Origin of the sequence: Paenarthrobacter sp. NPDC089714, from assembly GCF_044748905.1 — a bacterium.
In the GTDB taxonomy this organism is placed as follows: Bacteria; Actinomycetota; Actinomycetes; order Actinomycetales; family Micrococcaceae; genus Arthrobacter.
Window position 1 is genome coordinate 57672 of the sequence record NZ_JBIVGX010000013.1, and the last position, 51489, is coordinate 109160.

A 51489-nucleotide genomic window follows, 5' to 3' on the forward strand; every position below is an offset into this window, starting at 1 on the left:
TCCACTGGTCCAGCAGGTCCTTGTGGGGCGTGATGAAGTGCTCCTCCGTGTACTTCGCCTGCTTGACCGCCAGCTGACTGCGCTCGACGCGGTCGTAGGCGATCTGCGTCCGCGAGTAGTCCTGCTCTCCCAGGCTGGGCTGATAGACGACGGCGGCGGCGGAGTTCGCGTTGTAAACCTCCGGGCGGTAGATCTTCTGGAATGTCTCCATGGTGCTGATCGTGCCGATCAGTTGCAGGTTGGAGTAGTCATTGAGCAGGTCGCCGCGGAAATAGAAGGCGAGGGGAGCCACGCTGCCGCGTGGCATAAAGTAGCGCACCTGCAGTCCCATTTTTGCGAAGTACGCGTCCGTGAGTGAGAACTCGTCCTGCTGGTACTCGACGCCCAGGACCGGGTGACGGTTCTCCGTTCGACGGTACGTCTTGCTCGTTGAGACGCTGATGCACACCACCGGGGGCTGCGGGAAGCGTTCCTGGCAGGCCGGGGAATCGAGGAATTGCTGGAACAGTTTGCCGTGAAGATCGCCGAAGTTCCCGGGAACGGTGGGCTTGCCCGCTTCTGCTGTTGCCGCCGGCAGTACCACGCTGAAGTCGAAGTCGCGGACGTAGGAGGAGAAGTTGTTCCCGACAATCCCTTGGTGACGGACACCGTTCAGCTGGTCGACGATCTGGATGTCGAGAACCTCGAACAGGGGGAACTGCTGATCCGTACCTTCCGCCGTGAACTGTATCTGCACGGAAACGATCTCAAGCTCGAGCGTGTAGCGGTCCCGGTCCGGGTTGTCCCAGTCTGCGAGATCGTTGAAGCGGCGGCGGATCATGGTCAAGGCGTTGCGGAGGTTCTCCTGGCGGTGCTCGCCCCGTGCGAGGTTGGCGAAGTTCGTCGTGATCCGGGAGCCTTCCGACGGGGTGTAGTCCTCGTCGAACCGGGTCGTGGTGATATTGAAGCTGAAATCGTCTGCCATTTGCTGCCAATCCGTTGATGATGGGCCGGAGACGGCCTTTCAGAAGGGGACGTATCCATGGTGCAGCCTTTCGAGGGGTATCAGGTAACTCGTGGTTGCTATGCATTCATATAGAATTTGCCTATGGCCCAGATTTCGAGCGGATTGACCCTGCAGCAACTCCGCTACTTCATAGAGGTTGCAGCGGAGGGGTCGATCTCTGCGGCTGCCGATCTGCTCTACGTAGCGCAGCCGACAATGTCCGCAGCGATGAAGGACCTCGAGACCCGGGTAGGCCGTGCTCTCCTTGTTCGTTCCGCCCGCGGGGTCACCCTCACCGAGGACGGGGCAGAGTTCCTCGGCTATGCAAGGCAGGTGGTCGAGCAGTTCGCCCTCCTCGAGCAGCGCTACCTCGGCAGGCCACCGACGCGACGTCTGCTCGGGGTGTCAACGCAGCACTACTCGTTCGCGGTGGACGCGTTCGTCCGGATGGTCAAGGCCTCTGAGGTGGCCGAATACGAGTTCTCGCTCCGTGAGTCCCGCACCTGGGACATCATCGAGGATGTCCGTACGCTCCGCAGCGAGGTAGGCATCCTCTACCGGAACGATTTCAACCGGAAGGTCATCGACAAGCTGCTCCGGGAATCCGGGCTCGCGTTCACACCGCTTTTCCTCGCAGATCCACACATTTTCATTTCACGGAAGAACCCGCTCGCCGCAAAAGAGCGAGCGACACTCGACGATCTCGCCGGCTTGCCGCGGCTGACCTTCGACCAAGGTGCGAACAACTCTTTTTATTTCGCCGAGGAGATTCTCTCCACCCTGTCCAGTAAACAGGAGATCCGGGTCTCTGACCGTGCCACGATCTTCAACCTCATGATCGGGCTGCACGGCTATACGATCTCGACGGGCATCATCAGCGGGCAGCTGGACCCGGAGATCGTCGCCATCCCGCTCGACGTTGACGAACGCATCGAGATCGGCTGGATCGGTCACGCCGCGATTCCGCTGACCGACCAAGCGCAGCGCTACCTTGGGGAATTGCGGGCCGTCGTAGCTGAGTTTGGCGTAGCGCTACTCGACTGACTGAAATCTCAGCGGACGGTGTCAGTTTGGCCGCCACCTGCGGAGGCCGCTGAGCAGTTGACCGAGGTTTCAGCCTGCCCCTCCGGGACCTGCCCATGAGCCGAAATCACCGTGGATCCCTTTGCCGCGTTCGTCGTCGTCCTTGCCGCATCGACGGCACCGCCGGTACACCGTTCCATCGTCGGCGTGTTCGACGTGCCATTCGTGCCGGATGTTCAGTTTGCAGAGCAAAGCCTGGATCATGGCCGCCTCCGGTTCACAGCATGGACTCCGTACATCCCATGATGGCCTCCCTGAAGATTCATGGAAAGTGATTGCTACTGTTCCGAAGCGCACGCGCGATCCGTGTTTAGGGGACCCGTGTCTGGAACCATCATCTGGCCGGTTTGGCTGCCGGGCAGGGACGATCGCGGTAGGGGGCGTGGCGTGGCAGACGGGGTGGAGTTACCCCGCCTTGCCAGGGCCGTCTACGACCACAGGTCCACGGTTTCACCGGATGAGGATCAGCGCAGCGTAGCGGCGATCCGACCGTCGACCAGGACTGCCGCTACTTCCGTCAGGTCAGGCGTCTCCGAGGCGGGGACGCCGACCGCGACGGTCCTGTAAGCAACAGCCGCCGAAGCAGCAGGAGCTGCGTCATCCACCGAGGACAACGACTCCAGGGTCACTACACCCACAACTTCGCGCGGGTGGACGGTTCCAAAGCTATCGCCACGGTCCAGCACCAGGAACGCCGGCTCGCTTGGCCCCAGCGACCGGGTGTGAAGTTCGACGGCGGCCTCCGCCGCTGTCAGGCCGTTCGCCAGGAGATGAACTCCGGCAGGCGCACCGGTGAGGAGCGAGCGGATGGTTCCGTCCGGCGTCGTCGGTTCCAGGAAGCCGAGCGAGGTGAGCCACGCGTCGTCGAAATAGGTGGAGAGGTAGTTCCTGCCCGAGTCGGGGATGACCGCAACGATGGTGTGGCTTTCATCCAAGGTGGCTGCAAGTTCCAGAGCCGCCGCCAAGGCTGTGCCTCCCGTGGCGCCAATGAGCAGCCCTTCCTCGAGTGCTGCACGGCGGGCGGTGAAGATGGCGTCGCGATCGCTGATGCTGAAGTACTTGTCCACCAAGGTGGTGTCGAACGCTTCAGGCCAGATGTCCTCCGCGGAGGCCGGGTGAAGGGGGTGACCGGCACCTTCGGTGTATTTGAGTGAGCCGTTGCCGCCACCGTAGCGGGAGTGCTCAGGGTCTGCCGCAATGACCTGGACCAGGCCGTCGCTGGCTTCCTTCAAGTAGCGGCCGGTGCCGCTGATGGTCCCTCCGGTTCCGACGCTCGCAACGAAATGCGTCACCGCACCCTCAGTGTCTTTCCATATTTCAGGTCCTGTGCCGGCAAAGTGCGCGTCGGGGTTGGCCGGGTTGTCGTACTGGAGTGCCAGCCAGGCACCCGGGGTTGAGGCTGCAAAGGCCGCCGCTCGGTTCGCCAGATGGTCCGGGTGTGAGCGCGGCACGAAGTCGGCCACCAGGTGCACTTCTGCCCCGAAAGCCCGGAGCAGCCGGACCTTTTCCGCTGCAGTGGCAGCGGGAGCGAAGATCACCGAACGGTAGCCCAGTTGTGCCGCCACCAGGCTCAGCCCGATCCCGGTATTACCGCTGGTTCCTTCAACCACCGTCCCGCCAGCCTTTAAGAGTCCGGCCTGTTCAGCTGCGCGGATCATGGACAGTGCAGCGCGGTCCTTGACGCTGCCACCAATGTTCTGGAACTCCAGCTTCGCGTAAATGCGTGGCCGGACGCCCGCGCCGAGCTTCTTCAAACGGAGCAGGGGAGTGCCACCGATGGCATCGAGGACTGATTCGTAGACGGTCATGCCGCCCACGCTAGGAGGCAGGAAAACCGCGCGCCAAAAAGCGTTGAGCAACACGTCAGGCGTCGCTACATGCGGCTCAACGCGACGCAACGCATCGTCACGCGGGGTACAGGCCGGAGTGGAAAATGACGAATTTGGCAGTCCGTTGACGCGGTGTTTCCCGCGTTGACGCCCCGCGTCAGGGCGTTTGTACATTCCTTGGAGGTGCTCCTAGATTCAGTTCCAGGTCAAGAGTCAGCGCGCCAAGGACCGGCTCGCGCTGCGGCAACCCTCAGGCATTAGGTGGCGGGGTGCTCCGGAAACAGACCTGGCCGCGTTTGCGGCAAGTGAATGTCGACCGGCCGCGCGGCGGCCTCTGAAAAGAGAGAACATGCCTACAAATTCTGTACCCGAATTCCGTTCACGCGTTGTTGGGCTGGAGCTCGACGGCGATGGAGCCCACCCGGCTGCGTGGCGAAAGGCGCTCCACGATCCGCAGGCGCTGTTGGGGGGCTTACGGATCCGTGAGACTGTCCAGGCCGCCGATATCGCGGGATTTCACCTTGCCACGTTCAAGGACACCCGGGCCGTGGATGCCGGCAGCACAGGAATCCCAACGCGTATCGACGCCATTCAGCGCGCCGCGTTCGCAGCGCCCCTCACGGGCTCCCTGGGCCTGGTTCCGGAAGCAGGAACGCTCTTCACTGAGCCATTCCACGTCGCAACCCAGCTCGCCAGCCTGGACTACTCCTCCCAGGGCAGGGCCGGTTGGTTGGTGAACGCCGCGAACCTGCTGGAGGAAGCCCGCTCCGTGGGCCGCACGCCGCTGGCAGAGAACGAGGTCGCGGCCGAGGCAGCCGATGTGGTCCAAGCCAGCCGCAGGCTCTGGGATTCCTGGGAAGATGACGCCGTGCTCCGGGACGTGTCCACGGGCCGCTACCTCGACCGGGACAAGATCCACTACGCCGACTTCGAAGGAGCGCGTTTCTCCGTGAAGGGACCGTCCATCATCCCCCGCCCCTTGCAGGGACAGTTGGTGGTATTTGCCCCCGCAGGTCTCATTCCGGCCGTCGAGGCAGACGTTGCCTTGGTATCCGCAGCGTCCGTTGAGGCCCTTCCGACGGCGGCCCACGCGGCAGCGGCGGCTGGTGCCCAGCGGACGCTCGTGGAGTTGGACGTCATCCTGGATGCCCGTGGACAGACGGCCGCCGAGCGCCTGGCCGAATTGGACTCCCACGAGGAATGGCAGGGCGGAGCCCGCTACGCCGGAAGCGCCGAAGGCCTGGTGGAAGTGCTCACCACACTGTTCGCAGCGGCAGACGGCGTTCGCCTCAAGCCTGCTGTCCTGGACATCGATCTTCCCGAACTGGCCTACAAGGTGCTCCCCGCGCTGCACAAGACCGGGTTGGTGACGCCACCCAAACCGGGCGCGACGCTGCGGGAAACGTTCCATCTTCCCCGCCCGGCCAACCGCTACGCCGCGGCCTGACCGACGCCCACGCATCACAGAAACCACAAGAGAGCTCACCCATGACCAAGCACCACCGCATCGCAGGCAACGGGCAGATCCAGTTCGGCGTCTTCTTCCAGGGCGTCAACCACACCACGGTCTGGAAGGACGCAGCCAGCGGCTCGCAGACCGATTTCGAATCCTTCCGCCGCGTGGCCCAGACCGCTGAACGCGGCCTGTTCACCGCGTTCTTCCTGGGCGAGGGCCTCCGCCTCCGCGAGCACCTCGGCAAGATCCACGACCTTGACGTCGCAGGGCGCCCGGACGCCCAGACCGCCCTCGCTGCCCTGGCAGCTGTCACCACCAACATCGGCCTGGTGGCTACCCAGAACACCACCTACAACGATCCCGCGGACCTCGCCCACCGGCTGGCCAGCCTGGACCTCCTGTCCGACGGCCGCGCCGCGTGGAACATCGTCACCACGGACAACGCATGGACCGGCGCCAACTTCCGGCGCGGCGGGTTCCTCAAGCACGAGGACCGCTATAACCGGGCCGAAGAGTTCGTCCAGACGGCCAAAGCGATCTGGGATTCCTGGGCCGACGGCGCAATCGCCGGGTCCCGGAACGACGCCCGCTGGCTCCGCGAAGGCAGCATCACTCCCGTGCACCGCAAGGATGCAAGCTTCGACGTCGAGATCACCGGCCGCCTCCCGCGCTCCACCCAGCACCACCCGGTGCTGTTCCAGGCCGGCGACTCACCCGATGGCCGGGACTTCGCCGTGCGGAACGCCGACGTGATCTTCTCGGCGCACCCCGAACTGGAGGACGCGAAGAAATTCCGCGAAGACATCGTCGCCCGTACCCTCAAAGCAGGCCGCCCGGCCGATGACGTGAAGATCTTCCCCGGACAGGAATTCATCCTCGGAGCCACGTCCGCCGAGGCGGAAGAGAAGCACCAATGGGTCCGCTCCCAACAGGTGGGTCCGGAAACGGCCATCGCCTACCTGGAACAGTTCTGGGGCCGCACCCTGGCCGGGTACGACCCCGACGGGCCCCTCCCGGACATCGACCCGGTGGTTGACGTCACCAACCCCACCCGCGGCAACGCCTTCCACGGCAAGAGCGCCAAGGAGCTCGCTGCCCAGTGGCGTGAGGAAGCCAAGGACAAGGGCTTGTCCATCCGGCAGTTCGTCGCCGCCAGGTCCCGCCTCAATGGCCGTGGCCTGGTGGGATCCTACGACGACGTCGCGGACAAGCTTGCCGAATACGCCCACACCGGGGCGGTGGACGGCTTCAACATCACCCCGTGGATCGTTCCGTCCGGTCTGGACGAGATCGTCAATGAACTTGTTCCCAGGCTGCAGGACCGCGGCGTGTACCGCACCGAATACGAAGGCAGCACCCTCCGCGAAAACCTCGGCCTCCGTGCGCCGCTCACCCAGCGCAGTTCACTCACCAGCACCCAACTCACAGAAAGCGAAGACGTCGCATGAGACTCCCCACACCGCCCGCAGCCCGCAACGGAAAGAAACCAGCCGCCGTCGCCGGCGTCCTGGGAGCCATTGCGCTCCTGGCCTCCGCTTGCGGTGGAGGGGCCGACGCCGGTGCGCAGCAAAGTGCCGCGTCCTCGCCCGTTCCGGGTGGGAACCTGAACTTCGCTGTTTCCGTTGACCGTGGCTGCATCGACCCGCAGCAGGTAGGCAACAACGACGCGATCGCGATTGCCCGCCAGACCGTGGCCTCCTTGACCTCGCAGGACCCGAAGACCGGCGAAATCGTGCCGTGGCTGGCCGAGAAGTTCGAGAACAACGCTGATGCCACCAGCTTCACTTTCACCCTGCGCACCGGCGCGAGCTACGCGGACGGGACTGCCATCGATGCCCAGTCAGTGAAAACCAACTTCGAAGCCATCAAGGCCCTCGGCGCCAAGGCAACTCTGGGCTCCACCTACCTGAGCGACGTCAGCGCCATCACCGTCAAGGATCCGCAGACCGTGGTGGTGGACTTCTCCAAGCCCAACGCCCAGTTCCTGCAGGCAACGTCCACGTTCACCCTGGGGCTCCTGTCTCCGGCTTCGGCCAAGCTCTCCGAAGCAGACCGTTGCGCCGGAAAGTTCTCCGGCTCGGGTCCGTTCAACGTCAAGAGCTACACCGTGGACAAGGAAGCCGTGCTCGAACGCCGTGCAGGCTACAACTGGCCGTCTTCCACCAACAGCAACAAGGGCGAGGCGTACCTGGACACAGTGACGTTCAAGATCATCCCGGAAGCAGGCAACCGCACGGGCAGCCTGCAGTCCGGGCAGATTGACGCGACGGCAGCGATCTCGGCCGCGGACATCGGACTGTTCAGTGGCAACGGCTTCTGGAACGAAACCCGGGCCAACCCGGGAGTCGTCTACAACCTGTACTCCAACGAGTCCAACCCCAAGTTGAAGGAGACCGCGGTCCGACAGGCCATCTCCAAGGCCATCAACCGCGAAGAAATCACCAAGACGCTGCTCACGGAGGCGGACCAGCCTGCCAAGGGCGTCCTGTCCCACACCACCCCCTACTTCAAGGACTACAGTTCGCTGCTGGCCCACGATCCGGACGGCGCCAAAAAGCTCCTGGACGACGCCGGATGGAAGCCCGGAGCGGACGGCATCCGCGAGAAGAACGGCGAGAAGCTCTCCTTCAAGGTCACCTACTGGCAGTCACCAAAGGAAGTCCTGGAACTCATCCAGCAGCAGCTCAAGGAAATCGGCGTTGACCTGCAGTTGAAGTTCACCACGATCGCCGATGTCACGGCTGCCCAGGCGGATAAGACCTATGACTTCTCCTACGGCAACCTGACCCGAAGCGACCCGGACGTCCTGCGCACGGTCTTTGCCTCCAACGCTGCCCGCGGTGGCAGCAACCTCCGCGATAAGCTCCCCGTTGATGACACCCTGGGCGAGCAGGCCGCGGCCCTGGACAAGGATGCCCGCCAAAAGCTGGTGGACCAGGCCCAGGAGGCCCTGATCAAGGATGCACACTCCATCCCGCTGTACGAGCTCTCCACCACGATCTCTGCCAGCGGGAAGGTCCACGACCTCAAGTTTGAGGCGTCCAGCCGCTTGGACTTCTACGACGCCTGGCTGAGCAAGTAGGCATCCCATGATCCGCTACATCGGCCGTCGGTTACTGCAGGGAGCGTTCGTTCTCTGGGCCGCTTACACCGTGTCCTTCCTGATCCTGTACTTGCTGCCCGGCGACGCCGTGAGCATCATGGCCAGCGGCGACGAACAGAACGCCGTGGACCCTGCGCTCGTGGCCAAGCTGCGCAGCGAGTACGGACTGGACAGGCCCATCCACGAGCAATACTTCATTGCCTTGGTGAAAGCCCTGCAGTTGGACTTCGGGGTCTCGATCAAGAACGGCGTGCCTGCCACGACCACGGTGGCCGAGGTGATGCCGGAAACCATCAAGCTGGCCATCGCCGGTTTCGCGTTGGCTGTGGTGCTCGGAAGCGTGTTGGCAGTGGTTGCGGCGTTCAGCCGCAACCGCTGGATCCGCACGGTATTCTCCTCGCTCCCACCGCTGGGAATCGCCGTGCCCACGTTCTGGATCGGCCTGCTGCTGCTTCAGTTCTTCTCCTTCCGGTTCCGTTTGTTCCCTGCGATCGGCAACGACGGCGCTGAGAGCCTGGTGTTGCCGGCGTTGACTCTGGCGATACCCACCTCAGCGGTGATCGCCCAGTTGCTCACGCGCAGCCTTCACCAGACACTCGGGGAGCCATACATCGAGCAAATCAGGGCCAAGGGAGCCAGCGAAGCACTGATCAACTTTGGCCATGCCCTGCGGAATGCGGCCATTCCCACGCTGACCATGTTGGGCATCCTGGTGGGCAACCTGCTGGCCGGAGCCGTGGTGAGTGAGACCGTGTTTTCCCGCGCAGGGATCGGCCGGCTTACTGTCACAGCGGTGAACAGCAGGGACATCCCCGTGGTGCAGACCCTGGTTGTCCTGGCCGCTGCCATTTTTGTGGTCACCAGTCTGATTGTCGATCTGATCTACCCACTCGTGGATCCGCGCATCAACACCGCGCGCGGAGCCAAGGCCTAGGAGGGCCAGCATGTCGCAGCAACTTGATACCCGGGTGGAAAGCCCTCCACCGGCTTCTCCTTCATTGCCACCTTCCGGCCTGAGGGAAGACGCAGCAGCCGTCCACCCGGCGTCGGGCGTGGCCGCGAAGTACCCCCGGGCGGGGCGACTGGCGAGGGCAGCCGCGGCACGTCCCGGCCTGGTGCTGTCCGTCCTGGTTGTCGCGTTGGTGATCCTTTGGGCCCTGGTCCCGACGGCCTTCACCTCCTGGCCGCCGGACACGGGCGTTCCTTCGGCACGGCTCAAGGCACCTTCGCCCGAGCATTGGTTCGGCACGGACAGCCTGGGCCGTGACTTGTTCTCCCGCGTGGTCCACGGTTCCGCCACATCCCTGGCGGCCACCGCGGTTGCCGTGGCCGTCGGGCTCGTTGCGGGTTCTGCGTTGGGATTGCTGGCCGGATCGCTGCGCGGCTGGATGGACGATGCGATCATGCGCGTCATGGACGTGCTCCTGGCCATCCCCAGCCTCCTTCTCTCGCTGGCTTTGATCACGGTCCTGGGGTTCGGGACCATCAACATTGCCGTCGCCGTAGGCGTGGCGAGTGTGGCCAACTTCGCCCGGATCATGCGTGCCGAGACGCTGCGCGTCAGTACGGCCGTGTACGTCGAGGCGGCGCGCTCGGCTGGCGTCCGCTGGCACCACATCTTGCTCCGGCACGTCCTTCCAAACGCCGCGGGACCGGTCCTGGCGCTGTCCGCCCTGGAATTCGGTATGGCCGTGCTCTCGATCTCGTCCCTGAGCTTCCTTGGCTTTGGCGCACCACCACCGTCAGCCGAATGGGGTTCCCTCGTGGCCGGAGGCCGCGACTACCTGGTGGCTGCGTGGTGGCTCGTAACACTGCCCGGAGTGGTGATTGCCGCCGTCGTGCTTTCCACCAACCGCATTTCACATGCGTTCCAGGACGCTGGAAGGAACCGCGCATGAGCCCGCTGCTCAGGGTCCAAGACCTCCACGTGGAATACCTGGTCAACGGCGAGGCGAAGACTGCCGTGTCCGGGGTGTCCTTTGACGTCAATGCCGGCGAAGTAGTGGCAATCGTGGGGGAGTCGGGCTCCGGCAAGACCACCACCGCGCATTCCATCATCAACCTGCTTCCCGGCAATGCCAGATTCTCCTCCGGCAGCATTGCGTTCGACGGCGTTGATCTCACCCAACTGACCCGCAAGGAATGGCAGGGTGTCCGGGGTAGGGAGATCGGGCTGATACCCCAGGATCCCACTGCGTCCCTGGACCCGCTCCAGAAGGTGGGCGATCAGGTGGCGGAAGCCTTGACGATCCACAGGATCCAGCCCAAGAAGGAGGCACGGCGGCGGGCCGTTGAGCTGTTGCGGGAGAGTGGCATCCGTGACGCTGAAACCCGCGCACGGCAGTACCCGCACCAGTTTTCCGGGGGTATGCGGCAACGTGTCCTGATCGCAACGGCACTCGCCGCGCAACCCAAACTCGTGATCGCCGACGAACCCACCAGCGCCCTGGATGTCACCGTCCAGCGACAGATCCTGGACAACATCGCCACCCTGACCACCGAGCGCGGCACGGCTGTCCTCCTGATCACGCATGACCTCGGCGTCGCCGCGGACCGGGCGGACAGGATCATCGTCATGAAGCAGGGCGTGATTGTGGAGGAAGGGTCCGCGGCCGAGGTCCTGGGAGACCCGCACCACGAGTACACCCGGCAACTCATCGAGGCCGCCCCCGGGCTGAGCCCACGGCGGTTACGTACAGTATCTGCTGTTGAACGTTCGACGGCGGGTGGTGCCGTTTTGGTGGAAGCAACCGCCCTGCGCAAGGTCTTCCCGCTGCCCCGGACAGCTGGCGGTGCCCGGAGCCTCACCGCCGTCGACGACGTCTCCCTTGATATCCGACGCGGCGAGACACTGGCATTGGTGGGCGAATCGGGGTCCGGAAAGAGCACCGTGGCGCGGCTGCTGCTGCGCCTCGAGAAGCCAACGTCCGGTTCGGTAGTGTTCGACGGCGTCGATCTCGCCTCCGTGCGTGGCGAACGGCTGCGGCAGCTCCGGCGCCGTTTCCAGGTGGTGTTCCAAAGTCCCTATGCCTCGGTGGATCCCCGCTTCTCGGTGGAGGACATCATTGCTGAACCGCTCAGGGCATTTTCCGAGGGCACTCCAGGCGGGAGGCGGGAACGGGTGCGCTCCTTGCTGGAGGAAGTGCATCTGCCCTCCGACTTCGCCTCGCGGCGCCCGGCTGAACTCTCAGGAGGGCAAAGGCAGCGCGTAGCGATCGCCCGGGCGTTGGCGTTGAAGCCCGAACTTGTGGTGCTGGACGAGGCGGTCTCGGCCCTGGATGTGTCAGTCCAGGCCCAGATCCTGTCGCTGCTGGTGGAACTGCAGGAACAGGAGTCGTTGAGCTACCTGTTCATCTCGCATGACCTCGCCGTGGTGCAGCAAATCTCGGACCGCGTCGCAGTGATGCAATCCGGGAAGCTCGTGGAAATCGGCGACGCCACGGACGTCCTCGTGAACCCTGCGGAGGAATACACGAAGGCGCTTATCAGTGCGATCCCCGGCCGTCGGCTGACTCTGAACAAATGTGGCAACGGTATTTGACAATGGCCACTGGGCAACGGCTCTTCGATGATGCGATGCGTTTGACAGGCTGTTTTAGGGCTGGAAGAGTGGGCAGCTCGCTGATGCAACCGGCGGCCCTTTCCCAGAGGCCGGAGGCCTTCGCAATGACCGACATCCACATCAGCCCTTTCCTGGACGAGCGCGTAGTCCAAGACCCAACCCTTGATGACAGCCTCGACCTCGGCACACTTTACGGGTTGTACGTGAGCTGGTGCCTGACCGCTGGCCAGCACCCCGCACCTCAGGACGTGTTCTGCACGGCACTGCGACACCATGGCGTGGCCCACGACGACGAACAAGGCCTGGTCCGCGTCTATCCGGGTCTGCGGATCCTCGATCCCCTCACGGACAGTGATGCCATCGCCGGGGCAGCTGCCTCTCCGTAGAACCCGGGCCGCGCTGCTGGTTTGCCTGTTTCACGTCCTGGCGGCAGTGGGGTTTTGAAGCCGGCGGCGGCTGGGGGGAGAGTCTCGGTCTCAGAAGACTCTGTCGCCGCCGGCTTCGTTCTGGGCCGGACCGCCTTTCGACGGCCGGAGCACCGGTTGGAGGAGACCACCGATGCGATGCGGTGGAAGTTCGGCGATGCTTGGGGCTAACCGTCCTTCCATGAACCAGTCAACAGTTCAGCGGGGTGAGGAACACGAGTAGTTTGTACTCGACTTACGGCAACGTGCCGGGGCGTTCTGGGGACTTGTACTCACAAACAACGTCCCGACTACTTGGAATCCGAGCCACAGATGCCGGCTTCAATGACGAAATTGGACGCTGCGTAACGCCACATTGCGGTCCATGAAGGTGCACGACTCCCAGTGACCGAAGGTGTCTTTTTTCATTGTCTGGGGTCACACGGCAACCGTAATCTCAATGCAGCCAAGGCCGCAGGGCAGTAATTCCTGCAGCCGCCGCCTCCCGACCCGGACCGTACGTTCACGGACCTGTCCCGGGTTGCAGGCTACCCCGCATCTGCATCACCATCTCCGTTCCAGGCTTGGATCCAGCAAGCCTGCCCTCTCCCCGAAGGAACACGTCCCGTGTCGTCACCCCAAGACAACTCCTCCACCCGCATCGTTGCCGGTGAATCCGCCAAGCCCAAACACCGCGCCCTTAAGATCGGCATTGCAGCAGGCGTGGCCCTGCTGATCGGTGCCGGCGCAGCTGTAGCTTCCGTTGTGTCGAACAACAACCAGGCAGCCCCGGCTGTGACTACGTCGCCGGCGGCTGAGCTGAAGCTTGGTTACTTCAGCAACGTCACCCACGGCCCTGCGTTGGTGGGTACCAGCAAGGGCTTCATCGCCAAGGAGCTCGGCAGCACCAAGCTCAGCACGCAGGTGTTCAACGCCGGCCCGGCCGCGATCGAGGCGCTGAACGCCGGCGCGATCGACGCCACCTACATTGGCCCGAACCCGGCGATCAACTCGTTCGTCAAGAGCAACGGGGAGTCCATCAGCATCATCGCCGGTGCGGCAGCCGGTGGTGCCCAGTTGGTGGTCAAGCCGGAGATCACCTCCGCAGCGGATCTGAAAGGCAAGGTCGTGGCCTCGCCGCAGCTTGGTGGCACCCAGGATGTGGCGCTGCGGGCCTGGTTGGGGGACCAGGGGTACAAGACCAACCCTGATGGCAGTGGTGATGTGACCATCAACCCGACCGAGAACGCGCAGACGTTGAAGTTGTTCCAGGACGGAAAGCTCGACGGCGCGTGGTTGCCGGAGCCGTGGGCCTCGCGTTTGGTGCTGGAGGCCGGGGCGAAGGTCCTGGTGGATGAGAAGGACCTGTGGGAGAAGGGTGATTTCACCACCACCATCCTGATCGTGAACAAGAAGTTCGCCGCTGAGCACCCGGAGACGGTCAAGGCGTTGTTGAAGGGCCATGTTGAGTCCGTGAACTGGTTGAACTCGGCCTCGGCCGAGGAGAAGGCCACCACCATCAACGCCGTGTTGAAGGACACCGCGGGCAAGCCACTCCCGGCTAACGTGATCGACCGGGCGTTACAGAACATCAAGTTCACCACCGACCCGCTGGCCGGGACCTACAAGAAGCTCCTCCAGGACGGCGTGGACGCAGGCACCACCAAGACGGCCGACATCAACGGCATCTTCGACCTCCGCACCCTGAACGAGGTAGAAGGCAAGAAAACCTCCGCCGCCGGACTCGGCCAGGAATAGCAAGGCACGCAACGAGGAAGGTGCCCGGGCCTATCAGCCCGGGCACCTTCCGCTTTTAAGATCCGGCTAAGATCCGGCTCGCCCGGGGACAAGTACTCTGGGCCGCCCGGTGATCTTCTAGTCGTGGTCGGTGCTGTCGAATTCGAGGCCGAGCAAGGCGTTTTCCGTCACCTCGGGCAGTGCGGGGTGTATCCAGTATTGCTTGGTGGCGAAGTCGCGGACGTCCAGGTCAAAGGCCAGCACGGTGATCATTTGCTGTATCAGGGTAGATGCCTGCGGGCCCATGTAGTGGGCACCGAGGAGTTTTCCAGTCTCATGGTCCGCGATGAGCTTACAGATCCCGGTGGTGTCTTCCAGGGCCCAGCCGTAGGCGACGTCTCCGTAGTCCTGCACTTTCACGGTGACCTTGTGGCCGTGTTCGCGGGCCTGGTCCTCGGTCATGCCCACGGTGGCTATCTGGGGGTGGGTGAAAATGGCCGCAGGGACGTGGCGGTGCGGCATTCGCTGCAGGTCGTGGGGGTTCAGCAGGTTGTGGCGTACAGCGCGCATTTCGGCATTGGCGACGTGCTTGAGCATGTAGGGCGACGACACGTCTCCGAAGGCCCAGACGCCAGGGGCGGTGGTCGACCTGCCGTATTCATCAACCTCGATGCGCCCTGCCTCCGTCATCGCGATCCCGGCGGATGGCAGGTCCAGCCGGTCGCCGTTGGGTATCCGCCCGGTGGCCACCAGCAGTACTTCCCCGGTCACGGAGGTCCCGTCGTCGAGCCTGACCGTAACCCCCTGGGCAGTCTGCTCGGCGTCCACCGCGGTGCGGCCTGACCGGATGTCGAAGCGTTGTGCCGCCAGGGCGTTGAACCGGTCGTGGAGGTCGTGGTCGAGGTGGCGCAGGAGCGTCGAGCGGGGGATGATCGTGACGACGGTTCCGAGAGCGTCGAAGACGTGGGCGAACTCCGTGGCGATGTAACCTCCGCCGATGATCACCACGGACTTGGGCTGCTCGGGCAGCCGCATGATGTCCTCATTGGTGTAGTACCGCACGCCCGAGGAGGCGATGGCCTCAGGGATGGAGGGGCGGGAACCGGCGGCGATGACGATCTGATCACCTGAGATGGTCTTTTGGTGCTTGCCTTGGCCGGTGCGGACCGTGCGTTGTCCGACGAAAACAGCATGCTGGTCGTAGACGTCGATGTTCGGGGTCTGCGGGCCTCGGCGGTACTCCTCACCTGAGGCGGCGATGGGGTCGACGCGGTTCCCGAAGATACGGTTAACCAGACCCGGCCAATCGACAGAGCTCACTGTGGCTTCCAATCCCAGTCGTCCCGACTCAGCAATTTCACGTGCCGTGTCTGCGGTATGGACGTACATCTTGGACGGGATGCAGCCGGCATTGAGGCAGGTGCCGCCGAAGGAGCCTTCCTCGATGATCGCGATCGACTGGTCGTCGAACCCGGGTCCGGGGATGGAATTCCCGGACCCCGTGCCGATGATGATCAGGTCGTAGTGTCGATCCACGGCGATGCCGCTGGCAACAGTGTGCATAGGGGTCCTCACTCTCTCCAGTGTTGTTCACCCACAGGATTCCAAAGTCCGACGCCGTTACAGCAGCTGGCTGCCCGGTCCAGATTGGCTGTCGTTCCAAGGGGCCAGGCAATTGCGAGAATAGCAGGATGGGTGCAGGTAAAGAGATTCTTGAACACCTTCTGTCGTGCCTGGAAGATGCCACGAAGGGGCGCACCGGGTTCACGTTGGGCTTTCTTGGAACTGTTGGTCTGGATGGCGGACCACGAGTCCGGGCTGTCATCCTCCGCGCCTTCGATCGGGAGGCCAGGCGGATCATGATCGCAACCAACTCATCGTCTGGGAAGGTCTTCGAGATGGATCGGGTTCCCCAGGTCGCGTTGACGATGTACGACGACCACCGTGGGGTCCAGTTGCGGGTCACAGGCACGGCGAGGATCATCGAGGACTCGGATGAGCGTGCCCGTGCTTGGCGCCACTTCGCCCCTCACAGCCGGCACCTGTACGCTTCGCCACTAATCCCGGGGGGTCCTCTGATGGACGTCGAAGATCTGGCAGGGGAGACGTCCGATGAGGCGGCGGCATTCGACAGATTCGCCTGGGTGGGTCTGGAAATGGACCATCTGGACTGGCTCGATCTCTCTGGGAGCGGGCAGGTTCGATGGGAGTTCGACCTGGTCAACGGAGCTTGGCATGGCCAGGAGGTTGTACCCTGACGGCCGGGTGCTTGACGGCGAGGATGGTTGCTGCGGGGTGCAAAGCCGCAGGGCCTTGACGCTGTACTTGCATTTTGCAAGTATGGCCGCATGAGCCTATTCATCACCTGCCCAGTTGAGAACGTCGAGCGCTCCACCGCCTTTTACACCGCCCTCGGATGGACCCTGAACGCCGAGATGTCCGATCACAATGTGTCCTGCTTCGCGATCGCTCCCGAGCAATTCGTCATGCTCGGCAGCCGCGAGATGTATGCGAGCGTCGGTGGCTCCGAAGAGCTGATCGGCGGGCCCGACACCCCGTCGAAAGTCACAGTCTCGTTCGACCTCGGCAGCCGCGAGGCGGTTGACGAACTCACCGAACGCGCCGGCGCTGCCGGCGGGCGGATCGGTGACACCGACGATTACCCCTTCATGTACCAGCGCCAATTCGACGATCCCGATGGTTACCACTATTCGCCGTTTTGGATGAAGCCGGACGCCGATCCTACCGCGTGAGCAACCTCGCCACTGCCCTCGACATTGTCGGAGCACGGTGGGCCCTGCTGATCGTGGAACGGCTGCTCGACGGGCCACAGCGGTACGGCGACCTGCAGCGTGACCTCGGGATTCCCACCAACATACTCGCCACCCGGCTCCGCGAGCTCGAGACCGCGGGCGTGCTGTCGCGACTGCCCCTGCGGCACAACACCCGGGCCTACGCGTTGACCGATCGCGGGCTCGCTTTGAGCGAGGCCATCGCCGCCCTGGCACGCTGGGGCAGCGGGGAATGACATGACCTGGATTGCTTCGTCAGTGGGATCATGGACCCATGGTTTCCGCTCAACGATTTTTAGCCGGCAGGCCCCGCCCGCGACCCATCAAGCCCGGTCCCGGCCAGGAATCCGTGTGGGACTACCCCCGGCCGCCCAGGGTAGAGAACCGGAAGGAACGGATTGAGGTCCATCTGGGCGGGCAGGTCATCGTAGACACCACCGATGCAGTGCGCGTCTTGGAAACCAGCCATCCGCCGGTCTACTACGTGCCGTTGGATGCGTTCCCGGCCGGTGTCCTGGTCCCCGTTGATGGCGCGAGTTTCTGTGAGTTCAAGGGGCGGGCGGACTACTTCGACGTGATGGCCGGCGGTAGCTGCGTCCCGCGGGGCGGCTGGACCTATCGGGAACCAAAGCCTGGCTACGAGGGGCTCCAGGGCCGCGTCGCACTCTACCCGGACCACATGGAACAGTGCCGGGTGAACGGCGAACAGGTGGGGTTCCAGGAAGGCGGCTTCTACGGCGGCTGGATTACCCGTGCGATCGTTGGCCCGTTCAAGGGCGGTCCGGGCACTTCAGGATGGTGAAACCCCGGCGTCCAGGATGATCTGCCTGATGGTCTCGATGACTACCTCGGCGGCTGCCGATTGTGGACCGTCGTCGGACGTCGCCAGGGCGAAGGCAGCCGACAGTCCCGGGTCGGTAATGCGCCGGATCGTGAACTGATCATCGGAAAACATGGCGACGGCGGCCGGCTCAGGCAGCACGGTAACGCCAAGGCCCAACTGGACGGCTTCCCGCAACGAGTGGCCGTGATCCATCTCAATGGCAACTGTCAGTTCCATGCCCAGGCTGCCGAAGGCCTGTTCAACCAGGCCGCGGAGGGTGTGCGTGGGGCTGGGAAGCATGAAGTCCAGGTTGCCGAGGGCGCTCACAGAGACCGAAGTGTCGGTGCTGTCCGGCAGCTCAAAGTCAGCGGGAGTGACGAGTACCAGGGCGTCAGTGGAGATGCGTTCGAACCTGACGCCTTTGACGGGTCCGGGATCGTAGATCAGCGCCGCGTCCACCAAGCCCATCCTGATGGCCTGGCTGTGGATGACCGTGAGGGTTTCGACAACCCGGATGACGATGCGGGGAAACCGGGATCGGATGGCCTCCAGTGTGGGAATGGTCAGGCTCGAAGACAGTGTGTAAGTGCCCAGGCCGATCGTCACGGTGCCCGTGGGGCTGGAACTCTCGGTGTTGATTTCCCGCCGCGCTTCATCTTCGAGCCTCAGGATGCCTTGGGCGTACCGGTACAGCGATTTCCCGGCCGCCGTCGGAATGACGCCGTTGCGGCTGCGCACCAGCAGACGCTGCTTGAACTCGGCTTCAAGGGCGTTGAGGTGCTGGCTGAGAGCGGGCTGCGCCAAATGAAGCGTTTCGGCGGCACGGGTAATCGTGCCGCTGTCCACGATCTTCACGAAATAGCGCAAGCGCCGCGTGTCCATTCGTTATTCCATCTCCGTGGTCTTGGAAGGGTCAGCGGCGGTCGAAGGTGAGTCCGCCGGGGACCTGGAAGGTGGGCATGAGTTCGAGCATACCCACGTTGACGTGGCGCGGGGTTTCGATCGCGTAGTCCAGGGCGTTGACGATGTCGTCGGTGGTGAGGGATTCGTAGCCTTCGTAGTAGGTCTTCCACGCCTCTTCCATGGCCTCCGGGGAGCCGCCCATGTTCCGGCCGAAGATCTCCGTCTCCACCCGGCCCGGGCAGATCTCCGTGACGCGGATGCGTTTGCCCACGGTGTCGTTGCGCAGTTGGCGGGAGATCTGGTGCACGGCGGCCTTGGTGGCGTGGTAGACCGTGTGGCCGTAGAAGTTGTACAGCCCGGCGATGGAGCTGATGTTGACCACGTGGCCCAGGTCCCGTTCCACCATGCCCGGCAGGACCAGGCGGGTGAGCTGGAGCAGGCCGCGCAGGTTCACGTCCACCAGTTCGTCGATGTCTTGTTCGGAGGAATCCAGGATGTTTCCGGGCCGGGAGACCCCGGCGCAGTTGACCAGCACGTCGACTTTGAGGTCCCCGACGGCGGCGGCCAGCGCGGCGGTGTCGGTCAGGTCCACCACGTGCGGGACCGCACCGGTGCGCTCGGCCAGTTCGGCCAGGCGTTCCTCGTTCCGGGCCACGGCGTGGACCGTGAGGCCGCGCTTGGCCAGGCGCTCAGCGATCGCGGCGCCCATACCGGTGGACGCACCCGTGACCAGGGCGGTGGTGTAATCGGAAAAAGACATGGGATCCTCCAAAAACGTGGGAAAAGGGGCGGGCACCATCGCTTAGCGACAGCACCCGCCCTTCGACGTGACCGCTACTTCTCTGCGCCGGACTGGGCGGCGAGGTTGCGTGCGTCGCCGGCGGGCGTTGCCGCTGCGGCGGCTACGACAGCCTTTTCCTGCTCGCTCTGATGCAGGTCGTCGAGCTGTTCCAGCGTGTACTTGGTGGTTTCTTTGGCGGTAAGCGCCGATGCGCCAGCGATGATCATGAATCCAAGGGCGATGATGGACGGGCCAACCCAGCCCTTGAGATCCGGGCCCGCGAGGGCCGTCGAAAGAACCGGGCCGATGACGCCCGAGACAGCGAAGCCGATCTGGGTGCCAAGGGCGAGACCGGAGACGCGCAGTCGGCTGGGGAACATCTCGGAGAAGAAGGACGGCCAGGAGGCGTTCACCATCGAGTAGAAGAGCGAGTAGTTGATGATGCCGAAAATGAAGATCAGCGCCCAGTTGCCGGTAGTGATTGCCCAGAGGTAGGGCATCATCGTGATGCCTACGCCAACCGTTCCCAGGAGGAACATGGTCTTGCGGCCGATCTTGTCGACCAGGAAGCCGGCCAAGGGAGTGATGGCGAGGGCGACCACGGCCGAGACGGTGGTGGTCAGGAGCATGGTCGGTTTGTCCAGCCCGTATCCGGTGGTTCCGAAGGCAACCGAGAAGGTCTGCATCATGTAGCTGGTGCCGGCGATGATCGCGCAGAAGACGATCCGGAGAACGGCGCGCCAGTGGAAGCGCAGGAGGTGCTTGAGCGGAGACGAGTTCACGTTGCGCGACTGGTTCTTGACGAACTCCGGCGGCTCCTGGACATGGCGGCGGATCAGGAAGGCCACCACTACCACCAGCGCGGAGAGCCAGAACGGGATGCGCCAGCCCCAGGTCAGCAGCTGCTCTTTGGGCATGGCGGCGATCGGGATGAAGACCAGCAACGTCAAGAGCGTGCCGGTGGAGGCTCCCAGCGTGGTGAAGCTGGTGATGAACCCGCGACGGCGCTCGGAAGAGTGTTCCAGGCTCATGCTGATGGCGCTGGCCTGCTCACCGGAAAGGCAGAGACCTTGGATGACGCGGATGAGTACCAGCAGGATCGGTGCGAGGGCTCCGACCTGCGCGAACGTCGGCAGGCAGCCGATCAGGAAGGTGCAACCACCGATCCCGAACAGGGTGATCATCATGACGAACTTACGGCCGAAGCGGTCACCCATCGGACCCAGGATGAGTGAACCGAGGGGACGTACGGCGTAGCCGACAGCGAAGGTGACCATCGCAAGCAGCACGCTGATGCCCTGCGGCAGCTCAGGGGAGAAGAAGAGGACGTTGAAGATCAGCGCCGATGAGGTGCCGTACACGGCGAAGTCGTAGTACTCCAGCGTGGTTCCGATCCAGGCGGCGATTGCCGCCCTGGCCGGTGTCTTCTGAGGAAGAGTGGTATTTGTCATTTCGTCTCCATGGCGATGGGTGAGAAGCGGTCTTCCGGTTCTGTGCGAGCTGGGAAAGGGATCTCGAGTTATACGACCGGCAGGACCTGCTTGAGCTGTTATGCACGGGCGTTGTCTGTTCGTGCAGCTCTGCCGACTGGCCTCTGAGATCAAACTAATCCGTGAGGTGTGGGTCACACAAAGACAGCTTTTATGTCGCTACATAGCAATACGTTATGGATGTAGCCCGCCCGGGATCAGCGCCATCATCCATAAGCAAGCGCTATCGGGGCATCCTGATTTCGTCTTACGTGGCGATCGCTTGCGGTGCCTAGCATTGAGCTGCCGGCCGATGTTCCCAGGCTGCCGGACACGCCAATTCTTCGGCCGGGGGAGTCTGATATGGACAACATCAACAGGAACCACCAGGAACCCGGCGGATGCCGGGATTCGCTGGTGGCCTGTACTGGATCTCCGTGCCCTGCGAACGGCTGGTGGCAGCCTCGTGAACCGCTGGCCGAGGCTACGTTCGTCTTCGAAGGCACCATCATGCCCTCGCACCACGATGCAAGCACCGAGTGGACCCTGGTGGAAGACGCGGACCGACTCTGAGCAGGAATAGCTCTGCTACTTCGGCAACGGCACGAACGCCGTCTCGCGGATCCGCAGTGCGGTGATGCAGGCGATCGCCGAGGTCAGGACCAAGTATGCCGCAGGAACCCAGATGCTGCCTGTGACTCCGATGAGGAAGGCAATGAGTGCCGGGGCAGCCCCACCGAAGATGGCTGTACCGCAGTTGTAGCCAAAGCCGTACGCCGCCGTACGGATGCGGGTGGGAAACAGTTCCGTCATGGCAGTCTGAACCACACCGAACGTGCCGGAGAAGATGATGGACATGATGATGGCACCGAGCAGCGCGAACACCACGGACCCCTGCGTGAGCAACAGGTAGCAGGGGAAGCCGCACAAAACCATCAGACCGGATGAACCTGCGAGCAGGGGCTTGCGGCCAAACCTGTCCGAGAGGCGGCCTGCCAGCAACGAGGTGCCGGCGCCCACCAGAAGCGCGGCTCCGGTGACCATCAAGCCCTCCACTGAGGAGAACTTCAGCTGCGAGGACATGAAGCTCGGCATGTAGATGAAGAGGACAAAGTAGCCGGAGCTGTTGAAGAGCGGCAGGACGATGGTCAGGAGCATCCCACGGCGGGCGTCACGGCTGGCGAAAGCCTCGCGGAGCGGGTTCCGCACTACCAGGCCGTCATCCTTGACCTTGTCGAATTCCGGGGATTCGCCTGCGCTAAGCCGCAGGAAGAGGGCTGCGATACCCAAGGGGAAGGCAATGAGGAACGGCACGCGCCAGCCCCACTCCGTCATGGCCTGGGTGCCCAGCCCCGCGGTCAGGGCGGCCGCCAGGAGCGTTCCGCACATCATGGCAATGAACGTTGCCCCATTGGCGTAGCTCACCACTTGTCCGCGCTTGTTCTGCGGAGCGTTTTCGGCCAGGTAGGAGTTGCCGTTTCCTGTTTCGGCGCCCATCGAGAAGCCCTGGATGAAGCGCAGCAGCACCAGGAAGACGGGGGCTGCGAGGCCGATGGTGGCGGCACTGGGGAGAACGCCGATCAATCCGGTGGCCACGCTCATCATGGTCACCAGGACGATGAGGACCCGGCGCCGGCCGATCTTGTCACCCCAATAGCCGCCGATGGCTGCGCCGAGTGGACGTATGAAGAACGGGATGCCGAAAGCGACCAGGGCCAGGAGGGTTCCCGTGGCCGGGTCCGCCTGTGGAAAGAAGACCGGCGCAAGGATGCCTGCCAGGAATCCGTAGATGGCGTTGTCATAGAGTTCGACGAAGATTCCTGCCAGCCCTGCGAAGACGGACTTTTTGTTGATCGCCGATTGGTGGGTTGTGCTCAGGTCGTTGACCTGTGCTGCTGTCTGGGACATCAAGCCTCCTGAAGAGTTGGGCCACAGTCCGGAGGCAGAATCTATTTTCTATATTTTCTGCGGGGACTTGGGGTCAATTCTGCGACGCAGGTCACAGGGGCCACCAGATGTTCGTAGATACCGGATTCCGATGCAAGCCAAGCAATCCTTTATGCAATTCACAGGGCACGCCGAAGGCACCCCAGTGCCCTGCGGCATGCCGGGGTGCCTTGTCAGCGCCCGCTACTGGTCGGGATCGGCGCCAATCTTCAGGAGGACCTTGGAAGAGCGCGAAGAGTCTGCCGCGCACGCGAAGGCTTCCACCGCCTCGGAAAGCTCGAACACCTGCGATACGATGGCCGCCGCCCGCGGCTCAGCCGCCAAAAGGGACACGGCGGCATCCAGTTCCACGTCAAAACGTTGCGAGCCGAAGAATGTGAGCTCCTTGGCGATCAAACCTGCCAGGTGGACCGGCAGGGGACCCGCAGGCAGCATGCCCAACTGGAGCACAGCGCCGCCACGGCGGGCCGCGTCCAGGGCTGCCACAACGGATGGCACCACGCCCGCGCACTCCACAACGACGTCGAATCCTTCGTCCTGTGGCTTTTCGCCCGAACCCAGCCTGACGACGTCGTCCGCCCCTGCCTGCCGGGCAACCTCCAAGGGAAAGTCCTGGATATCCGAAGCGGTGATCTTCGCCGCACCCGCCGCGCGCAGCGCCAGGATGGCCAGGTTGCCGATGGGGCCGGCACCGCTCACCAGGACGTTCGCGCCCTTGACCTTGTCGCCGAGGCGGGACACGCCGTGGATCGCGACGGCGAGCGGTTCGGCAAGGGCGGCCGTCCGCAGGGGGAGTTCGTCCGGGAGCCCCCGCAATTGTTCGGGTGTGACTTCGATGAACCCTGCAAAGCCGCCTTGCGTGTGCGGACTCGTAGAGGCACTTCCCAAATAGCTGCCACCCTGAATGAGGTTGAAACCGGCGCCATGGACACCGCCGGGCAAGGGGGTGGGGCGGGCGGGGTGGATCGCCACCCTCCTCCCAACGGGCAGGGCGCTGACGACGGCGGCACCCACCTGGTGCACGACGCCCACCACTTCGTGGCCGAGGGTCAGCGGTTCGGCGATGGTGTAGGCGCCGTTCCGGCCATCCTTTGCATAATGGAGATCGGAGCCGCAAATGCCTCCGTACACCACCCGCACCAGCACTTTGTCGGTGGCCAGGGATGGCTCGGGAAGGTTCTCTATCCTGAGATCGCCCGGGCCGTGTGCAACTACTGCATGCATGGTCTTTCCTTTCGAAAGTACTCGCTTATCGCGAGAGGTAGCCGCCATCGACCGGAAGGACGACGCCGTGAAGGTAGCGCGAAGCGTCGGACGCCAGGAACAGTGCCGCCCCGGCAATGTCCGCGGGCCGGCCCCAGCGCCCGGCGGGGATCCGCTCGCGGATCTGGCGTTCGCGGGTCTCGTCTGCCAGCAGGGCGATGTTCATTTCCGTGGCGATGAACCCGGGAGCGATGGCATTGACGTTGACCCCGCGGGCAGCCCACTCATTGGCCACCGATTTGGTCAGTTGCCCAACGGCGCCCTTGGACGCCGCGTAGGCGGAAGCCGTGAAGCCTCCGAAGAAGGACAACATGGACGCCATGTTGATGATGGTTCCGGAGCCACGCTCGAGCATGGGCCGTCCAAAGAGCTGAATGAGTTCCGCCACTGTCCGGAGGTTCACCTGGAGTACCGTGTCCCAGTCGTCCAGGACGAATTCCTCGAAACCGTGGCGGATGTTGATTCCGGCATTATTCACCAGGATGTCCACGTGGTGGTGGCCAAGGATGTGGTTCGCTGCATGCGCCACACTCCCTGGGGAGGCCAGGTCCGCGGCCACGTGGGAGTAACGGGGATGGTCGATGCCACCGTCACGGCGCTGGATGCCTATGACCGTAGCCCCGTTGCCAAGGAACAGTTCGGCGATGGCCCTTCCAATACCCGAGCTGGCACCCGTGATCACTGCGGTCTTTCCGGTGAGGTTAGCCTGGAAATCCGCGGTGGCGGCAGCTTGGAGTTCGTTTTCGACGGCGGCTGGCTGCTCAGGCAATGTGGGATCCTCCGTTCACGTCGTAGGTGACGCCGGTGAGGTAGCCGGATTCCTCGCGCAACAGGAACTCGATGACGTGGGCAACGTCATCTACGGTGCCGATCCTGCCCACAGGCAGTTCCTGCAGGAGCACGGACTTGCGGTCATCACTGAGTCGGCCGCCCATGATGTCCGTGTCGATGGAGCCGGGGGAAACCGAGTTCGCCGTGATGCCGTGCTGTCCCAGTTCCCTGGCGAGGGTGCGTGCCATGCCGAGAAGGCCGGCCTTGGAAGCGGAGTAGGCGGCCCGCCCATAGACACCGCCGCCTCGTTGGGCGGACGCCGAAGAGATGTTCACGATGCGTCCTACGCTGTGGCGGGCCATGACTTTCGCGGCCTCCTGGGTGATGTGGAAGGTGCCGGTGAGGTTCACGTCGATGACGCGGCGCCATTCCTCGTCCGAAACTTCCAGGAACGGGACCGGTGAGCTGATGCCGGCGTTGTTGACCAGTCCCACCAATTGCGGCAGCCCGGCGTCGACTCTTGCGACTGCATCCGCAACCGCGCTGCGGTCGCTGATATCGGCGCCGATACCGAGGGCAGGCACGCCGTAGGTCCCGGCGATCTCTTCCGCCACTGCCTGGCTTGCGGAGTGTTCGCGGTCCAGGACCGCAACGGCCCAGCCGTGACGGGCAAGGTGATGGGCCGTGGCCCGTCCGATGCCACGTTCGGACGCGGCGCCGGTGACGATTGCGGTGCGTTCCTTCGGAAACGCTGAGGCGGGGTAGGGGGCTAGTGACACGGTGGTCTCCTGTCTAGGAAAGGGTTGCGTGGGTGGGCAGAAGCGTGCGCAGGTAGCGGGCGTTCGTCGCTCCAACGCTGAGGCCGTCGCCGCCGTAGTGCTCCACGACGAAGGCGCCGGTGAAGCCGTGGGCGATCGCGTACTGGACGGCCTGGCGGTAGTTGACGATTCCCAATTCGAGGGAAGTGGGATGCGTGAGGACAAGGTCCTTTGCCGGGTCCTCGAGCCGCGCGTAATTCTTCACGTGCCAGTAGTTGGCGTAGGGAAGAGTCCTGTCCAGGATGTACTCCCAAGGCTCAACCGGACCTTGCTGCCGGATGAGGTTTCCCACATCCGGGTTCAGGCCGACGGATGCGTGGCCGATGTCCTCAAGGAACGTGACGGCTTCGTCGGCGGAGCCCAGGTACGTATCCTCATAGAGCTCCAGGGATAGCCGGACGCCCGAGGACTCAGCGTGGGCAGCGAGTTCACGGTAGCGGCGGATGGCCAGGTCCCGAACCTCAGGGTCCTCCGGGCGTTGTGGTCCGGGAACGGTCCAGAACCAGGTTGCCGACTTTTGGGCCGGCAGCAATTCGTCGTGCAGGCCCAGGCACACGACGTCGATCCCCAGTTGGGCGGCCGCGTCGATGGTCCTGCGGGCGAACTCAAGGTTCTCCTTCCCGCGCTCCGGATGGATCACGCTCTGCCTGACCACGGAGATGCCTGGCACGGAAAGCCCGGCATCGGCCAGGACGTTCCGGAAATCGGTGAGGCGGGCGTTGGACAAGTCTCCGAGGCGGAGCCATGAGGTGGAAACCTCGACGGCGGTGAAGCCGGCTTCCACTACTGGCTGAAGATGCTGACTCCATACCTCGGGGGTGGATTCCGAGACGGGCTCTCCGGCTGGGCCAACGCTTGGGAATTGCAGCATGGCAGCTGCGATGGTGTGGTCAGCCAATGCGGAGGCCTCCGTTGATGTTGTACGTGGATCCCGTGATGTAGCCGGCGTCCTCGCCAATGAGGAATTCGATGAGGGCAGCGACTTCAGTAGTGGTGCCAAGGCGTCCAACGGGAAGTTGGGCGAGGAACGCCGGTTTGCGCTCGTCCGTGATGGGGCCGCCCATAATGTCCGTGTCGATGATGGCCGGTGCGATGACGTTGACCGTCACCCCGTACTGTGCGGTTTCGAGGGCAATCGCCCGGCTGAAGGCTTCCACAGCGCCCTTCGAAGCTGCGTAGGATGACTTACTGAACGTCCCGCCTCCGTTTTGCATGGCCGTTGAACCCAGGTTGACCACGCGCCCGTAGCCGCGTTCGATCATGCCGGCCATGGCGCGCTGGGTGATGAGGAACGTGCCCGTGGCATTGACCCGCAGCACGCGTTCCCAGGTGGCAAGATCCAACTCCAGGAACGTCTTGGGCGAACTGATGCCGGCGATGTTGACCACGGCCTGGACTGGCGGCAGCTCTTCCTCGAAGATCCTGAAGGCCGAGTCGACGTCGGCTTCGTCCGAAATGTCGCACCCGGTGCCCGCGGCCTGCACGCCAAAGTCGGCTGACAGCTGTCCGGCGAGCTCCTTCACGGCGGGGCCGTCCACGTCGATGAGGCCAAGATTCCATCCGGCCGCTGCGAGGCGCGCAGCTGTCCGGGCTCCGATGCCCCGGCGTGAGCCGGCGCCGGTGATGACGGCAGTTCCACGCTGTGGGGACGTGGCCTTCGTTGGTGACGGTTCTGTCATGGTGTCTCGTTTCCCTTCATCAAGAATTAGATAATCTATATAATTTTGGACCTCGCGCGCCGCCGTGGGGGAGGGGTGGAATGACTACCCTGCCTGTTCGACGGACAGGGACAGGACGCGGTGGAGATGCCTGGTGATTGCCTTCTCCGCTGCGTCCGGATCGCCGGCAGCGATCGCCTCGGCAACGGCGTGGTGTTCGGCGAGCACGTCTTGCGCGTCCGGAATGCCGTTCAGGAACGACTGGCGGACGCGCTGCGCCTGGGCATCAAGGCTGGCGGCCATGCGGAAAAGGAACTTGTTGCCGCACCCCTGCATGATTCCGTCATGGAATTGGTGGTCGAGCTTGAGGTAATCCCGCAAGGCAGACTTCTGCCGTTCGCCCTTGAGTTCGGCAACGCGCGCGGCTGCTTTCGCCTGGCCCTCCAGGAGTTTACGCAGGTGGCGTGCCAGAGCCGGGTCGGCGAGTTCCGCGGCCCGGCGGACCGCTGCGATTTCCAGTACCAGCCGGGCGTCCATCATGGACGCCATGTCCGCGGCGGACAATTGTGGCGCCACGCTGTAGCCCTTGTTGGACACGTACGTGACCAGTCCCGTGGCCTCCAGTTGGACCAGGGCTTCGCGGACGGGAGTGGGCGAAACCTCCAGGAGCTGGGCCAGAGCTTCCACCCGGAGCGGTGCGCCCTCGGCGAACTCGTTTTCCACGAGCATCTCCAGAATGGACTCATAGACGCTTTCGCGCAGCCCTGACCTTTGGACGCGGCGGGGGCTGGCATGCTCTTTCAGTGTCTGCATGGCACCATTATCCGGCCAGCGCCGGTTTGCCTGCGTTCGCCCAGGCTTCCGGGTTCACGGTGTTCGCCGGGGTTTTCCCACGGCTTGCATCAATGATCGAGCTCATGACGCTTCCCGAAACGGCCTTGGTGAAGCTTTCGGTCCAGCACAGCGAATGCGGCGCGAGAATCACGTTGTCCATCGCCACCAGGGGGCTCTCCCGCGGAAGCGGTTCACGCTCGAAAACGTCCAGTCCGGCTCCGGCGAGTCGCCCGTCGGCAAGCCTGGCGATCATGGCCTCCTCGTCGATGACGCTTCCGCGCGCCAGGTTGATCAAACGCGCACCGGGCTTCATCATCTCCAGTTCGGCGTGGCCAATGAGGTGGCGTGTTCCGGTGTTGCCGGCAACGGTGACAATGACAAAGTCGCTCGTAGCGAGGACGTTCTCCAAAGACATGAGTTCCACGCCGGTACCGGCGGCCTCGGCGGACCTGTCCGATCGGTTCCAGGCAACGGTGCGGAGCCCCAGCGCTTTGACCCGGCGGGCTGTTTCCTGGCCTATGCCGCCGAAGCCGACGATGCCGACGGTTGCGCCGTCCAGCCCGGAGCCGTGCCAGTCTTCGCGCTCGTTCCACCGGCCCTCGCGGACCAGCCGGTCCTTCACCACCAGATTGTGGGCCAGCGCGAACAAGAGGGCGACGGCGGCATCGGCAACCGGCCGCCGGACGGCGTCGGGAGTGTTCGTCAGTACCACGCCGTGGCGAGTGCAGGCGGCAACATCGATCGCATCGTATCCGGCACCGAAACGTGCCACGTGGCGCAAGCGGGCCGGTGCCTGCAGCGAGGCATCCGTAATGCGCTCCGGCCCCATGACGAGGACGGCATCGAAGTCTTCGAGCTCAGCGGCCCGCAGCGAATCGACGGGTTCTGGCAGGACCTGCCATTCGAGGCCGGCGTCGGTCAGGGCTGACAGGCCAATGTCGCCAAAGATCGTGCTGCCGTCAAGGGCCGCGTAACCGTTGGTGATTGCTACTCGATATGCCATGGTTCCTCATTCGAAGTGGGGCAGGAAGCGCAGTTCGATGGCTGCGAAGAATTCTATATTTTATTGTTTCCTGCACGTTCCCGGCTTTGTCAAGTGTTCCATCAACACATTCGATGCGCGCTTGTTTTCCATAAGCGGGCTATATACGTGTATGCGAAATGGGTATTAGCGCTCACGGCGGATGGCTCATACGTTTTTCTCAACACAAAGCCAAACCCTCCACGGGGAACCGGCCCACGAAGAACAGCGGAGATGGATGCCAGATGACCACCACAGTTGACTTGATCGCCGATCTTGGCGAAGGCTTCGGTGCCTACACCATGGGAGATGACAACGCCCTGCTTGATCTGGTGACCTCGGCCAACATCGCTTGCGGATTCCACGCCGGTGATCCCCGGGTCATGGACCGCACGGTTGCAGAATGCGTGCGCCGCGGCATTGGGATAGGCGCGCACCCCAGCTTTCCGGACCTGGTGGGCTTCGGCAGGCGTTCCATGGACCTGACTGCCGAAGAAGTCCGTACCGACGTGCTGTACCAGCTCGGTGCCCTCTCTGCGTTCGCCGCCGCGCACGGAACCTCGGTAACGCATCTTTGCCCGCATGGACGGCTTGGCAACCTGGTGATCACCCGGGCCGACTATGCCGATGCGATGGTGCGGGCCGTGGCCCAGTTCGATCCCTCCATCCTTGTGCTCACCCAGGCCGGCGCCGTGGTGGACGCCGCAGCGAATCACGGCATCCGGGTTGGCATGGTGGGCGTGATCGACCGCAATTATGAGGACGACGGAACCCTCACTCCACGAACCCATCCCGAAGCCCTCATCCACAACCTGGACGCCGTGGTGGAGCGGACAGTGCGTATGGCCAGGGAAGGCACGGTGCTGAGCCGCGAAGGCAAGCTGCTCGACGTCGACGTCGACACCATCCTTTTGCACGGCGACGGCCCGCATGCCGTAGAACTGGCCACGCGGGTCCGCGATGCCCTGCTGGACGCCGGAGTGACCATCGCCCCGCTCGCTGCAACACTCCGTCAGAACTCCCTGGCCCGCCCATGAAGACCAGGCTTGTCCCATCCGGCGAAGCGGCCTTCCGGCTGCTGGTCGAGGATGCCACTTTCGAAGAGCAATGGGAAGCCGTGCACAAGATTGCCTCGTGGGTGGCCAACAACCCGCTTCCAGGCGTCTACGGAACCGTGCCCACCTACGATTCGCTGCTCGTCGAGTTCGACCCGGAGCTGCAATCCTTCCTCACTCTTTCCGCGGGCTTCGAATCGTTGGTACAACAGGCACTGGCCACCCCCGGCGCAGCCGCACGGAAGCCACGCCACTTCACGCTGCCCGTCGTATACGGCGGAGAACACGGCCCGGACCTCGGCTTCGTTGCCGGCCACCTCGGCATCAGCGAAAAAGAAGTCGTCGCCCTCCACACTGCCAGGGACCATGTGGTGAGGTGCCTTGGCGGTCCGGCGGCCTCCTGCATGATCGATGGTCCGGCGTTCACGCGGCCGATTCCCCGCCTCCCTGATCCACGGCTGGAAGTTCCCGCCAATGCGGTGTCCGTGGCCGGGAAGCAGGGCGTGGTGGGACCCGTGCGGGCGCCGAGCGGATGGCGGCTCATTGGCCTCTCTCCGGTCAGTGTCCTGGACTGGGCCAGTCCCACCCTGGTTCCGTACCGTCCGGGCGACACGATCCGCTTCAGGGCAATTGAGGCCGCCGAATGGGACGACTATTCCGGGCTCCGTTTGAGTGGGATGGCGTTGTGATGTTGATTCTCTCCGCAGCCATGACGGTAGTCACCGACCTTGGCCGGTTCAATGGGCCCGCACTTGGATTCTCGGTCAACGGCGCGCTGGACCAATACGCGGCGCGTGTGGCCAACATCCTGGTGGGAAACCATGACAACGCCCCGCTTTTGGAGGTGACGGCAAGCAGGTTGTCCTTCGCTGCCGAAGCGGACATGCTCCTGGCAGTAGCCGGCGCAGCGTCCACGATACGTGTGGACGACTATTCGGTTCCGCACCATACCCCGTTCTCCGTTCGCGCCGGGCAGGTAGTCACGGTTGACCCTGCCGCGATCGGGCTGCGCAGCTATCTGGCAGTCCACGGCTCGTTCGCGGTCCCCATGCTGCTGGGCAGCTGTGCCCCGGACAGCATGCTCGGATTCGGCCTGCGGCTGGAAAAGAACCAGCGGCTCGCGTGCAACGCGCGGCCGGCGCCCCTGAAGCACCCCCTCTTCGACCTGCCCCTGTTCCAGTTGGGCCAGGTGCAGCGCAGGATGGACCGTTCACCGGTCATCGATGTGACGGATGGTCCGGACATCGACGAATTCGGCGCCAGTGCTGGACTGTTGTTCAGCAACGAGTATGTGGTGAGTCCGCGGAGCAACCATGTGGGCCTGCGGCTGGCCGGCGTGCTTCCCAGCAGGATTTCCTCGGACGAGGTACTTTCCCGCGGTGTCCCGGTGGGAGCCATCGAAGTACCGTCCACCACGGAACTCCTGGTCCTGCACCGCGGCCGAGGCGTCACAGCAGGATACCCGGTGCTCGGCGTCCTGACCGGACCAGCGCTGGACGCGATGGCCCAAGTGCGTCCCGGGCACCGCGTCCGGTTCCGACACGTGACCCTCGAAGAAGCTTCACTTTCCCAGCGGGAGCGGCAACTGTCCATTGCGCGGCTCCGTCAAAGAACCTGGGAGGCGCTGCACGCCCACGGCGTCGGAAATTTCGACGCCGGCCTCCCGCCACAGCCGGAAACGGCACCCGAAACCATAAACCACCCCGAAATATCGCTTGAAAGCAGGTTGTCATGATCCACGTCCGCACTACAGTAGACCGCCCGTCCGCCGACGTCGTAGCCCGGCTCAACGAATTCTCCTCCGCCACCATCCACGAAGCGCAGGGACGCAAGGGCGCCTTGTCCCACCGCATCAAGCCGCTCCACCCGGGCATGTCCTTCTGCGGCCCGGCCTTCACCGTCAAGGCCCAGCCCGGGGACAACATCATGGTCCAGGTGGGCATCTCCTACGCCCAACCCGGCGATGTGGTGATCGTGGACGCCGGCGAGCTGGAACAGTCCGGATCGTTCGGTGAAGTGCTCGCCACGGCCTGCCAGTCCAAGAGACTCGCTGCCTTCGTCACCGACTCCGGCGTGCGAGACAGCGCCGAAATCATCGAACTCGGCTTTCCGGTGTTCTCCGGATCTGTCTGCATTGAGGGAACCGTGAAGGAGACCCTCGGACCCGTCAATTACCCCATCACCGTGGGCGGCCAGATCGTGAACCCAGGGGACATCCTCAAGGGGGACGCCGACGGAATCGTCCTCATCAAGCCCGAAGACGCCGAAGAGGTCATCCGAAGCTGCAAGGCACGCGAGGACAACGAGGCGACCATCATGGCCCAGCACCGTGCCGGCGGTAAGACGGTGATCGAACTCCACGGCCTGGCCGAAAAACTCAAGGCCAAGGGCCTCCTCGTGGAGCACTGACCTGAAAGCCCTCCTGTCCGCCAAAGTCACCAAACGAGAGGCCTCTCCATGGCACCTTTGACCATCAATCCAGTACAACAGCGTGCCGAACGCGTGGCACGGCACCTGCAGGAAGCGCGCGCAGACGTGCTCATCGCCGGCAGTGCGACAGCCATCGCCTACGTGGCCGGCGTCAACATCCGGCCCTTTACGGCGCCGGGAACCCTGTTGGTCCTCGAAGCCAGCGGGACACTGAGGCTCCTCGCCTCCGAAGCCGACCGGACCGCCGTCGAACATTCCGGATACCAAGGCAACGCGGACTACTGGCCGATCGGTGACGTTGGCGGCAGCGGACGGCAGGCCGTGCTGGCCATGTACCTCGGTACGTTCGGCGCAGGTTCGAGGGTTGCGCTGGAGGGTGAGGCGACACAGGTACATGGACCGGCGCTTGCTGCCATTCTTTCGCAAGCGGAGTCGGTCAACGCGGCACCCATCCTGGACGCCGCTGCCCGCATCAAGGACGACGAGGAACTCCGCCTCCTCAGGGAAGCCGCCAACCTCGCAGATATCGCCTACACCGCTGTGGTTGACCGGATGACACCGGAACTGCGGGCCTACGAAATCGTCCGCAACGTGGACCGCTCGCTCCGCAGTGCCGGTGGCGGCGATGCCTGGTCGCCATTGGAGCACAGTGCAGGAGTTACACGGGCCTCACACTTCCCCAAGAACAGCCTCGTCACGCTCCTTGGCCGGGTACCGGAGACGGGTGTGCTTGACCCGGGACAACCGCTTCCCTTCGCGCTCTACCCACTCAGCCGCCTTTACACCGGAGCAGCCGGAGCCACCATCGTCTTCGAACAGCCGTCCGCGTCCCTGAAAAGTGCCGCCGATGCATTGTCCGCCGCAACCGAAGCCGCCATTGCGGCCGTAGCGCCGGGCGTCCGGGCCGATGAGGTGTACGCAGCCTACAAGCGGGGCTTGCAGGGAGCTGTCGCACCCGAACGGCTGGATCCGGTGATCGGCTATTCGGTGGGAACCGGCGTCGGGAGGCCCCTGCTCTCGGCCGGCTCCAGCGACGTAATTGAACCGGGCATGGCCTTGTCCATCCGCACGGCGGCAAGCCTGGACGGCGGACCGGGCATCGCCTTCCAGTCCACGGTGCTGGTAACGGGCTCCGGACACGAACGGCTCAACATCGTTCCCCAGCGACTGATCCATCTCTACTGACCCGCATCTGGTCCTGACGACACCAAGGAAAACCATGACACAGCAGACACTCACCGCAGCACCCACTGTGCAGCTCACAGCGGGCACGCACATGCCGCTCATCGGTTTCGGTACCCACCCGCTTCGAGGAGCCGAAGCTACCGAGGCCGTGCTCCACGCGCTGCAAACCGGCTACCGCAGCGTGGACACCGCCACGCGTTACCAGAACCAGGACGCGGTCGGAGAAGCGCTTCGCCGCACGGACGTTCCCCGCGAAGAGGTCTTCGTGACCACCAAGCTTCCGCCGGACTCCGTGGGCTACGAGTTCCAAACCCTGCATGCCAGCCTCAAAGCCCTCGGCACCGATTACGTTGATCTCTGGCTCATGCACTGGCCCCCCGGTGGGAGTGCAGGTGTATCGGCCTGGAAGCAGCTGGTTCGCGCCCGCGAGGAGGGCCTGGTCCGCGCCATCGGCGTCAGCAACTACCAGTTGCGCCTGTTGGACCAGTTGCACGCCGAAACCGGCGTCTATCCGGAGGTTGCACAACTGCAGTGGAGTCCCGTCCACTTCAGCGCCCGCTACCTGTCCGGTTGCACCGAACGCGGAGTGGTGGTGGGAGCCCACAGCCCGTTCAGAAGTGCCCGACTGGACGACCAAAGCCTGGCTGCAATCGCCCAAGCCCATGGCGCATCGGTCACCCAGGTGATCGTCCGCTGGAACGTACAGCACGGCGTCGCGGTAGTGCCCAAGTCCGCCCATCAGGACCGCATGGCCACGAACCTGGACGTGATGTGGTTCGAGTTGAGCGAAACCGAAATGAAGACCATTGATGACCTCAGCGAACTGGAGTGAGCCCGCCGGGGGCGGCCCGGCAGACACGGTAGGGCTCATCGGTTTGGGGCCGATGGGCGCTCCCATCGCCGGCCGCATCGCCGACGCCGGTTATCGCCTCCGCGTCTGGAACCGCACCAGGGAAACGGCCGAGCAACTCCGGCCCCACGCTGAAGTGGCCGACGGAGTGGAACGCTTGTCGTCCCGGGTCATCCTCTCGGCGCTACCGGACATTGACCATCTGGACCGGCTGACGCCGTCGTCTGTCCTGGAACAGTGGCAACACGACGGCACTGCCCGGCTCATTGTCCTGAGCACCACCTCTCCTGACAAGGTACGGGCGCTCGCCGCCCGGGTGGCACCCTTCGATATCGAGGTGGTGGACGCCGCGATGAGCGGCGGCGATGCCGGTGCCACGGCGGGAACGCTCAGCCTCATGGTCGGGGCAGATCCGGAGACTTTCGGTGACCTCCTTCCGCTGCTGCGGACCTTTGCCACCACCATCGAGAACATGGGTCCCCTCGGAACCGGCGCCGCTGCCAAACTGTGCAACCAGTTGGTAGTGGCCGGGACCTTGGTTTCCCTGTCCGAAGCCCTCCACCTTGCACGCAAATCCGGCCTCTCAGACAGTCAACTCGCACGAGTCCTCAAAGGCGGCCTGGCATCCAGTGCTGTGCTCGACCTCAAAGCAGACAAGCTGCTGGGGCGCACTTATGAGCTGGGCGGGAGCGCGGTCAACCAGCTCAAGGACCTGCGGTATGCCGTTGCCTTGGGGGATGACGTGGGTGCGCGCCTTCCGCTGGCCCGGGAATCCGCAGCCCTCTTTGAGGAAGCGGTCAATCAGGGTCTTGGGGGCCATGACCACGCCGTCATCCAGGAAGTGCTGGAGGCCCCGCAACTGCACCACACCAACCAGAACAGGATCAGCTCCCCATGACTCCAGCCGTCCAAACCACCACCGCTGTCCCGGCTTCCCACGCTGTGCAACGCATCCTGAGCACCTCCATGCGGGTCCAGCAGCCCCAATCCACGGGCGACCTCGTGTCACTGGCCATGGGCGAGCCTGACTTCGACACGCCGCTCCAGATCAGGGAAGCGGCCAACCGGGCCCTGGCCGAGGGCCACACGCACTATGCGCCCCTGCTCGGTGAACCAGTCCTTCGCGAGGCCCTGGCCGGGAAGCTTTCCGTGCTGGCCGGCCACGCTGTCCAGTCGGCAGATGTCCTGGTGACCCAAGGCGGGACTGCCGCCTTGTCGGCCGCCATCCTGGGTTTGGTCAACCCGGGGGACAAGGTGGTCATTCCGGACCCGACGTACTCTCTTTATTCCGATCTGATCAGCATGGCCGGCGGCGTATGCGTTCCCATCCCCTTGGGCACAGACCTGCACTGGGACCTCGAAGCCTTGGGCCGTGCCCTCGTGGGCGCCAAGCTTTTTGTGTTCTGCAACCCTTCCAATCCCACCGGAATAGTGCATACACAAGTGGAACTGGAAGCGCTGGGCGGGCTTCTGGCCGGAACCGACACGCTGGTTCTCTCCGACGAGGCCTACAGCGACCTCGTTTACACGCCCGAACCCTTCACTTCAGCGCTGCAAGTGGACAGCCTGCGGGGCCGGACCATCTATTGCCAGACGTTCTCCAAGTCCTACGCGATGACGGGCTGGCGTGTCGGTTACCTGTGGGGGCCGCCGGAGGTTATTGCTGCGGCTGCACGGGTGCACGGCACTTTCAATGGTTCCGTAAATACGGCAAGCCAGCTCGCGGCCCTGACGGCCCTGCGAACCGCGGATCCGGATGTTCGCCGTATGCATGCTGCGTACACACGCCGCCGCGAGCTCATGATTGACGGGCTTGCGGACATCGAGGGTCTGCACGCCAGCTCGCCGGAGGGTGCGTTCTACCTCTTCCCCCGGTACGACGCCGGCCTGACCGCCGTCGAGCTGTGCGCGCACCTGCGCGGAGCAGGTGTTGCGGTGCGGCCGGGAAGCGAGTTCGGAAAACATGGTGAACACCATGTCCGGTTGTCTTACGCGGCCAGCGAGGAGCACATCCGCGAGGGTGTGCGGCGGTTGGGGGAGGCTTTCGCCCGGCTGTGACCCTGGACAGCGGTCAACCCACTGGAACAGCGGTCAACCCACTGGTACAGCGGTCGACCCACTAAAACAGCGGCCACGGCACCGCGGACATTTCGCCACTCGGGGCCGGGAATCTCCCTGCCCCGAGCAAGTGTTCGCAGCGCGCAGAGAGCGCTTCGATCTCTTCGGCGTGAAGCAGTTCCGCGAGGTCCTGGCCCAGACCGCCGTCAAGTCCTTTGTTGACTCGGCCAATGCCGTCCTGCTCCTCGGGGGTCAGGGAGTCACCCAACCATCCCCAAAGTACCGTGCGCAGCTTGTGCTCACTGTGAAAGGTGAGCCCGTGGTCCACGCCGTGCCTGTGTCCATCCGTCATGGCCAGGACGTGGTTGCCCTTGCGGTCAGCGTTGTTGACCACAATGTCGAACACGGCCATCCGCCTGAGCGCCGGCGTGTCCTCATGAACCAGTGCCACCATCTGTCCGGTCCCGTCCTGCCCTTCGAGGACCTGTTTCCAGCCGGTTTCGGGCACTTGGTCGGAAGCGACCAGGTCAACGGCGGGGTGGTCTGGGTCCTGCTCCTGCCATAGCTGGACCATGCCTTCACCCAAGGGGCCCTCGCGCAGCCACGTGTGCGGCACGATGTCCCAACCGAAGGCCTCCGAGACCAGGTACGCCGCCACCTCCCTGTAGGCGAGGGTGCCATGCGGGAAATCCCACAGCGGACTTTCGCCTGCAATGGGTTTGTAAACCACCTGGACGTCGCCGATGCTGCCCAGGAAGGTAGCGTTCGATGCGGTGGTGATGCGGCCTGTGAGCGTCAGCTCACCGGCCAGCAGGTCCTGATCCGGCATCAGGCCTCGGGAGGCGTGCAGGTGTGCCCCTCGGGGTCGATGGGGTAGCCGCACAGCTCGCACATCGGGCGTCCGGCGGCCACGATCTCGCGGGTGCGCTTGGCGAAGGCGCGCGCCGCACCGACCGGCATGCGCACCACCATCATCTCGGCGAACTCAGCGACCTCCGCCTCAAGAGGTTCCTCGTCGGGATCGACGTCGGCGATGGGGTAGGCCTCGATGACCACCTGGGCAGTGGATGGATCCCAGCCCAGGCTCATGGCGCCGGTTCGGAATTGCTCGTGCGGCTCCTCCAGCGGGTCGTTGTCCACGAGTTCAACGGGCGTTCCCTTGGGAACACTGAAGGGGTTGCCCTCCACGGTGATGAGTTGGTCGAGAATCTCGTCGATCTTTTCCGCGAGCAGGGAAGACTGCTGCTTCTCAAGGGCGATACTCACCATCTGTTTCCCGGCACGCACCTGAAGGTAGAACGTGCGTGCCCCGGGGAGGCCAACGGTGCCAATGACAACCCGGTCAGGCCAATCGAACTCGTGAACGCGCGTAGGCATGTGAGTATTTTTGCACACGGAGTTCAGGGAGTCTTCTGCCCGGCGCCACCGCCCACCGGAGCGTCGCCGCTCAGGATGCCTTTGGAGAGCCAGGACAGATCGCCCGCCTCTGTGTTGGTGGCATAAACGCTGGGCCTGGTGGCTCCGTAGTGGACAATCGACACGGACGCGGGGCCCACATTGATGCGCTGGAACAAATCAAGGTGCATGCCGAGCGCGTCCGCGAGGATGGACTTGATGATGTCCCCGTGGCTGACGGCCACCCATACGGCCCCGGCACCGTGCTCGGCCTCAAAGGCTGCATCGTGTCGGCGGATCGCTGCTACCGAGCGCGCCTGCATCGCGGCCATGGCTTCACCGCCGGGAAACACGACGGCGGACGGGTGCGATTGCACCACCGGCCACAATTCCTCGTTCGCAAGCTCACTGAGCGCGCGTCCCTGCCACTGGCCATAGTCGCATTCGGTGAGGTCTGGATCGATGGGTGCATGCGGCCTGCCGGGCTGGCGGTCGAGGATGTGTTGGGTGGTCTGCAGGCAGCGTTCCAAGGGACTGGAAACCACCCCCACCACCGGAACGGCCGCGAGCCGCTCTCCGGTCAGGACAGCCTGTTCGTGCCCGGTCTGGTCCAGGCTGATTCCCGGAGCCCTGCCTGCCAACTGTCCCGTGGCATTGGCTGTGGTGCGGCCGTGCCGCACGAGGATAACTGTCGCCATCCGTCCAGCCTAGCCACGTGGCCGACGACTTTCCTTCCGGACGTGATGGAAACGCACCCTGCCAGCCGGCGGAAACCGGTGCCTGAACAGGTAGACCGGGACGGCGAAGACGCCGGCCGTGAGGGTCGGCACCCCGTGCTCCGCTGCCGATGCGGCTTCCAACTGGAGGTGCCGGACTAGTCACTTGGTATCGAGGCACCGCTGTCCTTGGATATCCGCGGGCAGTCAGGTGCTTCAGCCGTGCAGCGTGGGCCGATAGATCAGTTCCTGGGTGTGGCCGTCGAGGGTCGTGTGGCCGATCAGTTCAAGGTCGAAGTCCTGAGCGTCCCTGAAGATCGGACCGAGTCCGGTTTGACCGGTGATGACGGGGAAGATGGTTACCTGCAGCCGGTCCACCAGTCCCGCTGCCATGAGTGAACGATTCATTGCGAGGCTTCCGTGGGAGCGGAGGGGAACATTGGATTCGCTCTTGAGGCGCGCGACAACGTCAACTGCGTCGCCGCTGACCAGGGTTGCATCGTTCCAGTCGAGCGGTTCCTCCACGGTGGTTGAAACAACCGTTGCGGGCAGGTTGATCATTGCCGTGACCCAGGGATCGTGGACCTCCGCTTCGGCGCCGTCGGCCGCGAGCATTTCCGTGAAGGCCCGGTAGGTGGTTGCTCCGAACACCATTCGCTGGTCCTGGCTGTACTGGGCAAGACGGTGCTCCAACAGTTCCGGGCCCTGTTTACCCCAGTAACCGGTCCAATTGCCTGTTGCGGCGCCAAAGCCATCCAGGCTGGAGAAGACATCGAACGTATACATCGCTGGCATGGGTCTCCTTGGCGAACGGGATCGTGTGCGAACGGGATCGTGTGGTGGGGGTGGAAACGTAGTGGCTACCGTGGCGGCCTTACCGTGTACTCGGCGATGATGACGCCCGTGGTGGTGACCAGGCTGCGCACGAGTTCAAGGTCGGCACGGGTCGAGTCGGAAAAGAGCCGGGTTCCTGATCCGAGGACAATCGGATGGATCAGCAGGCTGTAGCGATCCACAAGGCCCGCGGTGTGGAGTTGGCGCACCAGATCGCCGCTGCCCATGATCATGAGGTCGGCTGGGTACCGCTCCTTGAGCGACACCACACCCTGCACGGCGTCGCCCGCCAGGAGTTCGCTGTTCCCGTAGGGCAGCGTGGCTTCTTGATTCCGGGAGGCGACGAACTTGTCCGAACCAAGCAGCACGTCAACAAAGGGGTTGGGCCCCACGGAGGTCCAGTGCCCCAACACGTCGTCGTAAGTGCGGTGCCCAAAAAGGAGGCCCCCGCCGGCGCTCATGCCCTCGCCTGCGTAGCTCATGGACACCTCGTCCTGGAAACCGTTCGCCCAGCCACCATGGGTGAAGCCGTTCCTTGTGTCTTCATCGGCGCGGCCCGGACCCTGCATGACGCCGTCCAGGGTGACGCTTTCGAACACGGTGATCGTGGACATTGCTTCCTCCTGACCGCGATTTGCGGGCTTTCAGCAGGTGGCTGGGGGACAGGTTCACCAGTCTTTGCCAACGCAAGCAGCGAGTCAATGCCCTGCCGGCCTAAAACGGCAGTGGAAGCTTCGCCATCCGTCCTCCGTCCAGGACCAGCACCTCACCTGTCATGAATCCCGCGCGGTCGCTGGCCAGGAACACGGCCAGGTCCCCGACGTCCCCCGGTTGCCCGATGCGGCCGGCCGGGTGCAAGGCCCTAAGCCCCGCTCGGGCAGCGACCGGGTCGGCTTGGGCGTCGAGGTACTTTTCGCTGAGTTCGGAAGCGATCCATCCCGGGGCTATGGCATTGCAACGGATGCCGTCTGCGCCCAGATCGACGGCCAGCGCCTTCGTCATTCCGTGGATGCCGGCTTTCGAGGCTGAGTAGGCAGCGTGCCCGGGATTGGCAGCGAGTCCCTCGATCGAGCCGACGTTGATGATGCTTCCGCCGCCGCTGCGCCGGAGGTGGGGAAGTGCGGCTTGGATCAGGAAGAGCGGCGCCCGCAGATTCAGGGCCATCATGAGATCCCATTCGCCGGGCAGGATGTCCTCCACGCCACGCTCGAACATGATGCCGGCGTTGTTGACCAGGACGTCTATGGCAGCCAGGTGCCCGGCTGCTTGTTCGACGGCGGTGGGGATCGCCGCCAGGTCCGTCAGGTCCGCCTGGATCAAGTGCACGTTCGGGTGGCTGGCCAGGGGTTCCTCCAGCGGGCGGCGTTGGACGATGGCAATCCTTGCGCCTTCCTCGAGGAATCGCCGGGTGATTCCGCCGCCGATTCCCTGGCCGCCACCGGTTATGAGGGCAGCTTTTCCGTTGAGTTGCATGGGTGGTTCCTTCAGTCGCGCTGGCCAGCGTGCGCCGTCGAGCGTTGAACGGACTTAACGCGGTTGATGAGTTTACCGACGCCTTCGATTTCCACGGTGACAACGTCGCCGTCCTTCAGGCCGACGGGAGGGTTGCGGAAGACGCCCACGCCGGCGGGCGTGCCAGTCAGGATGAGGTCGCCAGGCTCCAACGTGGCTGTCTGCGAGACGAAGCTGACAATGTCGGCAACGCTGAAGATCATGTTGGCTGTGGTGGAGTCCTGCATGAGGATTCCGTTCAACCAGAGCTTGATCCCCAGGTTCTGGGGGTCCGGGACCTGGTCAGCCGGGACCATGGCCGGACCTATGGGGCAGAACGTGTCCAGGCTTTTGCCGCGAACCCACTGGCCGTCGTCGAACTGCAGTTCCCTTGCGGAAACATCGTTGGCGCAGAGGTAGCCGGCCACGTAGTCAAGGGCTTCTTCGCTTGGGATGTTCCGAGCCCGTCGGCCGATGACAACGGCCAGTTCTGCTTCGTAGTCGGTGCGCAGGCCCTCGGGCACCAGGATCTCACTGCCATTGCCAACAAGCGTATTCGGCCACTTGGCAAAGAGAAGGGGGCGGGTTGGCGCGCCGAGGCCTGCCTCGGTGGCGTGGTCGCGGTAGTTCAACCCAACGCAAATGATTTTCGACGGCGGCCCTATCGGCAGCCCGTCTGCGGCACCGGATGTGGCGGGAACGGTGGGGGACTGGGTGCAGGTGGTCATGTCAGGACTCCTTCCGGTGGGTGTTTGTACGAGCGGTTTTGCCCAGGAACGATTGGTCGTCCAGGGCGAGGGTGAGCGCGAGCATTCCACCGACATAGCCGTGATGCCGCAGGCCCTCCATGACTCCGGACGCCCCATGGCTGAAGATGGATTTCGCGTCCGGAGTGCCGGAGGTGCTGAACCACTGGGCGAGGTTGGCGAAGTGAACCTCAAGGTAGGGCCGTCCGGAATCCAGGAGCGCGTCACGGGTGGCCATGCCGAGCATCGTGAGTCCGGCGGGGTTGATCATGAACGCGTCAACGTCATCGCTGTAATGGATGAAGTTGAGGATTTCCCCCTCGATGTTTGACGAGAAATGTCGGAGTTCAACATCGATCTTCGCGGCAAAACCATCCAGCTGATCGTTCAGGTCTTCCAAGGACCTTACAGAGCCGAAGAGGCCAGGATCTCGTTTACCGAGAGCGGACATGTTAGGGCCCTGGATGACGGCAATCCGCCATTGTGGGGCGTTCGGGACCCGGAGTCCTTGCATCGTGGGATTCCTTTCGCAGTAGGTCGCGGCAACCTTGCCGCAACACAACTGACAATATGCATATTTTCCGAAGTGGTCAATGTCGAATATGCATATTGTCTCAAGTCGTGGTTGCCTGCGATACTTGGCCCATGTCCACAGTCACGGGTCAGCTCCGCTCAACCACCATTGCGGGGGCGATCGCGGCCGAACTCCGCGTCGAGATCGCCGCTGGGCGCATCGCGCCGGGGGAGAAGCTGCGCCAGAACGAACTGGCCGCCCGTTTTGGCGTGAGTACCACTCCGGTGCGCGAAGCCATTGCCATCCTTCGGCATGAGGGATTGGTGCGCCATTCACCGCAGCGGGGCGCTACGGTCTTCGCCCCCTCGGTTGCGGAGTTGCGCGAGCAGTACGCCATTCGCACGGAGTTGGAAGCACTCGCAGTCAGGCATGCTGCCGGCAATTTCCATGAGAACGATGCCGCACCCCTCCAGGCGATCATCGATGAAATGACCCAGTGCACGGATCCCGACCGGTATGTGGAATTGAACCACCAGTTCCACATGGGTCTATACAGGCTCTCCGGCATGGAGCAGCTGGTGGAATTGATCGACAACCTGCGAGGATCCTCATCGGCATACCTGCAGATCTATGCGACGACCAGCAGCCCTTCGCCCCAGTTGGATGACGAGCACAGCCGTATTTTGGAGGCCTGCAAAGCGGGTGACGCAGCCGCGGCCGACAAGGCTATTAGGGAACACTTGCAGACCAGCGTCCAGAGCATTCTCAGCACGCTCCCGGAAGACGCGGCCAAATAACCCGCTGGTCATTGACTTGGACCGGGACCGGGCAGATCGCGAACCCTAGCGCCGCCTGACAACGAGGTCGGCGAAATTCCTCGTTGTCTCGATGAACCGCGCGTTGGCTTCGTCCGGACCATTCGCCCAGGCTTCAGCATCGGCCGGTGCCATTCCGGAGGTTACGTGCCGTTGGATGAGCTGGGCCACACGGATCTCCTGTGATGTCTCAACGAACCAGACTTCGTCCAGGTAACCGCGGACTTCGCTCCAGCGGCCCTGCCGGGCCAGGAGGTAATTGCCTTCCGTCAAGACGAAAGTGGTCGCCTTGGGAACAGCGATGGATGCCGCTACGGGCTCTTCAAGGCCGCGGCGGTAGGCAGGCGCGTAAATGACATCCTCATCGTTGCGTCGCAGCCGTTGAAGCAGGGAGAGATACCCGCCGATGTCGAACGTGTCGATCGCGCCCTTCCGTTCCCGCAGCGGCGTCCCGTCGATGATGGAGTTCGCCAAGTGGAATCCATCCATGGGAACGACGGCGCCGTCTGGGCCAAACTGCTCGGCCAGGCGTTCGGCAAGAGTGGATTTGCCCGCGCCCGGAGCCCCCACCAACCCGACGATCATCCGCTCGCCCGGACTGGCTGCGCCACGAAGGCGCCGCTCAAGGTCGGAAATATCGTAGAAGACAGCAGGCACTGATTGTTCGGCGCGGGAGGAATTCAATCTTTGAGCGCTCCATCCAGAAGGGTGCGCAGCTCTTGGAAGTACCGCTCGGTGGCCTCGTGATGGTGGGCAGGCGTGTCCGCCTCGGCGTCGCCGCCGGAGGCGGGGAAGTGCATGACCATGGTGATTACCCTATACCTGGAACAGTACCTTTAAACCTAATTCACTCTTGAACTGTGACATTAAATGTTCATATACTAGACACATCAGAGGGGCTGAGAGGGGGCCGGTTCCGCGGACAACCAGGGAATCGAGGGTCATCGTGGACCACGAAGATACAGTCACCATTTGGCGGCGGGCCGGCAACCAAACGCCGTCCCGTCAGCTGAGTCTTTACGCCCAGGCACTTGTGAGGGAGTGCCCCGTAGGCACCTACCGGGCCCTGAATGACGCCCAGGAAGACCATGCGCTGCTGGCCCTGTTCCGCGTGGACAGGCCGCAAGCGACGTTGGCTTCCTTGCATCAGCTTCCGGCCTTGGCACTCTCCAGCTACCACCAACTGCTCCACGACCTTGCGCGTGAAGGACTGGGGCCTGGGGGTTTCGACGGCGAAGTCCCCACCTGTCCGTCCCTGACGGCACGGTCCAACCCGCCGGACCATCCCTGGAGGAGCCATGTGTGACAACTGCCGCAGGGCCCTGTACGAGTTGAACCTCCAGTGGGGCAATCAATCGTTGGACATTGCCAGGATCCGTCGCATTCTCGACAGCGAGGAAGATGAGGCAGCGTAGCTTCATCGACCGTTGGGCCTGCGGCTATCCTTTCCATACTGCCCGTTGACCTGCAATCCGCCCCAAGGAGGCCGCGACACCATGTTTACGAAGAAAGGCGATGCAGCAGTCCTCGCCAAACTCGGCGAGGCTCCGGCACCCTACCGGGAGATCGGCGAACGCCTGCACCGGATCATCAGGGACAACGCGCCGTCCCTGGAGCCTATCGTCCGCTGGGGACTGCCGTTCTACGTGAAGGACGGCAAGGATGTTTGCTACATCAAACCGGACAAGGAATATATCGTCTTCGGCTTTGGGGAAGTGGTGAATCCTGCCCATGAGGAGGGAGCCCACATGCACCCCGTCGCTTGGAACATCACCTCGCTGGACGATGCCACCGAGGCCAGGATCAAGGCCCTGGTGGTCAAGGCGGCCAGCTGACGTCCGCCACTGGCGGACCCAGGAATGAGTGAACGACGGCGGCAGGCCGGTTTCGGTTCCCCGGGAACCAAAGCGGCCTGCCGCCGTCGTGCTTTGTTGCCTTTAAGGGGTTTGCGCTCTTTCGCAAAGTCATGGGTCTTTCATGACGATTGCGTTAAGTTGTGCTGGTCACATCCGTTTGCTTCTTCGCAGGTGATCCGCCCACTCTTGCATCACCCTATATTTCAGCGCTTGTCAGCGCGTGCCCAACGAAGGACACCATTTATGACTGACGTTCTCTGGTTTTCCGATCTTGGCCTGTCCGACCTTGACCAGGTTGGCGGCAAGAACGCTTCTCTTGGCGAGATGGTTCAAAGCCTCGCCTCTGCAGGGGTGAAGGTTCCGGACGGTTTTGCTACCACGGCCGATGCTTATCGGCGGTTCTTGAGTGGATCCGGGCTGGATGCCCGGATCGAGGATATTCTGGAAGGCCTGGACAGCGGCGATGTGGCCGCTTTGGCCAGCGTCGGCCAGCAGATCCGGGATCTGATCCGTGATACACCGTTCCCTGCGGGTTTCGAAGATGAAATCCGGTCCGCGTATGCACGCCTGACCCAGGAGCACGGCGATGACGTGTCGTGGGCTGTGCGTTCGTCTGCCACGGCTGAGGATTTGCCGGATGCTTCCTTCGCCGGCCAGCAGGAAACGTTCCTGAACATCCACGGTATTGAGAACATCCTGGTGGCGATCAAGGACGTGTTTGCGTCCCTGTACAACGACCGGGCCATTGCCTACCGCGTCCATCACGGCTTCACGCACTCCGAGGTTGCTTTGTCGGCAGGTGTGCAGCGGATGGTCAGATCCGATGTCGGCGCGTCCGGAGTGATGTTCACCATGGACACTGAGACCGGTTTCCAGGACGCCGTGTTCATTACGTCCTCGTACGGCCTGGGTGAGGCCGTGGTCCAGGGTGCGGTGAACCCGGATGAGTTCTATGTCCACAAGCCTGCCTTGGTGGCCGGGCGTCCGGCGGTGCTGAAGCGCGGCCTGGGGGAGAAGGCCATCCAGATGGTCTACACCGAGTCCCGTGAGGTGGGCCGCACCGTGGACTTCATCCCGGTGGCCCCGGAGTTGCGGAAGCGTTTCAGCCTGTCCGATGCCGAGGTGGAGCAGTTGGGCCGGCACGCGCTGGCCATCGAGGCCCATTACGGCCGTCCGATGGATATTGAGTGGGGCAAGGACGGGGTGGACGGGGAACTGTACATCCTGCAGGCCCGCCCGGAAACGGTCGAGTCACGCAAGGCTGCGGGCTCGGTGTCTCGTTACCGGCTTGCCGAGCGTTCCACGGTGCTGGTGGAAGGCCGGGCCATTGGTCAGCGGATCGGCGCCGGGCAGGTGCGGGTGTTGTCCTCGATCGACCAGATGGCATCCTTCCAGGAGGGCGACGTGCTGGTGGCGAACATGACGGACCCGGACTGGGAACCGATCATGAAGAAAGCCGCGGCGATCGTCACGGACCGGGGTGGGCGGACCTGCCACGCTGCGATCATTGCCCGTGAACTGGGCATCCCCGCCGTCGTCGGCACCGGGTACGCGTCCCAGATCCTCAAGGACGGCACCCCCGTCACGGTGTCCTGCGCCGAAGGCGAAGCCGGGCTGGTCTACGAGGGCTTGTTGGAGTACACGCTTCAGGAAACGTCGTTGGAGACCATGCCCGAGGCTCCGGTGAAGATCATGATGAACGTCGGCACCCCGGAACAGGCGTTCAGCTTCGCCAAACTCCCAAACCACGGTGTTGGCCTGGCCCGGCTGGAATTCATCATCAACCGGCAGATCGGCATCCACCCCAACGCGCTGCTCGCCGTGGCCGGCGAAGTGGCCCGGCCTGCGACCCTGGATGACTTCACGGTGCGGCAGATCCGGGAGAAGACCGCGGCCTACGACGGCCCGCGGGACTTCTACGTCAAGCGTTTGGCCGAGGGTATCTCAACCATCGCCGCGGCGTTCGCCCCGGAACCGGTGATCATCCGGCTCTCGGACTTCAAGTCCAACGAGTACGCCAACCTGGTTGGTGGCCCGGCGTTCGAACCCGAGGAGGAGAACCCGATGATCGGCTACCGGGGCGCTTCCCGGTACCTATCAGAATCCTTCCGGCAGGCGTTCGAGCTCGAATGCGAAGCCCTGAAATACGTCCGCAACGAAATGGGCCTGAGCAACATCAAGCTCATGGTCCCGTTCGTCAGGACCCTGGACGAGGCCCGCGGCGTCATCGAGCTGCTCGCGGCCAACGGGCTGCGCCGCGGCGAGAACGGCCTGGAGATCGTGATGATGTGCGAACTTCCGGCCAACGCCCTCCTGGCAGATGAGTTCCTGGAGTACTTCGACGGGTTCTCCATCGGATCCAACGACCTCACCCAGCTCACCCTGGGCCTGGACCGCGACTCAGCCCTCGTGGCCGAAGGCTTCGATGAGCGCAACCCCGCCGTGACCAAGCTGCTGGAAATGGCGATCAGTGCCTGCCGCGCCAAAGGCCGGTACGTCGGTATCTGCGGCCAAGGCCCCAGTGACCACCCGGACTTCGCCGAATGGCTCCTGGCACAGGGCATCAGCTCCATCTCCCTGAACCCGGACGCCGTCACCGAAACCTGGCTCCGCCTGGCCCGCACCGGCACCCGCACCGCCGTCTAAATGGTCGACCACCATGCCGTGGGGGCTGGCACCCAGCCCGCCCCCACGGTGTTCTTCCTTTCCGACAGCACCGGAATCACCGCCGAGACCCTCGGCAACACGCTGCTGACCCAGTTCCCGGCACAACGCCTGGAACGACGCACCATTCCCTTCATCACCACGGTGGAACAGGCGTACGACGTCGTAGCTGTCATCGACCGGGTGGCTGCTGCCGGACCTCGGCCTTTGGTCTTCTCGACGACGGTGAATGCCGACGTCCGTGCCGTCCTGTCACAAAGCACAGGCCACTTCTTCGATTTGTTCGGCGCCCATATCGGGCAGCTGGAGCAAGCACTCGGCTCCTCGGCCAATGGCCTCCCAGGCCAAGCGCATGGCGTCGGTGACGCCGTCCGGTATCAGTCGCGGATGGCCGCCGTCGAATACGCCATAGAGCACGACGACGGCCAGTCGCTTCGGGCGCTGGAACGCGCGGAGTTGATCCTGATCGCCCCCTCCCGGTGCGGTAAGACTCCCACCACGATGTACCTGGCGCTGCAGCATGGGATCCTTGCCGCCAACTTCCCGTTGGTGGAAGAAGACTTCGACACCCTTTCGCTGCCCAGGCCGTTGCTGCCGTTCGCAACCAAATGTTTCGGCCTCACGTCGCAGCCGGTCCGGTTGAGCCAGATCCGGCAGGAACGGCGTCCCGGGAGCAACTATGCCTCGCTGCCGCAATGCACTTTTGAACTCCGCAACGCCGAGGACATGTACAGGGCCAACAACATTCCCTACGTGAACTCGGCTTCCATGTCCGTCGAAGAGATCTCCGCGACGGTGCTCCAGAAGATGCAACTGCACCACTGACAGCGTCGTGGATGCCCCTCATGCCGCAGTTGATGCCCGGCATGCGGACGCCGTCTTTGTTTCCTGCCACACCATCATGGTCGTCTTTACCACCCACAGAAGGCTCTCTGCTGTGTTTCCGCAATGTTTCCAGCGTGTTAACTGGGCTGAGAAAATACGCCATCTAATTTCTCACTTAATTCTTGATAAACGCCTCGCGAAATTGCTTTCAACGGCGTAGTTTTGATCCATCAATGAATGCAAGTGACCCGTATCACACTGGCTGTGTTCGAAGTTGAACCGGTCAAATCCGTTGGAGCAGAGTGTGCCGGGTTTGCCGGTGGTTTCCTTCCACCCCCACCGGGGTTGAGGCGATCTCCGGCCGGCACCGCCTGCAGATTCCGGGGCCGTTACCGCCGGCGAAGCGGTGACGTCCCGGCCTGTCTCAAAGCCTGGTTCCGGGTGCGCGACCGTTGTTTCACCGGCCCCGGGATCCCACCGATTGTGACCATTTCGCGCCTCCCTGCCTGGGATTCCCCTTCCCGCGGACTCTTTTGCGTGTCCGCGGATGCTTTCCACGCTTCCACCGGGCCGGGATCGATGCCGCGCGGCCACCTGCTGTCAGTACATCAAGGAGATGTTATGAGTGAAAATCGTGTAGATGGCGTCGACCATCTGAAGAGGTCGATCAACTGGAAGCAGGGCATGGCCATTGCCCTGGGCGTGCCCCTGCTGATCCTGCCCTCCCTGGGCTACCTGCCGATGTATGTGTCTGCCGCGGCCATCCTCATCTGGGCGATTTCGGTGCTTCAGGGCTTCCTGCAAAACGCTGCCTACGCCGAGATGGCCACCACTTTTCCCAAGGCCTCAGGACTGCCTGGATTCGCGCAGTTGGTCTTCCGCAATGAAAACTTCAAGGGCAAGTACGACAAGGGCAAGCTCATTGGCGGTTTCACTGCCTGGAGCTACTGGTTCGGATGGAATCCCATTCTCGCCATCTTCGCCATCCTGGTGGGCGGCTACCTGCACGGCCTGTTCCCGGTGCTGGGGGAGACCTTCAGCGAATACCAGCTGGCCCTGATCTCCGGCGTCGTGATTTTTGGTGGCCTGTATGTGGTGAACTGGTTCGGCCTGAAGGACGGCGCCATCCTCGGGTACATCCTGGCTGCCATCTCGTTGATTCCGCTGGTGGTCCTGGCTGTCGCACCGTTCGCCACGGGCCACGTTGACATGGCCAACATCACCGGAAACTGGTGGCCGTCCGATTGGGGCTGGGACTTGCACCACATCCTGATGCTCTTCGGCATCTTTGCCATCTCGCAGTGGAGCGCCTGCGCCTGGGAAACGGCGGCAATCTACGGACCGGAATACAAGAACCCGGCCAAGGACGTCCCCAAGGCGCTGCTGGCCTGCGGCCTGATTTGCCTGGTGCTTTACGTCCTCCTGCAAACCGCCGTCATTGGCGTCCTTGGTGTTGATGGCGTGCAGGCCCAAGCCGTATCTCCGCTGATCCCGGTAGCCCAGGCAGTCTTCGGCCAGGCCGGTTCGATCGTCACGATCATCATGCTGGTTGCGGCAATGGTCCTGATCATCCAAACGGCCTACCTGGGTTCATCCCGGGCCATGCACTCCATGTCAACCGAAGGAAACCTGCCGGCTTTCATTGGAAAGACCAACCGCCAGGGAACACCGTTCGTGGCCATGCTCATCATCGGTGCGTTCAACCTGGTCCTCATCTCCATGGGCAACGCGGCCGCCATCCTCGCAGCCTCGGCCATCGGCTACACACTCGCCAACGGAATCAGCCTGCTGGCTTACGTCCGGGCAAAGAAGCACCCGGCCTTTGCCAACCTGGAGCGTCCGTTCAAGGCGCCGAAGGGCTGGAAGCATGTGGCCTTGGTCTTTGGCCTGTTCAACGTGCCGTTCTGCGTGGTGGGCGTGGTCTACCTGAACAGCTTGGAGATCGGCTGGACATCAACCTGGGTAGGCTTCCTGGTCCTTGCCCTGTACTTGCCCATCTGGCTTTACTCCCAGCGGGAGAAGGGACGCCCCAACGGCGAACCCACCGAGGAAGCGGTGCAGACCATCGATGCAACCGAGCAGGAAAGGGTGCTGGATCCCACCCCGTAGGAAGCGGCGGGAACGGCGCGCGAAGGACCCTCCCCGGCTTCGTGCGCCGCTCCCGCTGAGGCCACGTGGCCCGACAAATGCAGCTGAAGGCCCTGACGGCACATGACCACCACGGAGTGGCATGGGACCGTCAGGGCCTTCAGCTGTCTTCGTGCGGTGGTGGGCCTTCATTGCGTTGCCCCGGCACGGCAGCATGTTTCGCTGATGTTTCCAACATGTTAACTACAATGGGAATTAATGTCGGATAATTTCTCAGGTAATTCTCAATAAATCGCTCGCATGAAAGAAATTCATGGCGTAGTTTTGCTGCATGAAAGGAATGCGGGTGACTGGCATCACAGCAGATGGGCTCATAGCAGAGCTTTTCTGAGTCCCTGGAAACCAGGGCATGCCAGGCAACGTGCGTCCGCCGCCGGCCCCACCGGGCCAACGGTGCTCGTTACGCTCCTTTCCATCGGCCTTGATGACCATTTCCGGACAATGTTGAACGGTTCCGGCGCATCAATGGCGCGTTATGTACGTGTCGCCCTGATGAGTAACACCGGGCCCTGCGGGATGTAGACACACCGCTTCCCAGGGCCTGCGGACCGTCAGCTGGCGTCCCTTCCCAGGAAACAAAGGAGTTAGTTGTGACTTTGAATGCTGATACTGAGGTTTTGGTGGGTGTTTCGCATCCGTTGGATCCGTTGTCGCGGGTGGAGATCGCG

At 63.5% G+C, this 51489-nt stretch carries 54 protein-coding genes and 1 riboswitch (1 of these 55 cut by a window edge); of the genes, 28 read left to right on the forward strand and 26 right to left on the reverse strand.

Annotated features, from left to right (window positions below):
• Positions 1-964, reverse strand: partial view of a DUF1852 domain-containing protein gene (locus ACIPY3_RS18755; RefSeq protein ID WP_400336546.1) — the 5' portion only. It extends 29 nt beyond the left edge of the window; the window shows 964 of its 993 coding nt (coding positions 1-964); the start codon lies at positions 962-964; its stop codon lies off the left edge, out of view.
• A gap of 123 nt (positions 965-1087) precedes the next feature.
• Between ACIPY3_RS18755 and ACIPY3_RS18760 the strand changes: the two genes are divergently transcribed.
• Entirely contained in the window at positions 1088-2029 is a 942-nt protein-coding gene (locus tag ACIPY3_RS18760; RefSeq protein ID WP_400336547.1) for a LysR family transcriptional regulator, read from the forward strand.
• A gap of 69 nt (positions 2030-2098) precedes the next feature.
• Here ACIPY3_RS18760 and ACIPY3_RS18765 read toward each other — a convergent pair whose 3' ends face one another.
• Complete coding sequence (locus ACIPY3_RS18765) at positions 2099-2272, reverse strand: hypothetical protein (protein ID WP_400336548.1); 174 nt, start codon at positions 2270-2272, stop codon at positions 2099-2101.
• Positions 2273-2532: 260 nt separating this feature from the next.
• Complete coding sequence (locus ACIPY3_RS18770) at positions 2533-3876, reverse strand: PLP-dependent cysteine synthase family protein (RefSeq protein ID WP_400336549.1); 1344 nt, start codon at positions 3874-3876, stop codon at positions 2533-2535.
• Positions 3877-4101: 225 nt separating this feature from the next.
• A riboswitch (SAM riboswitch) is annotated at positions 4102-4211 on the forward strand.
• A 35-nt stretch (positions 4212-4246) separates the two neighbouring features.
• Here ACIPY3_RS18770 and ACIPY3_RS18775 point away from each other — a divergent pair.
• The 8 genes from ACIPY3_RS18775 (at position 4247) to ACIPY3_RS18810 (ending at position 14180) form a co-directional block, all read left to right on the forward strand.
• Complete coding sequence (locus tag ACIPY3_RS18775; protein ID WP_400336550.1) at positions 4247-5344, forward strand: LLM class flavin-dependent oxidoreductase; 1098 nt, start codon at positions 4247-4249, stop codon at positions 5342-5344.
• Between the two features lie 41 nt (positions 5345-5385).
• On the forward strand, positions 5386-6801 hold the full coding sequence (locus ACIPY3_RS18780) for an NtaA/DmoA family FMN-dependent monooxygenase (RefSeq protein WP_400336551.1): 1416 nt from the start codon (positions 5386-5388) through the stop codon (positions 6799-6801).
• Positions 6798-8435 carry an ABC transporter substrate-binding protein gene (locus ACIPY3_RS18785; protein ID WP_400336552.1) on the forward strand — a complete coding sequence of 546 codons (1638 nt, stop codon included), beginning with the start codon at positions 6798-6800 and terminating at the stop codon, positions 8433-8435. The genes ACIPY3_RS18780 and ACIPY3_RS18785 overlap by 4 nt, the downstream gene beginning before the upstream one ends.
• A 7-nt stretch (positions 8436-8442) precedes the next feature.
• Positions 8443-9390, forward strand: a complete 948-nt coding sequence (locus tag ACIPY3_RS18790) for an ABC transporter permease (protein ID WP_400336553.1) — start codon at positions 8443-8445, stop codon at positions 9388-9390.
• A 10-nt stretch (positions 9391-9400) separates the two neighbouring features.
• Complete coding sequence (locus ACIPY3_RS18795; RefSeq protein WP_400336554.1) at positions 9401-10354, forward strand: ABC transporter permease; 954 nt, start codon at positions 9401-9403, stop codon at positions 10352-10354.
• Positions 10351-11997, forward strand: coding sequence for a dipeptide ABC transporter ATP-binding protein (locus tag ACIPY3_RS18800; protein WP_400336555.1), 1647 nt, complete (start codon positions 10351-10353; stop codon positions 11995-11997). The genes ACIPY3_RS18795 and ACIPY3_RS18800 overlap by 4 nt, the downstream gene beginning before the upstream one ends.
• Before the next feature lie 125 nt (positions 11998-12122).
• The gene (locus ACIPY3_RS18805) at positions 12123-12404 is read left to right on the forward strand and encodes a hypothetical protein (protein ID WP_400336556.1); all 282 of its coding nucleotides are present in this window, start codon (positions 12123-12125) and stop codon (positions 12402-12404) included.
• 645 nt (positions 12405-13049) lie between these two features.
• Positions 13050-14180 carry an ABC transporter substrate-binding protein gene (locus ACIPY3_RS18810; RefSeq protein ID WP_400336557.1) on the forward strand — a complete coding sequence of 377 codons (1131 nt, stop codon included), beginning with the start codon at positions 13050-13052 and terminating at the stop codon, positions 14178-14180.
• Between the two features lie 117 nt (positions 14181-14297).
• On the opposite strand, the gene mtr is transcribed toward ACIPY3_RS18810, so the two are convergent.
• Positions 14298-15722, reverse strand: coding sequence for a mycothione reductase (gene mtr, locus ACIPY3_RS18815; protein ID WP_400336558.1), 1425 nt, complete (start codon positions 15720-15722; stop codon positions 14298-14300).
• A gap of 128 nt (positions 15723-15850) precedes the next feature.
• Here mtr and ACIPY3_RS18820 point away from each other — a divergent pair, with 128 nt between their 5' ends.
• From ACIPY3_RS18820 to ACIPY3_RS18835, 4 genes are all read left to right on the forward strand, one after another.
• Complete coding sequence (locus tag ACIPY3_RS18820) at positions 15851-16417, forward strand: pyridoxamine 5'-phosphate oxidase family protein (protein WP_400336559.1); 567 nt, start codon at positions 15851-15853, stop codon at positions 16415-16417.
• 90 nt (positions 16418-16507) lie between these two features.
• On the forward strand, positions 16508-16912 hold the full coding sequence (locus ACIPY3_RS18825; protein ID WP_400336560.1) for a VOC family protein: 405 nt from the start codon (positions 16508-16510) through the stop codon (positions 16910-16912).
• Positions 16909-17187 (forward strand): winged helix-turn-helix transcriptional regulator, encoded by a 279-nt coding sequence (locus ACIPY3_RS18830; RefSeq protein ID WP_400336561.1) that lies wholly within the window; start codon positions 16909-16911, stop codon positions 17185-17187. Before ACIPY3_RS18825 ends, ACIPY3_RS18830 begins: the two co-directional genes overlap by 4 nt.
• 38 nt (positions 17188-17225) lie before the next feature.
• Positions 17226-17753, forward strand: coding sequence for a DUF427 domain-containing protein (locus tag ACIPY3_RS18835; protein ID WP_400336562.1), 528 nt, complete (start codon positions 17226-17228; stop codon positions 17751-17753).
• Here ACIPY3_RS18835 and ACIPY3_RS18840 read toward each other — a convergent pair.
• The 3 genes from ACIPY3_RS18840 to ACIPY3_RS18850 all read right to left on the reverse strand — a co-directional run bounded on the left by ACIPY3_RS18840 (position 17742) and on the right by ACIPY3_RS18850 (position 20909).
• The gene (locus tag ACIPY3_RS18840) at positions 17742-18656 is read right to left on the reverse strand and encodes a LysR substrate-binding domain-containing protein (RefSeq protein ID WP_400336563.1); all 915 of its coding nucleotides are present in this window, start codon (positions 18654-18656) and stop codon (positions 17742-17744) included. The genes ACIPY3_RS18835 and ACIPY3_RS18840 overlap by 12 nt on opposite strands.
• Positions 18657-18687: 31 nt before the next feature.
• Positions 18688-19437, reverse strand: coding sequence for an SDR family oxidoreductase (locus ACIPY3_RS18845; protein ID WP_400333249.1), 750 nt, complete (start codon positions 19435-19437; stop codon positions 18688-18690).
• A 74-nt stretch (positions 19438-19511) separates the two neighbouring features.
• The gene (locus tag ACIPY3_RS18850) at positions 19512-20909 is read right to left on the reverse strand and encodes an MFS transporter (RefSeq protein WP_400336564.1); all 1398 of its coding nucleotides are present in this window, start codon (positions 20907-20909) and stop codon (positions 19512-19514) included.
• 381 nt (positions 20910-21290) lie between these two features.
• Here ACIPY3_RS18850 and ACIPY3_RS18855 point away from each other — a divergent pair, with 381 nt between their 5' ends.
• The gene (locus tag ACIPY3_RS18855) at positions 21291-21500 is read left to right on the forward strand and encodes a hypothetical protein (protein ID WP_400336565.1); all 210 of its coding nucleotides are present in this window, start codon (positions 21291-21293) and stop codon (positions 21498-21500) included.
• A gap of 15 nt (positions 21501-21515) precedes the next feature.
• On the opposite strand, the gene ACIPY3_RS18860 is transcribed toward ACIPY3_RS18855, so the two are convergent.
• The 8 genes from ACIPY3_RS18860 to ACIPY3_RS18895 all read right to left on the reverse strand — a co-directional run bounded on the left by ACIPY3_RS18860 (position 21516) and on the right by ACIPY3_RS18895 (position 29221).
• Positions 21516-22835 carry an MFS transporter gene (locus ACIPY3_RS18860; protein WP_400336566.1) on the reverse strand — a complete coding sequence of 440 codons (1320 nt, stop codon included), beginning with the start codon at positions 22833-22835 and terminating at the stop codon, positions 21516-21518.
• A gap of 222 nt (positions 22836-23057) precedes the next feature.
• On the reverse strand, positions 23058-24098 hold the full coding sequence (locus ACIPY3_RS18865) for an L-idonate 5-dehydrogenase (protein WP_400336567.1): 1041 nt from the start codon (positions 24096-24098) through the stop codon (positions 23058-23060).
• A 25-nt stretch (positions 24099-24123) separates the two neighbouring features.
• Positions 24124-24906: an SDR family NAD(P)-dependent oxidoreductase gene (locus ACIPY3_RS18870; RefSeq protein ID WP_400336568.1), complete on the reverse strand. Its 783-nt coding sequence runs from the start codon at positions 24904-24906 to the stop codon at positions 24124-24126.
• The gene (locus ACIPY3_RS18875; protein WP_400336569.1) at positions 24899-25687 is read right to left on the reverse strand and encodes an SDR family NAD(P)-dependent oxidoreductase; all 789 of its coding nucleotides are present in this window, start codon (positions 25685-25687) and stop codon (positions 24899-24901) included. Before ACIPY3_RS18875 ends, ACIPY3_RS18870 begins: the two co-directional genes overlap by 8 nt.
• 13 nt (positions 25688-25700) lie before the next feature.
• Positions 25701-26624: a sugar phosphate isomerase/epimerase family protein gene (locus ACIPY3_RS18880; protein WP_400336570.1), complete on the reverse strand. Its 924-nt coding sequence runs from the start codon at positions 26622-26624 to the stop codon at positions 25701-25703.
• Positions 26617-27405, reverse strand: coding sequence for an SDR family NAD(P)-dependent oxidoreductase (locus ACIPY3_RS18885; protein ID WP_400336571.1), 789 nt, complete (start codon positions 27403-27405; stop codon positions 26617-26619). The genes ACIPY3_RS18880 and ACIPY3_RS18885 overlap by 8 nt, the downstream gene beginning before the upstream one ends.
• 84 nt (positions 27406-27489) lie before the next feature.
• Positions 27490-28197, reverse strand: a complete 708-nt coding sequence (locus tag ACIPY3_RS18890) for a GntR family transcriptional regulator (protein ID WP_400336572.1) — start codon at positions 28195-28197, stop codon at positions 27490-27492.
• Between the two features lie 7 nt (positions 28198-28204).
• Positions 28205-29221 carry a 2-hydroxyacid dehydrogenase gene (locus ACIPY3_RS18895; protein WP_400336573.1) on the reverse strand — a complete coding sequence of 339 codons (1017 nt, stop codon included), beginning with the start codon at positions 29219-29221 and terminating at the stop codon, positions 28205-28207.
• Between the two features lie 263 nt (positions 29222-29484).
• On the opposite strand from ACIPY3_RS18895, the gene ACIPY3_RS18900 reads away from it, so the two are divergent.
• From ACIPY3_RS18900 to ACIPY3_RS18935, 8 genes are read left to right on the forward strand one after another with little or no spacing between them, the layout of a single operon-like run.
• The gene (locus ACIPY3_RS18900; protein ID WP_400336574.1) at positions 29485-30276 is read left to right on the forward strand and encodes a LamB/YcsF family protein; all 792 of its coding nucleotides are present in this window, start codon (positions 29485-29487) and stop codon (positions 30274-30276) included.
• Entirely contained in the window at positions 30273-30983 is a 711-nt protein-coding gene (locus tag ACIPY3_RS18905; protein ID WP_400336575.1) for an allophanate hydrolase subunit 1, read from the forward strand. The genes ACIPY3_RS18900 and ACIPY3_RS18905 overlap by 4 nt, the downstream gene beginning before the upstream one ends.
• Positions 30983-32029 (forward strand): biotin-dependent carboxyltransferase family protein, encoded by a 1047-nt coding sequence (locus ACIPY3_RS18910; RefSeq protein ID WP_400336576.1) that lies wholly within the window; start codon positions 30983-30985, stop codon positions 32027-32029. The genes ACIPY3_RS18905 and ACIPY3_RS18910 overlap by 1 nt, the downstream gene beginning before the upstream one ends.
• Entirely contained in the window at positions 32026-32703 is a 678-nt protein-coding gene (locus ACIPY3_RS18915; RefSeq protein ID WP_400336577.1) for a 4-carboxy-4-hydroxy-2-oxoadipate aldolase/oxaloacetate decarboxylase, read from the forward strand. The genes ACIPY3_RS18910 and ACIPY3_RS18915 overlap by 4 nt, the downstream gene beginning before the upstream one ends.
• 48 nt (positions 32704-32751) lie before the next feature.
• Entirely contained in the window at positions 32752-33909 is a 1158-nt protein-coding gene (locus ACIPY3_RS18920) for a M24 family metallopeptidase (protein ID WP_400336578.1), read from the forward strand.
• Positions 33910-33943: 34 nt separating this feature from the next.
• On the forward strand, positions 33944-34741 hold the full coding sequence (locus tag ACIPY3_RS18925) for an aldo/keto reductase (protein ID WP_400336579.1): 798 nt from the start codon (positions 33944-33946) through the stop codon (positions 34739-34741).
• Positions 34719-35657: an NAD(P)-dependent oxidoreductase gene (locus tag ACIPY3_RS18930; RefSeq protein WP_400336580.1), complete on the forward strand. Its 939-nt coding sequence runs from the start codon at positions 34719-34721 to the stop codon at positions 35655-35657. The genes ACIPY3_RS18925 and ACIPY3_RS18930 overlap by 23 nt, the downstream gene beginning before the upstream one ends.
• Entirely contained in the window at positions 35654-36817 is a 1164-nt protein-coding gene (locus ACIPY3_RS18935; RefSeq protein ID WP_400336581.1) for a pyridoxal phosphate-dependent aminotransferase, read from the forward strand. Before ACIPY3_RS18930 ends, ACIPY3_RS18935 begins: the two co-directional genes overlap by 4 nt.
• Positions 36818-36878: 61 nt before the next feature.
• Here ACIPY3_RS18935 and ACIPY3_RS18940 read toward each other — a convergent pair whose 3' ends face one another.
• From ACIPY3_RS18940 to ACIPY3_RS18975, 8 genes are all read right to left on the reverse strand, one after another.
• Positions 36879-37646 (reverse strand): SCO1664 family protein, encoded by a 768-nt coding sequence (locus ACIPY3_RS18940; RefSeq protein WP_400336582.1) that lies wholly within the window; start codon positions 37644-37646, stop codon positions 36879-36881.
• On the reverse strand, positions 37646-38194 hold the full coding sequence (locus ACIPY3_RS18945) for a DUF3090 domain-containing protein (protein WP_400336583.1): 549 nt from the start codon (positions 38192-38194) through the stop codon (positions 37646-37648). Before ACIPY3_RS18945 ends, ACIPY3_RS18940 begins: the two co-directional genes overlap by 1 nt.
• Positions 38195-38217: 23 nt before the next feature.
• Positions 38218-38910 (reverse strand): histidine phosphatase family protein, encoded by a 693-nt coding sequence (locus ACIPY3_RS18950; protein WP_400336584.1) that lies wholly within the window; start codon positions 38908-38910, stop codon positions 38218-38220.
• A 234-nt stretch (positions 38911-39144) separates the two neighbouring features.
• The gene (locus ACIPY3_RS18955) at positions 39145-39723 is read right to left on the reverse strand and encodes a dihydrofolate reductase family protein (RefSeq protein WP_400336585.1); all 579 of its coding nucleotides are present in this window, start codon (positions 39721-39723) and stop codon (positions 39145-39147) included.
• A 65-nt stretch (positions 39724-39788) separates the two neighbouring features.
• The gene (locus tag ACIPY3_RS18960) at positions 39789-40376 is read right to left on the reverse strand and encodes a dihydrofolate reductase family protein (protein WP_400336586.1); all 588 of its coding nucleotides are present in this window, start codon (positions 40374-40376) and stop codon (positions 39789-39791) included.
• Positions 40377-40476: 100 nt separating this feature from the next.
• On the reverse strand, positions 40477-41235 hold the full coding sequence (locus ACIPY3_RS18965; protein ID WP_400336587.1) for an SDR family NAD(P)-dependent oxidoreductase: 759 nt from the start codon (positions 41233-41235) through the stop codon (positions 40477-40479).
• Between the two features lie 11 nt (positions 41236-41246).
• Positions 41247-41981 carry a fumarylacetoacetate hydrolase family protein gene (locus ACIPY3_RS18970; RefSeq protein ID WP_400336588.1) on the reverse strand — a complete coding sequence of 245 codons (735 nt, stop codon included), beginning with the start codon at positions 41979-41981 and terminating at the stop codon, positions 41247-41249.
• A gap of 1 nt (position 41982) precedes the next feature.
• Complete coding sequence (locus ACIPY3_RS18975) at positions 41983-42513, reverse strand: type II 3-dehydroquinate dehydratase (RefSeq protein ID WP_400336589.1); 531 nt, start codon at positions 42511-42513, stop codon at positions 41983-41985.
• A 131-nt stretch (positions 42514-42644) separates the two neighbouring features.
• Between ACIPY3_RS18975 and ACIPY3_RS18980 the strand changes: the two genes are divergently transcribed.
• On the forward strand, positions 42645-43310 hold the full coding sequence (locus ACIPY3_RS18980; RefSeq protein WP_400336590.1) for a GntR family transcriptional regulator: 666 nt from the start codon (positions 42645-42647) through the stop codon (positions 43308-43310).
• A gap of 45 nt (positions 43311-43355) precedes the next feature.
• Here the strand turns inward: ACIPY3_RS18980 and ACIPY3_RS18985 are convergent, their stop codons facing one another.
• Together ACIPY3_RS18985 and ACIPY3_RS18990 are read right to left on the reverse strand one after the other, a co-directional pair.
• Positions 43356-44012 (reverse strand): nucleoside/nucleotide kinase family protein, encoded by a 657-nt coding sequence (locus tag ACIPY3_RS18985; protein ID WP_400336591.1) that lies wholly within the window; start codon positions 44010-44012, stop codon positions 43356-43358.
• The gene (locus ACIPY3_RS18990; protein ID WP_400336592.1) at positions 44009-44134 is read right to left on the reverse strand and encodes a hypothetical protein; all 126 of its coding nucleotides are present in this window, start codon (positions 44132-44134) and stop codon (positions 44009-44011) included. The genes ACIPY3_RS18985 and ACIPY3_RS18990 overlap by 4 nt, the downstream gene beginning before the upstream one ends.
• Positions 44135-44274: 140 nt before the next feature.
• Between ACIPY3_RS18990 and ACIPY3_RS18995 the strand changes: the two genes are divergently transcribed.
• The 5 genes from ACIPY3_RS18995 (at position 44275) to ACIPY3_RS19015 (ending at position 50782) form a co-directional block, all read left to right on the forward strand.
• Entirely contained in the window at positions 44275-44634 is a 360-nt protein-coding gene (locus ACIPY3_RS18995; RefSeq protein ID WP_400336593.1) for a hypothetical protein, read from the forward strand.
• A 190-nt stretch (positions 44635-44824) separates the two neighbouring features.
• On the forward strand, positions 44825-45163 hold the full coding sequence (locus ACIPY3_RS19000) for a DUF1801 domain-containing protein (protein ID WP_400336594.1): 339 nt from the start codon (positions 44825-44827) through the stop codon (positions 45161-45163).
• Between the two features lie 264 nt (positions 45164-45427).
• Positions 45428-47830, forward strand: a complete 2403-nt coding sequence (gene ppsA, locus ACIPY3_RS19005; RefSeq protein WP_400336595.1) for a phosphoenolpyruvate synthase — start codon at positions 45428-45430, stop codon at positions 47828-47830.
• Positions 47831-48673: a pyruvate, water dikinase regulatory protein gene (locus ACIPY3_RS19010; protein WP_400336596.1), complete on the forward strand. Its 843-nt coding sequence runs from the start codon at positions 47831-47833 to the stop codon at positions 48671-48673.
• A gap of 621 nt (positions 48674-49294) precedes the next feature.
• A complete protein-coding gene (locus ACIPY3_RS19015) occupies positions 49295-50782 on the forward strand; it encodes an APC family permease (RefSeq protein ID WP_400336597.1) in 1488 nt (495 codons plus the stop codon).
• Between the two features lie 252 nt (positions 50783-51034).
• Here the strand turns inward: ACIPY3_RS19015 and ACIPY3_RS19020 are convergent, their stop codons facing one another.
• Entirely contained in the window at positions 51035-51253 is a 219-nt protein-coding gene (locus tag ACIPY3_RS19020; protein ID WP_400336598.1) for a hypothetical protein, read from the reverse strand.
• Between the last annotated feature and the right edge of the window lie 236 nt (positions 51254-51489).

What these genes read in the sequence shown, in the direction of transcription:
- ACIPY3_RS18905 (WP_400336575.1), top strand. Translation starts at nt 30,273, where the DNA reads ATGAAGACCAGGCTTGTCCCATCCGGCGAAGCGGCCTTCCGGCTGCTG.
- ACIPY3_RS18780 (WP_400336551.1), top strand. Translation starts at nt 5,386, where the DNA reads ATGACCAAGCACCACCGCATCGCAGGCAACGGGCAGATCCAGTTCGGC.
- ACIPY3_RS18835 (WP_400336562.1), top strand. Translation starts at nt 17,226, where the DNA reads ATGGTTTCCGCTCAACGATTTTTAGCCGGCAGGCCCCGCCCGCGACCC.
- ACIPY3_RS18950 (WP_400336584.1), bottom strand. Translation starts at nt 38,910, where the DNA reads ATGGCGACAGTTATCCTCGTGCGGCACGGCCGCACCACAGCCAATGCC.
- ACIPY3_RS18840 (WP_400336563.1), bottom strand. Translation starts at nt 18,656, where the DNA reads ATGGACACGCGGCGCTTGCGCTATTTCGTGAAGATCGTGGACAGCGGC.
- ACIPY3_RS18845 (WP_400333249.1), bottom strand. Translation starts at nt 19,437, where the DNA reads ATGTCTTTTTCCGATTACACCACCGCCCTGGTCACGGGTGCGTCCACC.
- ACIPY3_RS18935 (WP_400336581.1), top strand. Translation starts at nt 35,654, where the DNA reads ATGACTCCAGCCGTCCAAACCACCACCGCTGTCCCGGCTTCCCACGCT.
- ACIPY3_RS18900 (WP_400336574.1), top strand. Translation starts at nt 29,485, where the DNA reads ATGACCACCACAGTTGACTTGATCGCCGATCTTGGCGAAGGCTTCGGT.
- ACIPY3_RS18965 (WP_400336587.1), bottom strand. Translation starts at nt 41,235, where the DNA reads ATGCAACTCAACGGAAAAGCTGCCCTCATAACCGGTGGCGGCCAGGGA.
- ACIPY3_RS18895 (WP_400336573.1), bottom strand. Translation starts at nt 29,221, where the DNA reads ATGGCATATCGAGTAGCAATCACCAACGGTTACGCGGCCCTTGACGGC.
- ACIPY3_RS19015 (WP_400336597.1), top strand. Translation starts at nt 49,295, where the DNA reads ATGAGTGAAAATCGTGTAGATGGCGTCGACCATCTGAAGAGGTCGATC.
- ACIPY3_RS18945 (WP_400336583.1), bottom strand. Translation starts at nt 38,194, where the DNA reads ATGCCTACGCGCGTTCACGAGTTCGATTGGCCTGACCGGGTTGTCATT.
- ACIPY3_RS18915 (WP_400336577.1), top strand. Translation starts at nt 32,026, where the DNA reads ATGATCCACGTCCGCACTACAGTAGACCGCCCGTCCGCCGACGTCGTA.
- ACIPY3_RS18775 (WP_400336550.1), top strand. Translation starts at nt 4,247, where the DNA reads ATGCCTACAAATTCTGTACCCGAATTCCGTTCACGCGTTGTTGGGCTG.
- ACIPY3_RS18765 (WP_400336548.1), bottom strand. Translation starts at nt 2,272, where the DNA reads ATGATCCAGGCTTTGCTCTGCAAACTGAACATCCGGCACGAATGGCAC.
- ACIPY3_RS18925 (WP_400336579.1), top strand. Translation starts at nt 33,944, where the DNA reads ATGACACAGCAGACACTCACCGCAGCACCCACTGTGCAGCTCACAGCG.
- ACIPY3_RS18825 (WP_400336560.1), top strand. Translation starts at nt 16,508, where the DNA reads ATGAGCCTATTCATCACCTGCCCAGTTGAGAACGTCGAGCGCTCCACC.
- ACIPY3_RS18910 (WP_400336576.1), top strand. Translation starts at nt 30,983, where the DNA reads ATGTTGATTCTCTCCGCAGCCATGACGGTAGTCACCGACCTTGGCCGG.
- ACIPY3_RS18785 (WP_400336552.1), top strand. Translation starts at nt 6,798, where the DNA reads ATGAGACTCCCCACACCGCCCGCAGCCCGCAACGGAAAGAAACCAGCC.
- ACIPY3_RS18855 (WP_400336565.1), top strand. Translation starts at nt 21,291, where the DNA reads ATGGACAACATCAACAGGAACCACCAGGAACCCGGCGGATGCCGGGAT.
- mtr (WP_400336558.1), bottom strand. Translation starts at nt 15,722, where the DNA reads ATGCACACTGTTGCCAGCGGCATCGCCGTGGATCGACACTACGACCTG.
- ACIPY3_RS18800 (WP_400336555.1), top strand. Translation starts at nt 10,351, where the DNA reads ATGAGCCCGCTGCTCAGGGTCCAAGACCTCCACGTGGAATACCTGGTC.
- ACIPY3_RS18850 (WP_400336564.1), bottom strand. Translation starts at nt 20,909, where the DNA reads ATGACAAATACCACTCTTCCTCAGAAGACACCGGCCAGGGCGGCAATC.
- ACIPY3_RS18990 (WP_400336592.1), bottom strand. Translation starts at nt 44,134, where the DNA reads ATGGTCATGCACTTCCCCGCCTCCGGCGGCGACGCCGAGGCGGACACG.
- ACIPY3_RS18865 (WP_400336567.1), bottom strand. Translation starts at nt 24,098, where the DNA reads ATGCATGCAGTAGTTGCACACGGCCCGGGCGATCTCAGGATAGAGAAC.
- ACIPY3_RS19010 (WP_400336596.1), top strand. Translation starts at nt 47,831, where the DNA reads ATGGTCGACCACCATGCCGTGGGGGCTGGCACCCAGCCCGCCCCCACG.
- ACIPY3_RS19020 (WP_400336598.1), bottom strand. Translation starts at nt 51,253, where the DNA reads ATGGTCATCAAGGCCGATGGAAAGGAGCGTAACGAGCACCGTTGGCCC.
- ACIPY3_RS18860 (WP_400336566.1), bottom strand. Translation starts at nt 22,835, where the DNA reads ATGTCCCAGACAGCAGCACAGGTCAACGACCTGAGCACAACCCACCAA.
- ACIPY3_RS18760 (WP_400336547.1), top strand. Translation starts at nt 1,088, where the DNA reads ATGGCCCAGATTTCGAGCGGATTGACCCTGCAGCAACTCCGCTACTTC.
- ACIPY3_RS18790 (WP_400336553.1), top strand. Translation starts at nt 8,443, where the DNA reads ATGATCCGCTACATCGGCCGTCGGTTACTGCAGGGAGCGTTCGTTCTC.
- ACIPY3_RS18940 (WP_400336582.1), bottom strand. Translation starts at nt 37,646, where the DNA reads ATGCCGGATCAGGACCTGCTGGCCGGTGAGCTGACGCTCACAGGCCGC.
- ACIPY3_RS18970 (WP_400336588.1), bottom strand. Translation starts at nt 41,981, where the DNA reads ATGACCACCTGCACCCAGTCCCCCACCGTTCCCGCCACATCCGGTGCC.
- ACIPY3_RS18960 (WP_400336586.1), bottom strand. Translation starts at nt 40,376, where the DNA reads ATGTCCACGATCACCGTGTTCGAAAGCGTCACCCTGGACGGCGTCATG.
- ppsA (WP_400336595.1), top strand. Translation starts at nt 45,428, where the DNA reads ATGACTGACGTTCTCTGGTTTTCCGATCTTGGCCTGTCCGACCTTGAC.
- ACIPY3_RS18770 (WP_400336549.1), bottom strand. Translation starts at nt 3,876, where the DNA reads ATGACCGTCTACGAATCAGTCCTCGATGCCATCGGTGGCACTCCCCTG.
- ACIPY3_RS18975 (WP_400336589.1), bottom strand. Translation starts at nt 42,513, where the DNA reads ATGCAAGGACTCCGGGTCCCGAACGCCCCACAATGGCGGATTGCCGTC.
- ACIPY3_RS18930 (WP_400336580.1), top strand. Translation starts at nt 34,719, where the DNA reads ATGACCTCAGCGAACTGGAGTGAGCCCGCCGGGGGCGGCCCGGCAGAC.
- ACIPY3_RS18890 (WP_400336572.1), bottom strand. Translation starts at nt 28,197, where the DNA reads ATGCAGACACTGAAAGAGCATGCCAGCCCCCGCCGCGTCCAAAGGTCA.
- ACIPY3_RS18885 (WP_400336571.1), bottom strand. Translation starts at nt 27,405, where the DNA reads ATGACAGAACCGTCACCAACGAAGGCCACGTCCCCACAGCGTGGAACT.
- ACIPY3_RS18955 (WP_400336585.1), bottom strand. Translation starts at nt 39,723, where the DNA reads ATGCCAGCGATGTATACGTTCGATGTCTTCTCCAGCCTGGATGGCTTT.
- ACIPY3_RS18920 (WP_400336578.1), top strand. Translation starts at nt 32,752, where the DNA reads ATGGCACCTTTGACCATCAATCCAGTACAACAGCGTGCCGAACGCGTG.
- ACIPY3_RS18805 (WP_400336556.1), top strand. Translation starts at nt 12,123, where the DNA reads ATGACCGACATCCACATCAGCCCTTTCCTGGACGAGCGCGTAGTCCAA.
- ACIPY3_RS19000 (WP_400336594.1), top strand. Translation starts at nt 44,825, where the DNA reads ATGTTTACGAAGAAAGGCGATGCAGCAGTCCTCGCCAAACTCGGCGAG.
- ACIPY3_RS18820 (WP_400336559.1), top strand. Translation starts at nt 15,851, where the DNA reads ATGGGTGCAGGTAAAGAGATTCTTGAACACCTTCTGTCGTGCCTGGAA.
- ACIPY3_RS18980 (WP_400336590.1), top strand. Translation starts at nt 42,645, where the DNA reads ATGTCCACAGTCACGGGTCAGCTCCGCTCAACCACCATTGCGGGGGCG.
- ACIPY3_RS18795 (WP_400336554.1), top strand. Translation starts at nt 9,401, where the DNA reads ATGTCGCAGCAACTTGATACCCGGGTGGAAAGCCCTCCACCGGCTTCT.